This window comes from Streptomyces sp. NEAU-174, assembly GCF_052665095.1.
Window position 1 is genome coordinate 114,213 of sequence record NZ_JBQTCE010000011.1, and the last position, 56,731, is coordinate 170,943.

Annotated in this window: 49 protein-coding genes (2 of these 49 only partly in view); 27 read left to right on the forward strand and 22 right to left on the reverse strand. The window is 71.9% G+C overall.

Annotated features, from left to right (window positions below):
* Together ACT2CW_RS29370 and ACT2CW_RS29375 are read left to right on the forward strand one after the other, a co-directional pair.
* A protein-coding gene (locus ACT2CW_RS29370) for a TetR/AcrR family transcriptional regulator (RefSeq protein ID WP_445518799.1) crosses the window boundary here: on the forward strand, positions 1-462 show its 3' portion. 129 nt of this gene lie to the left of the window's left edge; the window shows 462 of its 591 coding nt (coding positions 130-591); its start codon lies off the left edge, out of view; its stop codon occupies positions 460-462.
* Positions 459-1,940, forward strand: coding sequence for an MFS transporter (locus ACT2CW_RS29375; protein WP_445518800.1), 1,482 nt, complete (start codon positions 459-461; stop codon positions 1,938-1,940). The genes ACT2CW_RS29370 and ACT2CW_RS29375 overlap by 4 nt, the downstream gene beginning before the upstream one ends.
* A 207-nt stretch (positions 1,941-2,147) precedes the next feature.
* Here the strand turns inward: ACT2CW_RS29375 and ACT2CW_RS29380 are convergent, their stop codons facing one another.
* Together ACT2CW_RS29380 and dgoD are read right to left on the reverse strand one after the other, a co-directional pair.
* Positions 2,148-5,525, reverse strand: coding sequence for a pyruvate carboxylase (locus ACT2CW_RS29380; protein ID WP_445518801.1), 3,378 nt, complete (start codon positions 5,523-5,525; stop codon positions 2,148-2,150).
* 233 nt (positions 5,526-5,758) lie between these two features.
* On the reverse strand, positions 5,759-6,904 hold the full coding sequence (gene dgoD / locus ACT2CW_RS29385; protein WP_164423442.1) for a galactonate dehydratase: 1,146 nt from the start codon (positions 6,902-6,904) through the stop codon (positions 5,759-5,761).
* Between the two features lie 137 nt (positions 6,905-7,041).
* On the opposite strand from dgoD, the gene ACT2CW_RS29390 reads away from it, so the two are divergent.
* A complete protein-coding gene (locus ACT2CW_RS29390) occupies positions 7,042-8,661 on the forward strand; it encodes a GMC oxidoreductase (RefSeq protein WP_445518802.1) in 1,620 nt (539 codons plus the stop codon).
* Between the two features lie 25 nt (positions 8,662-8,686).
* Here the strand turns inward: ACT2CW_RS29390 and ACT2CW_RS29395 are convergent, their stop codons facing one another.
* The 4 genes from ACT2CW_RS29395 to ACT2CW_RS29410 all read right to left on the reverse strand — a co-directional run bounded on the left by ACT2CW_RS29395 (position 8,687) and on the right by ACT2CW_RS29410 (position 12,886).
* Positions 8,687-10,519, reverse strand: coding sequence for a glycoside hydrolase family 15 protein (locus ACT2CW_RS29395; protein ID WP_445518803.1), 1,833 nt, complete (start codon positions 10,517-10,519; stop codon positions 8,687-8,689).
* Positions 10,520-10,708: 189 nt separating this feature from the next.
* Positions 10,709-11,647 (reverse strand): ATP-grasp ribosomal peptide maturase, encoded by a 939-nt coding sequence (gene tgmB, locus ACT2CW_RS29400; protein ID WP_164423448.1) that lies wholly within the window; start codon positions 11,645-11,647, stop codon positions 10,709-10,711.
* A gap of 15 nt (positions 11,648-11,662) precedes the next feature.
* The gene (gene tgmA, locus ACT2CW_RS29405) at positions 11,663-11,854 is read right to left on the reverse strand and encodes a putative ATP-grasp-modified RiPP (RefSeq protein WP_037962403.1); all 192 of its coding nucleotides are present in this window, start codon (positions 11,852-11,854) and stop codon (positions 11,663-11,665) included.
* A 240-nt stretch (positions 11,855-12,094) separates the two neighbouring features.
* Positions 12,095-12,886, reverse strand: a complete 792-nt coding sequence (locus tag ACT2CW_RS29410) for a class I SAM-dependent methyltransferase (RefSeq protein WP_445518804.1) — start codon at positions 12,884-12,886, stop codon at positions 12,095-12,097.
* Between the two features lie 289 nt (positions 12,887-13,175).
* On the opposite strand from ACT2CW_RS29410, the gene ACT2CW_RS29415 reads away from it, so the two are divergent.
* Together ACT2CW_RS29415 and ACT2CW_RS29420 are read left to right on the forward strand one after the other, a co-directional pair.
* Complete coding sequence (locus ACT2CW_RS29415) at positions 13,176-14,441, forward strand: sensor histidine kinase (RefSeq protein WP_164423834.1); 1,266 nt, start codon at positions 13,176-13,178, stop codon at positions 14,439-14,441.
* Positions 14,438-15,109, forward strand: coding sequence for a response regulator (locus ACT2CW_RS29420; protein ID WP_432047533.1), 672 nt, complete (start codon positions 14,438-14,440; stop codon positions 15,107-15,109). The genes ACT2CW_RS29415 and ACT2CW_RS29420 overlap by 4 nt, the downstream gene beginning before the upstream one ends.
* A gap of 68 nt (positions 15,110-15,177) precedes the next feature.
* Here ACT2CW_RS29420 and ACT2CW_RS29425 read toward each other — a convergent pair whose 3' ends face one another.
* Positions 15,178-16,239 (reverse strand): mechanosensitive ion channel family protein, encoded by a 1,062-nt coding sequence (locus tag ACT2CW_RS29425; protein WP_164423452.1) that lies wholly within the window; start codon positions 16,237-16,239, stop codon positions 15,178-15,180.
* Between the two features lie 292 nt (positions 16,240-16,531).
* Between ACT2CW_RS29425 and ACT2CW_RS29430 the strand changes: the two genes are divergently transcribed.
* Positions 16,532-17,740: an MFS transporter gene (locus ACT2CW_RS29430; RefSeq protein WP_445518805.1), complete on the forward strand. Its 1,209-nt coding sequence runs from the start codon at positions 16,532-16,534 to the stop codon at positions 17,738-17,740.
* A gap of 51 nt (positions 17,741-17,791) precedes the next feature.
* Here ACT2CW_RS29430 and ACT2CW_RS29435 read toward each other — a convergent pair whose 3' ends face one another.
* Positions 17,792-18,703 carry an endonuclease/exonuclease/phosphatase family protein gene (locus ACT2CW_RS29435; protein ID WP_445518806.1) on the reverse strand — a complete coding sequence of 304 codons (912 nt, stop codon included), beginning with the start codon at positions 18,701-18,703 and terminating at the stop codon, positions 17,792-17,794.
* A 241-nt stretch (positions 18,704-18,944) separates the two neighbouring features.
* Between ACT2CW_RS29435 and ACT2CW_RS29440 the strand changes: the two genes are divergently transcribed.
* On the forward strand, positions 18,945-19,952 hold the full coding sequence (locus ACT2CW_RS29440; RefSeq protein WP_445518807.1) for a sulfotransferase: 1,008 nt from the start codon (positions 18,945-18,947) through the stop codon (positions 19,950-19,952).
* 201 nt (positions 19,953-20,153) lie between these two features.
* Here the strand turns inward: ACT2CW_RS29440 and ACT2CW_RS29445 are convergent, their stop codons facing one another.
* Complete coding sequence (locus tag ACT2CW_RS29445) at positions 20,154-21,080, reverse strand: LysR family transcriptional regulator (RefSeq protein ID WP_445518808.1); 927 nt, start codon at positions 21,078-21,080, stop codon at positions 20,154-20,156.
* A gap of 295 nt (positions 21,081-21,375) precedes the next feature.
* Here ACT2CW_RS29445 and ACT2CW_RS29450 point away from each other — a divergent pair, with 295 nt between their 5' ends.
* From ACT2CW_RS29450 to ACT2CW_RS29475, 6 genes are read left to right on the forward strand one after another with little or no spacing between them, the layout of a single operon-like run.
* Complete coding sequence (locus tag ACT2CW_RS29450) at positions 21,376-22,395, forward strand: aminotransferase class I/II-fold pyridoxal phosphate-dependent enzyme (RefSeq protein ID WP_233362064.1); 1,020 nt, start codon at positions 21,376-21,378, stop codon at positions 22,393-22,395.
* Positions 22,392-23,441 carry a polyprenyl synthetase family protein gene (locus ACT2CW_RS29455; protein WP_445518809.1) on the forward strand — a complete coding sequence of 350 codons (1,050 nt, stop codon included), beginning with the start codon at positions 22,392-22,394 and terminating at the stop codon, positions 23,439-23,441. The genes ACT2CW_RS29450 and ACT2CW_RS29455 overlap by 4 nt, the downstream gene beginning before the upstream one ends.
* Positions 23,442-23,445: 4 nt before the next feature.
* Entirely contained in the window at positions 23,446-24,447 is a 1,002-nt protein-coding gene (locus ACT2CW_RS29460) for a UbiA family prenyltransferase (protein WP_445518810.1), read from the forward strand.
* Positions 24,448-24,480: 33 nt separating this feature from the next.
* A complete protein-coding gene (locus ACT2CW_RS29465) occupies positions 24,481-26,838 on the forward strand; it encodes a prenyltransferase/squalene oxidase repeat-containing protein (RefSeq protein WP_445518811.1) in 2,358 nt (785 codons plus the stop codon).
* A complete protein-coding gene (locus ACT2CW_RS29470; RefSeq protein ID WP_445518812.1) occupies positions 26,835-28,139 on the forward strand; it encodes an FAD-dependent oxidoreductase in 1,305 nt (434 codons plus the stop codon). The genes ACT2CW_RS29465 and ACT2CW_RS29470 overlap by 4 nt, the downstream gene beginning before the upstream one ends.
* Before the next feature lie 12 nt (positions 28,140-28,151).
* On the forward strand, positions 28,152-29,015 hold the full coding sequence (locus ACT2CW_RS29475; RefSeq protein WP_445518813.1) for a TauD/TfdA dioxygenase family protein: 864 nt from the start codon (positions 28,152-28,154) through the stop codon (positions 29,013-29,015).
* 25 nt (positions 29,016-29,040) lie between these two features.
* Here the strand turns inward: ACT2CW_RS29475 and ACT2CW_RS29480 are convergent, their stop codons facing one another.
* Complete coding sequence (locus ACT2CW_RS29480; RefSeq protein WP_445518814.1) at positions 29,041-29,913, reverse strand: lytic polysaccharide monooxygenase auxiliary activity family 9 protein; 873 nt, start codon at positions 29,911-29,913, stop codon at positions 29,041-29,043.
* 214 nt (positions 29,914-30,127) lie between these two features.
* Here ACT2CW_RS29480 and ACT2CW_RS29485 point away from each other — a divergent pair, with 214 nt between their 5' ends.
* Positions 30,128-30,556, forward strand: coding sequence for a spore-associated protein A (locus ACT2CW_RS29485; protein WP_078559628.1), 429 nt, complete (start codon positions 30,128-30,130; stop codon positions 30,554-30,556).
* A gap of 84 nt (positions 30,557-30,640) precedes the next feature.
* On the opposite strand, the gene ACT2CW_RS29490 is transcribed toward ACT2CW_RS29485, so the two are convergent.
* A complete protein-coding gene (locus tag ACT2CW_RS29490; protein WP_445518815.1) occupies positions 30,641-31,090 on the reverse strand; it encodes a nuclear transport factor 2 family protein in 450 nt (149 codons plus the stop codon).
* A gap of 276 nt (positions 31,091-31,366) precedes the next feature.
* Between ACT2CW_RS29490 and ACT2CW_RS29495 the strand changes: the two genes are divergently transcribed.
* From ACT2CW_RS29495 to ACT2CW_RS29505, 3 genes are all read left to right on the forward strand, one after another.
* Positions 31,367-32,707: a PucR family transcriptional regulator gene (locus ACT2CW_RS29495; RefSeq protein ID WP_445518816.1), complete on the forward strand. Its 1,341-nt coding sequence runs from the start codon at positions 31,367-31,369 to the stop codon at positions 32,705-32,707.
* 168 nt (positions 32,708-32,875) lie between these two features.
* Complete coding sequence (locus ACT2CW_RS29500; RefSeq protein WP_182472681.1) at positions 32,876-33,229, forward strand: hypothetical protein; 354 nt, start codon at positions 32,876-32,878, stop codon at positions 33,227-33,229.
* The gene (locus ACT2CW_RS29505) at positions 33,226-34,824 is read left to right on the forward strand and encodes a sodium/solute symporter (protein WP_445518817.1); all 1,599 of its coding nucleotides are present in this window, start codon (positions 33,226-33,228) and stop codon (positions 34,822-34,824) included. The genes ACT2CW_RS29500 and ACT2CW_RS29505 overlap by 4 nt, the downstream gene beginning before the upstream one ends.
* 42 nt (positions 34,825-34,866) lie before the next feature.
* On the opposite strand, the gene ACT2CW_RS29510 is transcribed toward ACT2CW_RS29505, so the two are convergent.
* Positions 34,867-35,448 (reverse strand): CGNR zinc finger domain-containing protein, encoded by a 582-nt coding sequence (locus tag ACT2CW_RS29510; protein WP_445518818.1) that lies wholly within the window; start codon positions 35,446-35,448, stop codon positions 34,867-34,869.
* A gap of 56 nt (positions 35,449-35,504) precedes the next feature.
* Here ACT2CW_RS29510 and ACT2CW_RS29515 point away from each other — a divergent pair, with 56 nt between their 5' ends.
* From ACT2CW_RS29515 to ACT2CW_RS29525, 3 genes are read left to right on the forward strand one after another with little or no spacing between them, the layout of a single operon-like run.
* Complete coding sequence (locus ACT2CW_RS29515; RefSeq protein ID WP_445518819.1) at positions 35,505-36,713, forward strand: MFS transporter; 1,209 nt, start codon at positions 35,505-35,507, stop codon at positions 36,711-36,713.
* Positions 36,714-36,741: 28 nt separating this feature from the next.
* The gene (locus ACT2CW_RS29520; protein ID WP_445518820.1) at positions 36,742-37,545 is read left to right on the forward strand and encodes a PTS sugar transporter subunit IIA; all 804 of its coding nucleotides are present in this window, start codon (positions 36,742-36,744) and stop codon (positions 37,543-37,545) included.
* A gap of 23 nt (positions 37,546-37,568) precedes the next feature.
* Positions 37,569-39,125, forward strand: coding sequence for a PTS ascorbate transporter subunit IIC (locus tag ACT2CW_RS29525; protein ID WP_445518821.1), 1,557 nt, complete (start codon positions 37,569-37,571; stop codon positions 39,123-39,125).
* A gap of 51 nt (positions 39,126-39,176) precedes the next feature.
* Here the strand turns inward: ACT2CW_RS29525 and ACT2CW_RS29530 are convergent, their stop codons facing one another.
* The gene (locus ACT2CW_RS29530; RefSeq protein ID WP_445518822.1) at positions 39,177-41,426 is read right to left on the reverse strand and encodes an ATP-binding cassette domain-containing protein; all 2,250 of its coding nucleotides are present in this window, start codon (positions 41,424-41,426) and stop codon (positions 39,177-39,179) included.
* Between the two features lie 135 nt (positions 41,427-41,561).
* On the opposite strand from ACT2CW_RS29530, the gene ACT2CW_RS29535 reads away from it, so the two are divergent.
* Both ACT2CW_RS29535 and ACT2CW_RS29540 read left to right on the forward strand, forming a co-directional pair.
* The gene (locus ACT2CW_RS29535) at positions 41,562-42,296 is read left to right on the forward strand and encodes a MerR family transcriptional regulator (RefSeq protein WP_445518823.1); all 735 of its coding nucleotides are present in this window, start codon (positions 41,562-41,564) and stop codon (positions 42,294-42,296) included.
* A gap of 57 nt (positions 42,297-42,353) precedes the next feature.
* Positions 42,354-42,836: a VOC family protein gene (locus ACT2CW_RS29540; protein WP_445518824.1), complete on the forward strand. Its 483-nt coding sequence runs from the start codon at positions 42,354-42,356 to the stop codon at positions 42,834-42,836.
* Positions 42,837-43,012: 176 nt separating this feature from the next.
* Here the strand turns inward: ACT2CW_RS29540 and ACT2CW_RS29545 are convergent, their stop codons facing one another.
* Positions 43,013-43,963 (reverse strand): serine/threonine dehydratase, encoded by a 951-nt coding sequence (locus ACT2CW_RS29545; protein ID WP_445518825.1) that lies wholly within the window; start codon positions 43,961-43,963, stop codon positions 43,013-43,015.
* Between the two features lie 35 nt (positions 43,964-43,998).
* On the opposite strand from ACT2CW_RS29545, the gene ACT2CW_RS29550 reads away from it, so the two are divergent.
* Positions 43,999-44,646, forward strand: coding sequence for a TetR/AcrR family transcriptional regulator (locus ACT2CW_RS29550; RefSeq protein WP_445518826.1), 648 nt, complete (start codon positions 43,999-44,001; stop codon positions 44,644-44,646).
* A 58-nt stretch (positions 44,647-44,704) separates the two neighbouring features.
* Here the strand turns inward: ACT2CW_RS29550 and htpG are convergent, their stop codons facing one another.
* The 8 genes from htpG to ACT2CW_RS29590 all read right to left on the reverse strand — a co-directional run bounded on the left by htpG (position 44,705) and on the right by ACT2CW_RS29590 (position 52,457).
* Complete coding sequence (htpG, locus tag ACT2CW_RS29555) at positions 44,705-46,594, reverse strand: molecular chaperone HtpG (RefSeq protein ID WP_445518827.1); 1,890 nt, start codon at positions 46,592-46,594, stop codon at positions 44,705-44,707.
* A gap of 220 nt (positions 46,595-46,814) precedes the next feature.
* On the reverse strand, positions 46,815-46,970 hold the full coding sequence (locus ACT2CW_RS29560; RefSeq protein ID WP_445518828.1) for a hypothetical protein: 156 nt from the start codon (positions 46,968-46,970) through the stop codon (positions 46,815-46,817).
* 144 nt (positions 46,971-47,114) lie between these two features.
* Positions 47,115-47,561, reverse strand: a complete 447-nt coding sequence (locus ACT2CW_RS29565) for a nitroreductase family deazaflavin-dependent oxidoreductase (protein ID WP_164423502.1) — start codon at positions 47,559-47,561, stop codon at positions 47,115-47,117.
* Between the two features lie 149 nt (positions 47,562-47,710).
* Complete coding sequence (locus tag ACT2CW_RS29570; protein WP_164423504.1) at positions 47,711-47,884, reverse strand: hypothetical protein; 174 nt, start codon at positions 47,882-47,884, stop codon at positions 47,711-47,713.
* Between the two features lie 185 nt (positions 47,885-48,069).
* Positions 48,070-48,747: a hypothetical protein gene (locus ACT2CW_RS29575; RefSeq protein WP_445518829.1), complete on the reverse strand. Its 678-nt coding sequence runs from the start codon at positions 48,745-48,747 to the stop codon at positions 48,070-48,072.
* Positions 48,748-48,935: 188 nt separating this feature from the next.
* A complete protein-coding gene (locus tag ACT2CW_RS29580; protein ID WP_182472693.1) occupies positions 48,936-49,643 on the reverse strand; it encodes a dienelactone hydrolase family protein in 708 nt (235 codons plus the stop codon).
* Between the two features lie 99 nt (positions 49,644-49,742).
* Positions 49,743-50,804 (reverse strand): aldo/keto reductase, encoded by a 1,062-nt coding sequence (locus tag ACT2CW_RS29585; protein WP_182472694.1) that lies wholly within the window; start codon positions 50,802-50,804, stop codon positions 49,743-49,745.
* Positions 50,805-50,918: 114 nt separating this feature from the next.
* Positions 50,919-52,457, reverse strand: coding sequence for a Rieske 2Fe-2S domain-containing protein (locus ACT2CW_RS29590; protein ID WP_432044936.1), 1,539 nt, complete (start codon positions 52,455-52,457; stop codon positions 50,919-50,921).
* A gap of 236 nt (positions 52,458-52,693) precedes the next feature.
* Between ACT2CW_RS29590 and ACT2CW_RS29595 the strand changes: the two genes are divergently transcribed.
* The 4 genes from ACT2CW_RS29595 to ACT2CW_RS29610 form a co-directional block, all read left to right on the forward strand.
* On the forward strand, positions 52,694-53,287 hold the full coding sequence (locus ACT2CW_RS29595; protein WP_445519002.1) for a histidine phosphatase family protein: 594 nt from the start codon (positions 52,694-52,696) through the stop codon (positions 53,285-53,287).
* Between the two features lie 90 nt (positions 53,288-53,377).
* Positions 53,378-54,856, forward strand: coding sequence for an FG-GAP repeat domain-containing protein (locus ACT2CW_RS29600; RefSeq protein WP_432044938.1), 1,479 nt, complete (start codon positions 53,378-53,380; stop codon positions 54,854-54,856).
* 102 nt (positions 54,857-54,958) lie between these two features.
* A complete protein-coding gene (locus tag ACT2CW_RS29605) occupies positions 54,959-56,374 on the forward strand; it encodes a serine/threonine-protein kinase (RefSeq protein WP_445518830.1) in 1,416 nt (471 codons plus the stop codon).
* Positions 56,371-56,731: the 5' portion of a hypothetical protein gene (locus ACT2CW_RS29610; RefSeq protein ID WP_445518831.1), read on the forward strand. It continues 2 nt past the right edge of the window; the window shows 361 of its 363 coding nt (coding positions 1-361); its start codon is at positions 56,371-56,373; the stop codon is cut by the window's right edge — 1 of its three bases falls inside, at position 56,731. Before ACT2CW_RS29605 ends, ACT2CW_RS29610 begins: the two co-directional genes overlap by 4 nt.

The following is a 56,731-nucleotide window of genomic DNA, read 5'->3' on the forward strand; positions in this document are numbered from 1 at the left end:
GGGGCGCCGCGGCGGTACTTCCCGACGCATCTGTCCCTGCTGTCCGCCATCGCGCGCCGCGGCTTCGAGAGCCTGGCCGCCCAGGCCGGTGAGGCCGTCGCCGCCCATGAGGGCGAGCCACGTGAGCAGTTGACGGCGCTGGCGCGGAGCTGGCTCGACTTCGCGCTGACCAACCGCGGCATGTTCGAGCTGATGTTCCGTCACGATCTGCTGGAGAGCGGCCACTTGGGTCTGCGGGAGACGAGCCTGCCGCTCTTCGCCACCCTCGTCGACCTGGTGGCCGAGGCACGGCCGGACTCCGGCGCGGAGCCACGGATCGTCGCGGGCGCGCTGTGGGCGAATCTGCACGGCATCGCCCAACTGTGGGGCTGGGGCAGCCTTCAGCTCGCGGTGGGAGGCGACGATCCCGAGCCGCTGCTGCGGGCCGCGCTCGACGCCCACCTCGGCCCGGAGGTCCGATGAGCTCCCCGCGCGCCCGGCGCCTCACCCTCGCCGCGAGCGTCACCGGAGCCGTGATCGTCGCCCTGGACGGCACCGTGCTGACCGTCGCCCAGCCCCGGCTGCAACGGGATCTCCATGCCACGTTCGCGCAGGTCCAGTGGACCAGTACCGGATATCTGATCGCCGTGGCGAGTCTGCTGGTGTTCGCGGGCCGCCTCGGCGACCGCTATGGCCATCGGCGCGTCTTCGCCATCGGGATGCTGGGCTTCGGCGCCGCCTCGGCGGGCATCGGGCTCGCGGGCGGCATCGGCTGGGTGATCGGGCTGCGGGTCGTCCAGGGGGTTTTCGGGGCGCTGCTGCAACCCGCCACCCTCGGGATGCTGCGGGCCGCGTACCCGCCCGACCGGCTCGGCAGGCCCGTCGCGGTGCGGACCGGCGCCATCGGGCTGGCGGCCGTGGCCGGTCCCCTGGCCGGCGGGGCGCTGACCAGCCAGCTGGGGTGGCGGGCGGTGTTCTTCGTCAATGTCGTGCCCGCCCTCGCCATGGGTGTGGCGGCCCTCGCCGTCCGGGGCCGGGCCGTGTCCCGCGAGGGCGCCGGGCCGCGGCTCGATCTGCCCGGTGCCGCTCTGCTCGCGGTGGCGCTGGCCGGGCTGGTGCACACGCTCGTCGGCATCCCCGAAACCGGCTGGACGGTGACGACCGCGCTCGGGGCCGGGTGCGCCGTGGTGGCCGGAGGCGTCTTCGTACGGCATGAGCGCCGGACGCGGGATCCGCTGGTGCCGCCGGGCGTGCTGCGGTCGGGCGCCGCGGGCCCGGCGCTCGGTGTGCTGGTGGCCGCGTCGGCCGCACTGTTCGGGGCGCTGTTCCTCGGCACGTACTACCTCCAGGGCGTGCTCGCGCTGGATCCGCTGGCCGGCGGGGTGCGGGCGCTGCCGCTCGCGGTGATGATGGTGCTGGGCGCGCCGGTGGCGGCGATGCTGACGTCTCGTCAGGGTCCCCGCCGTACGGCGGTGGCGGGGATGGTTCTGGTGGCGGCCGGTGTGCTGCTGATGTCCCGTCTCGGCCGGGGCTCGGGCGCCGAGGCGATCGGGGGCTGCTTCCTCCTGCTGGGCGCGGGTTTCGCCACCGTGATGGTCACCGCGACCACCGTCGTCGTGCGGGACGCGTCCGTGGACACCGCCGGGGTGGCGGGCGGGCTCCAGCAGACCGCCATGAACATCGGGCCCGCGCTGGGGGTCGCCGCCGCGACCACGCTGATGAGCGTGGCCGGGCGGGGTGACGCCGCCGGGCGGCCGCCCGGTGACGGGCCGCGCTGGGCGGCCGATGTCTTCCTCTCGGCGATGGGACCGGCGCTGACGGTCCTCGCGGCCGTGGCCGCGGCCGGTGCGCTACTGGCCACCAGGCTGCCCGGCCGACCGGCGCCGCGGCGGCCCGAGGACCGGCCGGTGGCAGAGCTCCCGGACGGACCCCCGAGGTCCGAGATCGCGTCGGGCGCGTGACCCCACATCGCCCGTGGTGTGCACCGGGTCGTGCAGCTACCGGTCCGTACGGCCATCCGCCGCCCGGGTCCGCGGTGGACGCCTTTCCGCGGGCGTACGAACCTGCGGGCGTACGAATCCGCGGGCGTACGAAACCGCCGCCACCGGTCGCCCCTGACCCGAGGGCCGGGGGGCCGGTGGCGGCGGCGCGTGGCGGGTGGGTTCGGCTCAGTTGAGGGCGACCAGCAGATCGCCGCCCTCCACCTGCTGAATCGTGTTGATGGCGATGCGCGACACGGTCCCGCTCTTCGGGGCCGCGATGGTGGCCTCCATCTTCATCGCCTCGATCGTGCCGATGGTGGCACCGGCCTCCACCTGGTCGCCCTCGGCCACCGCCAGGGTCACCACACCCGCGAAGGGCGCCGCCACATGGCCGGGGTTGCTCCGGTCGGCCTTCTCGGTGGCCGGTACGTCGGAGGCCACCGAGGTGTCCCGCACCTGGACCGGGCGCAACTGGCCGTTCAGCGAGGCCATCACCGTGCGCATACCGCGCTCGTCGGCGTCGCCGATGGCCTCCAGCTCGATCAGCAGCCGGACACCGGGCTCGAGGTCCACCGTGTACTCGTGCCGTGGGCGCAGTCCGTAGAAGAAGTCCTTGCTGTCCAGCACGCTGGTGTCGCCATGGGCCTGCCGGTGCGCCTCGAACTCCTTGGTCGGGCCGGGGAACAGCAGCCGGTTCAGCGTGGCCCGCGGGTCCTTCTCCAACTGCTCCCGGTCCTCCGCGGACAGCTCCGCGGCCACCGGCTTGGCGGCGGCACGGCCCTCCAGCGCCTTGCCGCGGAACGGCTCGGGCCAGCCGCCGGGCGGATTGCCCAGCTCGCCGCGGAGGAACCCGATGACCGAGTCCGGGATGTCGTACCGGCCCGGCTCCGCCTCGAAGTCCTCCGGCGACACCCCCGCCCCCACCAGGTGCAGCGCGAGATCGCCGACCACCTTCGACGACGGGGTGACCTTCACCAGATGGCCCAGGATCCGGTCCGCGGCGGTGTACATCGCCTCGATGTCCTCGAACCGGTCGCCGAGCCCGAGCGCGATGGCCTGGGTGCGCAGATTGGACAGCTGACCACCGGGGATCTCATGGTGGTACACCCGTCCGGTCGGCGAGGCGAGACCCGCCTCGAACGGTGCGTAGATCTTGCGCACGGCCTCCCAGTACGGCTCCAGGCCGCCGATCGCCTCGAGGTCGAGCCCGGTCGGCCGGTCGGAGTGGTCGGTGGCCGCCACGATCGCCGACAGCGACGGCTGGGAGGTGGTGCCCGCCATGGACGCCACCGCGCCGTCCACCGCGTCCGCACCGGCCTGCACCGCCGCGAGATAGGTGGCCAGCTGACCGCCCGCGGTGTCATGGGTGTGGATGTGCACCGGCAGGTCGAACTCCCGGCGCAGCGCGGAGACCAGCTTCGCCGCGGCCGGGGCGCGCAGCAGCCCCGCCATGTCCTTGATGGCCAGCACATGCGCGCCCGCGTCCACGATCTGCTCGGCGAGCCGCAGATAGTAGTCGAGGGTGTAGAGCCGCTCCGAGGGATCGGACAGGTCGGAGGTGTAGCAGAGCGCCACCTCGGCGATGGCCGAGCCGGTCTCCCGTACCGCGTCGATCGCGGGCCGCATCTGCCCGATGTCGTTCAGCGCGTCGAAGATCCGGAAGATGTCGATCCCGGTGGCCGTGGCCTCCCGTACGAAGGAGGTGGTCACCTCGGTCGGGTACGGCGTGTAGCCCACGGTGTTGCGGCCGCGCAGCAGCATCTGGAGACAGATGTTGGGCACCGCCTCGCGCAGCTTGGCCAGCCGCTCCCAGGGGTCCTCGGCGAGGAACCGCAGCGCCACGTCGTAGGTGGCCCCGCCCCAGCACTCCAGCGACAGCAGCTCCGGCACGGTCCGCGCCACCACCGGGGCCACGGCCAGCAGGTCCTTGCTGCGGACCCGGGTGGCCAGCAGCGACTGGTGCGCGTCCCGGAAGGTGGTGTCGGTGACACCGATCGTGGGCGACTCGCGCAGCCGGCGCGCGAAGCCCTCCGGGCCCAGCTCGGTGAGCCGCTGCTTGGAGCCGGCGGGCGGCTCGGTGTCCGGCACCGGGGGGAGCTTGGTGGTCGCGTCGATCAGATGGGGCCGCTCACCGTGGGGCTTGTTCACCGTGATGTCGGCGAGATAGGTGAGCAGCTTGGTGCCGCGGTCGGCGGAGTGACGCGCCGTCAGCAGATGCGGCCGCTGCTCGATGAACGACGTGGTGACCTGCCCGGCCCGGAAGTCCGGATCGTCCAGCACCGCCTGGAGGAAGGGGATGTTGGTGGACACCCCGCGGATGCGGAACTCGGCCACCGCGCGCCGGGCGCGGCCGACCGCGGTGGCGAAGTCCCGCCCCCGGCAGGTCAGCTTGACGAGCATCGAGTCGAAGTGGGCACTGATCTCCGCGCCGGAGTGGGTGGTGCCGCCGTCCAGCCGGATGCCCGAGCCGCCCGGGGAGCGGTACGCGCTGATCATCCCGGTGTCCGGGCGGAAGCCGTTGGCCGGGTCCTCGGTGGTGATCCGGCACTGGAGCGCCGCACCCCGCAGATAGACGGTGTCCTGGGCGAGGCCGAGGTCGGACAGCGTCTGACCGGCGGCGATCCGCAGCTGCGACTGGACGAGGTCCACATCGGTGATCTCCTCGGTCACCGTGTGCTCGACCTGGATCCGCGGGTTCATCTCGATGAACACATGGCGGCCGTCGCGGTCGAGCAGGAACTCCACCGTACCGGCGTTGCGATAGCCGATCTCCCGGGCGAACTTCACCGCGTCCTCGCAGATCCGGGCCCGCAGCTCCGGATCGAGGTTGGGCGCGGGGGCCAGCTCGATCACCTTCTGGTGGCGCCGCTGCACCGAACAGTCGCGCTCGAACAGATGGATGACATCGCCCTGCCCGTCGGCGAGGATCTGCACCTCGATATGGCGGGGCTCCACCACCGCCTTCTCCAGGAAGACCGTGGCATCGCCGAAGGCGGACTCGGCCTCCCGCGCCGCGGCCTCGATGGACTCGCGCAGCGTCTCCCGGCTCTCGACCCGGCGCATTCCGCGCCCGCCACCACCGGCGACGGCCTTCACGAACACCGGGAAACCGAGCTCGTCCGCGGCCCGGACCAGCTCGTCCACATCGGTCGACGGCTCGGAGGAGCCCAGCACCGGCACCCCGGCCGCACGGGCGGCGGCCACCGCGCGCGCCTTGTTCCCGGTGAGCTCCAGGATCTGCGCGCTGGGCCCCACGAACGTGATGCCCGCCTCCTCGCACGCGCGCGCGAGATCGGGGTTCTCGGACAGGAAGCCGTAACCGGGGTACACCGCGTCCGCGCCCGCCTGACGCGCCGCGTTGACGATCTCCTCGACGGAGAGGTAGGCCCGCACCGGATGGCCCGGCTCGCCGATCTCGTACGCCTCATCGGCCTTCAGCCGGTGCAGTGAGTTGCGGTCCTCGTGCGGGAACACGGCGACGGTTCTCGCGCCCAGCTCATAGCCGGCGCGGAAGGCGCGAATGGCGATCTCACCACGATTGGCGACCAGCACCTTGCGGAACATGCCCGATCCCTTCTACCTGCCCGTTACCAACACACACGCTTGTCGGCGAACCCTACTGCCGCCTGCCATATGGCACGCCCGCGGTGTGATCGAGTTCTCGTGGATGACGGGCGACATGGCATCGGGTCCTCTTATCCATGGTCGCCGGGGATACCCAGAGTGGCCCTGCGACCGCGCCGGGTGGTGCTGTGCACGGCCCCGGAACGGGAGGGGCCGGTCGAGCGCGCGACCGCTCACCACTCGGCGAGCGAGCCGTCCGCATGGCGCCACACCGGATTCCGCCAGGCGTGCCCCCGGCGGTCGGCGGCGCGCACCGCGGCCTCGTCCACCTCGATCCCGAGCCCCGGGCGGTCGGTGCGCGAGAGCTGCCCGGCGGTGAACCGGAAGGGCTCCGGATCGGCCACGTAGTCCAGGAGTTCGGCGCCCTGGTTGTAGTGGATGCCGATGCTCTGCTCCTGGATGAGGAAGTTCGGGGTGGTGAAGGCGATCTGGAGACTGGCGGCGAGCGCCACCGGCCCGAGCGGGCAGTGCGGGGCGAGCTGGGCGCCGTGGGGCTCGGCGAGGGCGGCGATGCGCCGCAGCTCGGAGATGCCGCCCGCATGCGAGATATCGGGCTGGAGGATGGCCACCCCGGCCCGCAGCGGGGCGATGAACTCGCGCCGCGAGTACAGGCGCTCACCGAGCGCGATGGGGATGGGGGAGGCGTTCACCAGGTCAGGGACGATGTCCATGTGCTCGGAGAGCACCGGCTCCTCGACGAACAGCGGCGCCGCCTCGGCGAGCAGCGGCAGCAGCCGGCGGGCGTTGGCGGGGGAGACCCGGCCGTGGAAGTCGAGGCCGAAGTCGCGGTCGTCGCCGAGGACCTCACGGGCGGTCTCGGCGCGGCGCACCGCGGCCCGTATCTCCGCCCGGGTGGCGACCGGGGTCATCCGGCCGCAGCCGTTCATCTTGACGGCGGTGAACCCCGCCTCGATCTGCGCGGTGAGCGCGTCGCGGATCTCCTCGGGCTCATCGCCGCCGATCCACGCGTAGGCGCGGATCCGCTCCCGCACCGGACCGCCGAGCAGCTGGTACACCGGTACGCCGTAGTGCTTGCCCTTGATGTCCCACAGCGCCTGGTCCAGCCCGGCGACGGCGCTGGAGAGGACCGGTCCGCCACGGTAGAAGCCACCCTTGGTCATCACCTGCCAGTGGTCCTCGATCCGCATCGGGTCCTGGCCGATCAGATACTCGGTGAGCACCTCGACCGCGGCGCGGACCGGCTCGGCCCGCCCCTCGACCACCGGCTCGCCCCAGCCGACCACCCCCTCGTCGGTCTCCACCCGGACGAACATCCAGCGCGGCGGGGCCAGGAATGTCTCGATACGAGAGATCTTCACGGGTGGTGTCCTTCCCTGGGAGGGGCGAGGCTGTGAGATTAAACGATAAATAATGAGAACTTCGCCTGCCGTCGGGGCCGGAAAAGACCTTGCGCCACGCCATGGCGAGTTCCGGCGATTCCGCCCATCATGCCGCCATGACAGCAAACCTGACGCGTCGTCATATTCTTGGTCTGGCCGCCCTCCAGAGCGCGGCGGCCCTCGGACTCACCCGTATCGGCCTCACCCCGGCGGCCGCCGCCGAGAGCGCCGACGACTTCCCCGCCGTCGTCATCGGCTCCGGCTACGGCGGGGCCGTGGCCGCGCTCCGGCTCGGCGAGGCGGGCATAAGAACGCTCGTCCTGGAGATGGGGCGGTTATGGGACGCCCCGGGCCCCGACGGCCGGGTCTTCTGTTCGATGACCGCCCCCGACCAGCGCTCCATGTGGTTCAAGAGAAGGACCGAGGCACCCCTGTCCACCTTCCTGTGGCTGGACGTCATCAACAAGGACATCACCCCCTACCCCGGCGTCCTGGACCGCGTCAGCTACCCCGGCATGTCCGTCTACGTGGGCCGCGGGGTCGGCGGCGGCTCGCTGGTCAACGGTGGTATCGCGGTCACCCCGCCGCGCTCGTACTTCCAGCAGATGCTGCCGCAGGTGGCCGCGGACCCCATGTACGACACCTACTTCCCGCTGGCCAACCGCATGCTCGGCGCCACCACCGTGCCCTCCGCGTGGTTCGAGTCCACGGAGTGGTACACCTACGCCCGGGTCGCCCGCGCCCAGGCCGCCAAGGCGGGCCTGAAGACCGTCTTCGTGCCCAACGTCTACGACTTCGACTACATGCGGCGCGAGGCCGACGGAACCGCGACCAAGTCCGCGCTCGCCCAGGAGGTCATCTACGGCAACAACTTCGGCAAGCGCAGCCTCGACAAGACCTATATCGCCGCCGCGCTCGGCACCGGCCGGGTCACCCTCCAGACGCTGAGCCGCGTCCGCGCCCTGCGGCGGGCACCGGACGGCTCTTATGTCCTCACCGTGGACCGTGTCGACACCACCGGCACCGTCGTGGCCACCGACGAGATCACCTGCCGCTCGCTCTTCCTCGGCGCGGGCAGCCTCGGCACCACCGAACTCCTGCTGCGCGCCCGGGAGACCGGCGCCCTCCCCGGGCTGAGCGCGGAGGTCGGCCGGGGCTGGGGCGGCAACGGCAATGTCATGCTCGGCCGCGCCAACCACGTGTGGAACCCGACCGGCGCCCATCAGTCCACCATCCCGGTGATGGCGATCGACGACTGGTCCAACGCCACCAATCCGGTCTTCGCCGAGATCGCCCCGCTGCCGGCCGGTCTGGAGACCTGGGTCAGCCTCTACCTCGCCATCACCCGGAACCCCGAGCGCGCCACCTTCACCTACGACGCGGCGAAGGACACCGCCGTACTCAACTGGACCCGCGCCCAGAGCGCGCCCTCCGTGGCCGCGGCCAAGGCCCTCTTCGACCGCGTCAACTCCGCCAATGTCACCATCTACCGCTATGACCTCTTCGGCGACACCCGGGCCTTCGCCGACGACTTCTGCTACCACCCGCTGGGCGGCTGCGTGCTGGGCCGGGCCACCGACGCCTACGGCCGGGTGACCGGCTACGACGGGCTCTATGTGACCGACGGCTCGCTCATCCCGGGCTCCATCGGCGTCAATCCGTTCGTCACCATCACCGCCCTGGCCGAGCGCACCATGGCCCGGGTCCTGGCCGAGGACCCGGTCGGTGGCCGGTGACCCCGCCGGGGGCGTGCCCGCCCCGTCAGCCCAGGGCCCGGTCGAGGTTGAACGCGGCGCTGATGAGCGCGAGATGGGTGAACGCCTGCGGGAAGTTGCCGATCTGCTCACCGGTGCGGCCGATCTCCTCGGCGTACAGCCCGACATGGTTGGCGTAGGTGAGCATCTTCTCGAAGGCCAGCCGCGCCTCGTCCACCCGGCCGGCTCGGGACAGCGCCTCGACGTACCAGAACGAGCAGATCGAGAAGGTGCCCTCCTCACCGCGCAGCCCGTCCGGACTCACCGTGGGGTCGTAGCGGTACACCAGCGAATCGGACACCAGCTCCTCGCCCAGCGCGTCCAGGGTGGACAGCCACTTGGGGTCGGTGGGGGAGATGAACTTCGACAGCGGCATCATCAGCAGCGAGGCGTCGAGCACCTCCTCGCCCTCGCGCTGCACGAAGGCGCGCCGCCGCGGCGACCAGCCGCACCGCATGATCCGGCGGTAGATGTCATCGCGCGCCGTCGACCAGCGGGCCATGTCCGCGGGCAGTCCGCGGTGGCGGGCGATGCGCATCGCCCGCTCGATCGCGACCCAGCACATCAGCTGCGAGTACAGGAAGCGCTGCGGGCCGGAGCGGGTCTCCCAGACGCTCATATCGGGCCGGTCCCAGTTGTCGCACACCCAGCCGACCAGGGTGCACACGGCGTCCCAGTGGTCACTGGAGAGCGGCTGCCCCCACTTGTCGTAGAGGTAGAGGGAGTCCACCAGCGCCCCGTAGATGTCCAGCTGGAGCTGGTGGACCGCCGCGTTGCCGACCCGGACCGGGGACGAGCCCAGATGCCCCTCCAGATGGGGGAGCGTCTGCTCGGGGATCTCGCTGCGGCCGTCGATGCCGTACATGATCTGCAACGGGCCGCCGGGGCCGTCTCCCAGGGCGATGCCCTCGGACAGGAAGCGCACGAACGCCTCGGCCTCCTGGGTGAAGCCCAGCCTCAGGAGTGCGTAGATGCAGAACGCGGCGTCGCGGACCCAGACGTATCGGTAGTCCCAGTTGCGCTCGCCGCCGATCTGCTCGGGGAGGCTGGTCGTCGGGGCCGCCACGATGGCGCCGGTCGGCGCGTAGGTGAGCAGCTTGAGGGTGAGCGCCGAGCGGTGCACCATCTCCCGCCACCGCCCGCGGTAACGGGACTGCGCGAGCCAGCGGCGCCAGTAGCGCACGGTGGCGTCGAACAGCTCCTCCGCCTCCGCCTGCGGGCAGTGCCGCGGCTGCACCGTACCGCCGATCCGGTCCAGCGCGAACACCGCGGCCTCGCCCTCGACCAGCTTGAACGTGGACACCGCGTCGGGCCCGTCGACCTCCATGGTGACGCCGGACGTCAGCGCCAGCGTCAGCTCCGGGGACTCGAAGATCGTGAGCTCCTTCTCGGTGCGCACCGTGTGCGACTGCCGGCCGTAGTCGAACCGGGGTGCCAGCCGTGCGGTGAAGGGCAGCGAGCCGCGGACGCACAGCACCCGGCGGATCAGCCGGTGCCGGTCGGCCTCGCGCGAGTCGTCCACGATCGGCATGAAGTCCTGGACCTCGGCGACCCCGTCGTCCGCGAAGAAGCGGGTGATGAGGATGTTGGTGTCCGGGAAGTAGAACTGCTTCGTCCGGACGGGCACCTCGGGGGTGAGCCGGAAGGAACCGCCGCGGTCGGCGTCGAGGATCGACGCGAACACACTGGGGGCGTCAAACCGGACCGGGCAGTACCAGTCGATGGTGCCGCGCGTGTCCACGAGCGCGGCGGTGCGCAGATCGCCGATCAGACCGTGCTCGGCGATCGGCACATAGCGGGACGCGTCCGTCGGGTGGCGGATGCTCTCGGCGACGGTCATCGGAACCTCCCGCGCGGGCCGGAACCCATGGGCGGCGCGGACTCTCACTTCACCATACGACCGAAGGACCGGTCCGGCGCAGCGCCCGGCCCACCGGGGCGCCCCCGGCGCCCGCGGGCGCTGCCTCGGTGTCACCTCTCATCACCGTATGTGGTCGGCGGAGCCGGACGTCCGGCGGGGCCCCGGCCCTCAGCGCGAGGTGGAGCCGGGTGCCGCCAGCCAGGACGCGACCGCCGCCGCGATGGGCTGACCGGTCTCGAGCTCGACAAAGCCGAATTGACCGCCCTGGTTGCACTCCAGGAACCACCACACGCCCTCGGCGTCCTCGGCGAAGTCGAAGGCCCCGTAGGCAAGACCGGTGAGCGTCATGTACTCATGCACGGAGCGCACGATTCTGGCGGGCACGCCCACCGGTTCCCAGTGGTGTCCATGACAGCCATAGCGCCCATCCACCTGGCCGGAGGCGGCGGTCTTGCGCGCGGCGAATAACTGGCTGCCGACGCAGATCAGCCGGATGTCCGCCGCTTTGGGAATGTAGCGCTGAAGAAGGGTCGCCCCGGCCGCGACATCGGAGAAATCCGTGTCCGGTCCGATACGGGTGGTAGGCAGCGCGACCGGTGGATCGACGGACGGTGGACCGGACGCGGATTTCACCACGATGTCCGAGTACTGGACCGCGAAATCGCGCGCCGCGCGCGGATAGGTGGTGACAAGAGTCGAGGGCACGGCGAAACCGCTGTGCTGGGCGACCCGCAACTGGAAGGGTTTGTGGCGGGCCGGTTCGGCGGCCGCGGGATGGTTCATCCAGCGTGCCGTGGTCGCGTAGAGCATCCCGTACAGGGCCTGTCCGCACTCGGCCGTCAGCCACTCCGAGGGATTCGCCGCGTGCGCCGCCGGCCGACCCGGCCTGCGCACCCAGATGGACCGCACACCGTGGATGCTGACGAGGCGTCCCTCGGTCGACAGAAATCCCGCGAAGTCGCCACGGTCGAATTCGACCGACAGGGCGGCCTGATCCGGAAGGTCGGCCGGATCGAAACGCACCAGAGGGACGCCTTGTTCGCGCAGCTCCGCCACCACCAAGTCGGCAGTGACATCCTGGCGACAGGTCAGGATGAGTACCGTCATCGACGTGTGTGCAGGTCAGTCGTCGAAGTGCGTCTTGGAGCCGGCCGTGGACGTGGTCGTGCCGGTCGCCAGCAGCACCGCCCGGTCGGCGATGGCCGGACGGCCGTCAGAGAGGACATTCAACTGAAGGGCGGCGTTATAGGCGTAGGGAACACTGACCGACGACCGCTCGGCGGGGATTGCGTGCTTCAGTACGAAGGGCTGCATGAGTGACCTCTTGGTGCTCCATGTATTCGTCTATCCACCACGCAACAGTACGTACTAAAAGTCTACGGCACTCACTAGCAACGATTTTGTCCTGTGTAGGGCGATATGAAGTGTGTCACAGGCTTCCAAGGCAACATATGCCTCAGGAATTGCGTCTTCGAATAGTCGGCCTGTGCCGGGGGAGCACCGGATCCGCCTCGGTGTTCCGAGGCGGACCACCGGGCCTGACCGCCCGTCGGGTCAGGACGTCCGTCCGCCCTCGCGGTGGGTGACGCGGATCTTCGACTGGCCGTGCGGCAGCTCCTCCCAGTCCGCCATGAACCGCGCGGCCAGGCCGTGTTTCTCGGCCAGTGCGATGAGCGTCTCGGTGCGGTAGTAGAAGTCCTCCCGCAGCACCTGGTGTTCCACACCCTCGGTGCGGTCGAAGGTGAAGTCGAACCAGCCGCCCGGGGCCATGACGCGGCCGACATGGGCCAGGCACTCCTCGATGACCGGCAGTGGCGAGTGCGAGAACACGCTGTGCGCGTGCACCACGTCGAAGTGGGCGTCGGGCAGGAACCGCAGCGTCAGATCGCGCACCGGGGTGAGGGTGGGCAGACGGTCCTGGAGGCCCTGGCGCACCAGCGTGTCCTGCGCGGCCGCCAGGATGTCGGGCGAGATGTCGATGCCGTAGTAGTGGCCCGGCTCCAGATGGCTGATGAACCGCCAGCCCGCCCGCAGATTGCCACAGCCGATCTCCAGCATCCGGTGCTCGGGGCGCAGCCCGTGGCCGAGGAGATAGTCGAACTGCATCGCGCCCAGCGCCAGCCACCGCTCATGGCTGCGGCTGCCGACCGCCGCCTCCGGGCTGGTACGGGTGTCCGACCGCATCACCGCGCGGTAGTACGCGACGTGGTCCGGGTAGCGGTAGCGCAGCCAGGCGTCCCGGGTGGCGCGGACCAGATGGCGCGGTACGCGCTGCGGATGGCGCAGTGCGTAGGAGACCCGGTGGCCGAGGGCGGAGCGGTTGACGCTGAGGTTCTTGGCGGGCATGGGATCTCTCTCGTGCTGGTGGCGGGGACGCGGCGGCCTGGCGGGCCATGTGTTCCCGCGTCGTCGTGGTCGGTACCAGCCTCGGCGCCGTGGCGGCGGCGGGGATCGGCGGAGCGGCCCCGGTCAGGAGGCGGTCCGGATGATCGCCGTATCAACCGATCGGATGATGCGGCGTCCGGTCCGGCGCGTTAGGACTGGCTGAGGGAGTGAACCGAGGAGCAGGGGAGGGGCCGGGGTGCGGTCGGCGGTCGGTGCGGCAGGTCGGTCCGGGTGGGCCCGGTGGCCGGGGGTGTGGTCGGCGTGGTCCGGGCGGTCCGGGTCCGACGGGCCGGACGATCCGGACGAGCGGTGGCTGACGGCGGTCCTGCACATCGCGTTCTTCCTGCTGCTGGGGTCCTCGCTGATCCGCTATCTGATCCGGGACACCGGCAGCGCGCCCAACGGCTGGGTCATCGCCCTCTTCGTGGCCTTCGGCGCGCTCTATCTGCCCGGCCGGTGGCCGGCGCCCGCGCCGAGCCCCGGCGGCCGGCCCTCCGGCCGCTATCTGCTCTGGCTGACCGCGGTACTGGCCGCATGGGTCGCGCTGCTGGTCCTCGCGCCGAGCGCCGCCTGGTGTGCCATGCCGCTGTTCTTCACCGGTCTGCACACCCTGCCGACCCGGTTCGCGGTGCCCCTGGCCGCCGTGCTCACCGCGCTGGTCGTCGCGTCCAAGCTGCGGTTCATGCACGACGGCTTCGACCCCAACGCGCTGATCGCGCCGCCCGCCATCGCCGCCGTGGCCGCCGCCGTCCTCATCCATCTGCGGCGCCAGTCGGCGCGGCAGCGGGTGCTGATCGACGACCTGGTCCGCACCCGCCGCGATCTGGCCGCGACCGAGCGGCGGGCGGGGATCCTGGCCGAGCGCCAGCGGCTGTCGTCGGAGATCCACGACACCCTCGCCCAGGGCCTGTCCAGCCAGCGGATGCTGCTCCAGGCCGCCGACCGCACCTGGGAGACGGACCCGGAGGCGGCCCGGGGACATATGCGGAACGCGGCGGAGATCGCGTCCCGCAGCCTCGCCGAGGCCCGCCGGTTCGTCCAGGACCTGGCCCCGGCCGACCTCGCCGAGCGCTCGCTGGCCCAGGCGCTCGGCGCGCTCGCCGAGCGGGAGAGCGGTGCCGGACCGGCGGTGGACTTCCGGCTCGACGGGCCCCTCGGCCCGCTGCCCGAGCGGGTGGCGGCGGCGCTGCTGCGCATCGCCCAGGGCGCGCTGGCCAATGTGCGGGAGCACGCCGGGGCGAGCCGGGCCGCGCTCACCCTGACCTGCCTGGGCGACCAGATCTGTCTGGACATCGCCGACGACGGCCGAGGCTTCGACACCGACGCCGTCCCGGCAGCCGACGCGGACCGGTCGCGCGGCCACGGACTCCCGGCCATGCGGGCCCGCGTACGGCAGCTGGGCGGCACGCTCACCGTCGAGTCCGCACCGGGCGAGGGGACCGTCGTCTCGGCCGCGATCCCCGTCGAACCCCTTCCCGCCCTCGTCCCCGACCGTCCCGTGGAGACCACGCCATGAGCCAGACCGTGCCCTCGTCCCCCTCGTCCCCGTCGTCCGCGGCCGCCATCCGGCTGCTGCTCTGCGACGACCACGCCGTGGTGCGGGCCGGGCTGCGGGCGCTGCTGGCCAGTACCGACGGCATCGAGGTGGTCGGCGAGGCGGGCAGTGGCGAGGAGGCCCTCGCCATGGCCACCCGGCTCCGGCCCGATGTGGTGCTGATGGACCTACAGCTCGGAGAGGGCATGGACGGGGTGACCGCCACCCGGCGGCTGGTCTCCGGCGATCCGCCCGCGCCGCGTGTCCTGGTGCTCACCATGTTCGACACCGACGCCGACATCACCCGTGCCATCGAGGCCGGGGCCACCGGCTATCTGCTCAAGGCCGAGCGGCCGGAGGAGCTGTTCGCGGCGATCCGCGACGCCGCCTCCGGCCGTACCGCGCTGTCGGCCCCGGTCGCCGACCGGGTGCTGGCCCGGATGCGCAGCCCGCGCCCCGGGCTGTCCGAGCGGGAGCGCGACATCCTCCGGCAGCTGGCCCGCGGCCTGGGCAACCGGGAGATCGCCCGGGCCCTGTTCATCAGCGAGGCCACGGTCAAGACCCATCTGGGACGGATCTACGGGAAATTGGGGGTCGAGACCCGGGCCGGGGCGGTGGCGGTGGCCACCGAGCGGCGATTGCTGCCTTGACGGCTGACGGCTGACGGCTGACGGCTGACGGCTGACGGCTGATTGCTGATTGCTGATTGCTGGGATCGTCAGATCGCCGGCCGGCCCGGCAGCGACGCCCGGTCCTGGTCGGGCAGTACGAGCGTCCGCGTGGGCAGCGGGATCTCGATGCCCTCGGCGCGGAACCGGCGGTGCAGCTCCTTCATGAACTCATGCTTGATGAGGTACTGATCGCTGAACTCCAGGGCCCGCAGAAACACCGAGAAGTCGATGCCGGACTCTCCGAAGGTGTGGAAGCGCACACTCGTCTCGTGGTCGACGACCCCGCCCTCGACCCCGGACATCACCTTCCCGGCGACCTCGATGGTCACCCGCTCGACATGGTCCAGATCGCTTCCGTAGCCGACCCTCGCCTGGACCATGACCGACATCTGCTGCTCGGGCTGGTGGAAGTTGGTCATGATGGTGTTGCCCAGCTTGGCGTTCGGGATGATGACGAGGTTGTCCGACAGCTGCCGCACCGCCGTGTTGCGCCAGTTGATGTCGACGACATACCCCTCCTCCCCGCTGCTGAGCCGGATGTAGTGGCCGGGCTGCACCGTCTTGGAGGCCAGGATGTGCACCCCCGCGAAGAGGTTGGCCAGCGTGTCCTGGAGGGCCAGGGCGACCGCCAGACCACCCACGCCCAGGGCGGTGAGCAGCGGAGCGATCGAGACGCCCAGCGTCTCCAGCAGGATCAGCACACCCATCGCCAGGACGGCGATCCGGGTGATGTTGACGAAGATGCTGGCCGTTCCCGCCACCCCGGAGCGGGACAGCGCCAGCGAGCGCACCAGGTCGGCCACCACCCGGGCCGCCGTGACCGTGGTGACCAGGATCAGCACGGCCACCAGCGTCTGATTGACGTCATGGCCGACCGTGCGGTTCAGCGGCAGCGCGGCGGCCGCGGCGGCGACACCGGCGGCCATCGACGCCCATGGGGCCAGGGTGCGCAGCGTGTCGACGATGATGTCGTCACCGCTCCACCTTGTGGACCGGGCCCGCTCGCCCAGCCAGCGCAGCGCCACGCGCAACAGCACACCACCGGCCGCGCCGCAGACCAGCGCCGCTCCGACGACGATGACATCGTGCAAGGTGAGAGCCCGGTTCATCGGCCACCGTCCGCTATCCCGGAAAGCGCGTCAGAAGCGGCCGTGCGGCATGCCGTCGTCGGTGCGGCCTCCGGTCTGGAGTTCTGTGGAATCACCTTGTCACCTGTTCGTGCCTGGGTTCTACGGGCGGTGCCGGGCGCACAGGTGTACGGCTCCGGCGTAAGGTGCCATCCTGCCGCATGCGATGCGGGCCGCATGACGGGATGCGCCGCTACCGCACGTAACCCGCCAGGCAGCGGGCGGCGCGCCACCGCGTTTGACGCACAGGTGTTTTGTGGTGGAATCGGGTCGTATGGATAGCCGCCGTAGTGACGTGCACGACGGGGAGAGGGGATGGCCGTTCCTCGCCGCCGCCTACGCCTTCGTGGTCACGATGTGCGGTACGACGCTGCCCACCCCGCTCTACTCGCTCTACCAGCGGGAGTTCGGCTTCTCCTCGTTCATGGTCACGGTGATCTTCGCCGTGTACGCGGCGGGGGTCATCGTCGCGCTGCTGCTGCTCGGAAGTGTGTCCGACTTCATCGGCCGACGGCCCGTCATGCTGGCCGCGCTGGTGCTGTCGGGGCTGAGCGCGGTGTGCTTCCTCCTCGCCCAGGGACTGCCGACGCTGTTCGCGGGCCGCGTCCTGTCGGGTCTCTCCGCGGGCCTGGCCACCGGCACCGCCACCGTGACGGTGATCGAGCTCGCGCCGGAGCGCCGGCGCCGTGCCGCCACCCTCCTCGCGACCGGGGCCAACCTGGGCGGGCTCGGGCTCGGCCCGTTGCTGGCAGGCGTGCTGGCACAGTACGCCGCGGCGCCGCTGAAGCTGGTGTTCGTGGTGGACCTGGTGCTGGTGGCGGTGGGCGCCGCCGTGGTGCTCGCCCTTCCGGAGACCGTACGGAAGCGGAGCCGTCCGCCGCTGAGGCCGCAGCGGCTGCGGGTGCCCAAGGAGATGCGCTCGACGTTCGCGGCCGCGGCCATGGCGGGGTTCGCGGGCTTCGCCACGCTGGGCCTGTTCACCTCGGTGTCGCCCACTTTCCTGAGCGAGGTGGAGGGGGAGAGCAATCTCGCGGTCGCCGGTGCCGTGGCGTTCTCGGTCTTCGCCGCCTCGATCGCCGGGCAGGCGCTGGGCGAGCGGCTGGGTCCGGGACGTTCGCTGCCCGGCGGATGCGCGGTGCTGGTGGCCGGTATGGCGGCCATCGCCGGCTCGCTCGCGATCGCGTCACTGGAGCTGCTGGTACTGGGCGCCGTCGTCGCGGGGACGGGACAGGGGCTGTCGTTCCACGCGGCCGTACGGGTGGTGACGGAACGCAGCCCGGCCGACCACCGCGCCGAGGTCACCTCCGCCCTGTTCGTGCTGATGTATCTGGCGCTCTCGATTCCGGTGATCGGCGTGGGCGCGCTGACGGTCGCGGTCGGGCTGCGGTCCGCCGGGCTGATCTTCACGGGGTGCGTGGCCCTGCTGGCCGTGGCCACCCTGCTGCGGCTGCGGGCGCTCTCCGCGGAGGCGCCCGGCCGCTGAGGGGCGGAGGGGCGGCGGCTGCCAGGGGCGGGCCGCCGGGCGAGCCCCGCGCTACAGCTCCAGGACCGTCCGCACCGGCAGATGGTCGCTGGGGAACTGGCCGTCCCGCGAGTACGTGTCGATGACGGCGTGGCGGGTGCGCACACCGGGTGAGGTCAGGATCCAGTCGATCCGGTCGCCGTCCGGGACCAGTGGGCCAAAGCCGTGGAACGTCCCGTACAGCGGGCCGCGCCGCTCGGCGGTGTCCCAGGCGTCCACCAGCGTGCCGCCGTTCAGCATGGCGTCGTAGACCGGATTGCCGTGGGCCGCCACATTGAAGTCACCGGTCACGATGCGGGGGAGCGCGGAGTCCAGACCGCCGAGCCGCTCGGTGATCAGCGCGGCGGAGTGCTCACGGGCGTTCTGGCTGCGGTGGTCCAGATGGGTGTTGAGGGCGTAGAACTCCTTGCCGGTGTGCCGGTCGTGGAAGCGCACCCAGGTGACCATCCGGACCACGGCCCCGCCCCAGGTGTTGGAGCCGATGACGTTCGGGGTGTCGGACAGCCAGAAGTGGTCGTACTCCAGAGGTTCGAGCCGCCCGGTGTCGTAGAAGACGGCCATGAACTCGTCGCGGCTGCCCCCCATCCGCCCGGTGCCGATCCACGAGTAGGACTGCCCGAGGTCGTGGGCGATGTCGCGCAGCTGGCCGTACAGCCCTTCCTGAGTGCCGAGCAGATGGGGCCGGGCCCGGCGCAGCAGCTCCCGCATGACGGGGCGGCGCCGCCCCCAGGAGTTGGGCTCGGCGTCGCTTGCATAGCGCAGATTGAACGTCATGACGGCCAGCCGGGGACCGTCGGCGGGGGCGATCGGGGTGACGGGGGCGGCCGCGGCCACGTTCTGCGGCTGGGAGGCGAGTGGCAGCGCGACGGCCGCCGCGGCCGCGGCGCGCATACCGTGACGGCGGCTGAACACAGGTGCGGGCATGGCTCCTCCAAGGTCTTGAAGGTGCGGTGACGGCCTCAATGGTCGGACCCCGCGGTGTGGGGGGTGTGTCCTGCGGTGGCCGTCCGGTGGAACGTACGGTCACACCGAGCCGACCTCAAGAGCGCCTGCGGAGACCACCGGTGACGAGTGACCCCGCGAGTGACGGAAGTGGCCGCGGGTGCGCGGAGGTGACGATGGGTAGGGAGGCCGGTAGTCGTCGGAGACGGAAGGGGCACCTGGGGTGACCGTACGGCCGCTGACCTTCGTCGTGGGAACCGGACGCTGCGGTTCGACCGCTCTGTCGCGCATCCTGCGGCTGCATCCGGATCTGCTCAGCGTGAGCGAGCTGATCGCCTCGCTGGAGCCGGACGCGCTGCCCGAGGCGCCGCTGACCGGGGCGGAGTTCTGGCGGATCCTCGCCACTCCGCGGTCGTTCGCCAACCGTGTCATCCGCGACGGCATCCCGCTGCCCGAGTACCGGTATCCGCATGTCAAGGGGCGGTTCTCGGTGGCGGGCGGTGGCATTCCGGCGGTGTGCATGATGACGCTGCCCCATCTCACCGACGACCCCGACGCGCTGTTCGACGCGCTGGAGCCGGAGCTGTCCCGGCGGCCCGCGGCGCCGGTGGCCGACCACTACCGGGCGCTGTTCTGCCTGCTGGGGGAGTGGTTCGGCCGGCGGGCCGTCGTGGAGCGGTCCGGCTATTCGCTGCGGTCGGTGCCCCGGCTGAGGGAGGTCTTCCCCGAGGCCCGGTTCGTCCACCTGCACCGGGACGGCGCCGACTGCGCGCTCTCCATGAGCCGCCACCCCGGATTCCGGCTGATCCAGTTGATGACGGAGCGCGCCACGAGCACCGAGGACCTCCCGGCCGGCCTCGCGGCGTTGCTCAGCGACGACGAGGCCGATCTGCGGCCGCTGTACGAACGGCAGGTGCCCGTGGCCGAGTTCGGCGAGCTGTGGTCGAGCACGATCGTCGAGGGGCTGGGGCATCTGTCGCGGCTCCCCGCCGCGATCCGGATGTCCCTGTCGTACGAGGGCCTTCTCGACGCGCCCGGGCGCGAGCTCACCCGGCTGGCCCACCACCTCGGGGTGGACCCCCTCCCGGAGTGGCTGGCGGCCGGACGCGCCCTGCTCGACGGCGACCGCCGGGGCACGGCCGCCGCCACGCTGCCGCCCGCCGAACTGGCCGCACTCCGCGAGAGCTGCGCCCCCGGCGCCCGGGCCCTGAGCCTGGCCGATGGTGGCTGAGCGGGACCCACAGCCTCAGCCACGGCGGGTGAGCGGGACCCACGGCCTGGCGGGTGGCGGGTGAGCGGGGCCCACGGCCTGGCCCGCCACGGCGGCTGAGCCGGGCCCTCGGCCGGGCCCTCGGCCGGGCCCTCGGCCGGGCCTTCGGCCGGGCCCACGGCGGCTGAGCGTGCCCCGGCGCCGGATGCGATCGGCCGGGCGTCAGGCCGTCGCCGCTGCCACCGCGTCCCCCGACTGCTCGACCGCCACGGCCCGCAGCGCCTCCAGCAGCGCGGCCACCGCGGGCACCCTGGCCGCCTCCGGCCGCAGCAGCGCGCAGACATGGCGCCGGGGCCAGTCGTCCAGCGGGCGCGGCTCGACCCGCGGATCAGGCCGGGGGAGCAGCCCGAGGCCGTCCATCAGGGCGATGCCCACCCCGTCGCCCACCAGGCCGAGGGTCGTCGCCTGGTCATCGGTCGTGGTCACCACCCGGGGCTCGAACCCCGCCTCCGCGCAGCGGCGCAGCAACTGCTCGCGGTCCCGCTCCAGGATCCACCGCTCCCGCGCCAGATCGGCGAGGCGGACGCTGCGCCGCCCGGCGAGCGCATGGCCCCGCGGCAGCAGCACATGGCGGCGGTCGACCAGCAGCGGGACCCGGCGCAGCGGGGTCTCCGCGGGCTGCGCCGCCTCTCCCGGCTCATCGTCGGCGACGATCGCCAGATCGGTCTCGCCCGAGTCCAGCAGCCGGTACGCGTCATGGGAGGCGGTCTGGCCCAGCTCCACCTCCACCTCGATACGGGAGGCGCCCAGCCGGGCCAGCGCCGCGGGCAGCACGGCGACGCAGACGCTCTGCACCGAGGACATCCGCACCCGGCCACGGGTGCGCGCGGCGAGCGCCTCGAACTCGTTCTCCACGTCCCGCAGCCCGGCCAGCACTCCCCGGGCGCGCTCGGCGAGTCTGTGGCCCGCGGGCGTGAGCCGCACCCCCCGTCCCGCCTTGACCGTCAGCGGCATGCCCACGGCACGTTCCAGCGCGCGCATGTGGTAGCTGATGGCCGGTTGGGTGTAACCGAGGTGGTCTGCCGCGGCGCTGTACGAGCCGGAGCGACAGACCTCTGCGAGCACGGTGAGCTGGCGAAGTTCGATCACCACAGGAAGATAAAAATAGTTTATCAATTTCCGAAAGACTTTAATTGGACGCGTGATCGATAGGCCGTCAAAATCATGGTGACGGATTTCGCCCGTACTCGCCCATTGAAGTGACCGATCGGACACGGCCCACCCGCACTGGCCGACCGTACGGTCACACCCCGCCCACGACGGTTTCCTTCCCACCGATCCGGCCGGACCGGCATGGGGAACCGGGCGCGGTGACATTCCTCCCTCCGCCCGAATCCCCGCTGGAATGGATGGATGGTGCCCGATGCATGATGGCTGGAATCGCATGACTCCGGTGGTCGCGGAGAACAATCCGTTCCATCAGATGTCGCTCAACGAAACCGTTCACCCTCCACTTCCGGAAGTGGTGGACGCCGTCCAGCGCACCGCGCGGACCGCCCACCGTACCCTGGATGCCCTCGGCGGCGGGCTCTGTCAGGCCCTCGCCGCACATCTCGGGGTGGCGCCGGAGCGGGTGCTCGCCGGACCGGGCTCCGGCGCGCTGCTCCAGCAGCTCTTCTCCACCCTCACCGGACCGGACACCGACACGGTGCACGCCTGGCCCTCCTGGGAGGCGTACCCGATGATGGCGGCCAACGCCGGATCCACCACCGTCCGGGTGCCGCTCACCGGGTACGACCACGATCTGAAGGCGATGGCCGACGCCGTCACCGACCGCACCCGCATGGTCCTGCTGTGCACCCCCAACAACCCCACCGGCACCGCGCTGGAGCACGACCAGATCCTTCGCTTCCTGGACCGGCTCCCCGCACATGTCACCGTCGTCATCGACGAGGCGTACCGGGACTTCGCCGACCCCGGCGCCATCGCCGACGGCATCGCCCTGCACCGCGCCGATGAACGGGTCTGTGTGGTACGGACGTTCTCCAAGTCCTACGGGCTGCTCAGCCTGCGGGTCGGCTATCTCGTGGCGCATGAGCCCGTGCTCGCCCCGCTCCGCACGATCCTGCCCTTCTACCGGGTGAGCGCCGTGGCGCAGGAGGCCGCCCTGGCCGCGCTCGGCGCCCATGAGCGGGTGCTCCGGCAGTGCGCCGAGACCGCCGAGGAGCGCGACCGGCTGCACCGGATCCTGCTGGACCAGGGCTGGGAGGCGCCCGCGAGCCAGGGCAACTTCCTGTGGCTGCCCATGACGTCCGGTGTGGAGCGCTTCACCCAGTTCTGCGCGGACCACGGCGTGGTGGTGTGCGGCAAACCGGGCGAGGGGATACGGGTGACCGTCGCCGAGCCCGAGGCCAACCAGGCGTTCGCGGAGCTCGCCGGGAAGTACCGGGAGGCGTCCCGGTGACCCCGCCCGACGTCGCGGTCACCGAGGTGGCCGACCCGCTGGCCGAGGCCGCCCCCACCATGGAGCTCCTGCTGCGCGAGCTCGACCGGCGCTGGCCGCCGGGGGCCGAACGCCTCCACCAGATCTCCCGGTACGCCCTGCTCCCGGCCGGGAAGCTGCTGCGGCCGCTGCTGCTCATGGAGTCGGCCGAGGCGGTGGGCGGCGGCGGACCCGCCATCGTCCCGGCCGCGCTGAGCGTGGAGTACCTCCATGTGGGATCCCTCGTCCACGACGACGTCATCGACGGCGACACCATGCGGCGGGGCCGCCCGTCCGTCGTGGCGCGCTACGGCACCACCGACGCCATCGTCACCGGGGACGCCCTGATGCTGGGCATGTTCGGCGTGCTCACCGACGGCGCCGAGGACTCCGGACCGCTCACCGAGGACATCGGCGGGCTGCCGCCGGGCCGGGTCCTCGGGGCGGTGCGGGTCTTCGCCCGGGCGGGCGTCGACCTGTGCCGCGGTCAGGCGATGGAGGGCGAACTCCGCGGCGACCTCGGCTGCGGGCTCGACCGGTACCTCACCATGAGCGCCCTGAAGACCGGGGCGCTGTTCCGGGCCGCCTGCCGCGGCGGGGCGATCCTGGGCGGCGGATCCCCCGCCCAGCAGCAGGCGCTCACCTGTTACGCCGACCATCTGGGGCTGGCCTTCCAGATGCACGACGACCTGCTGCCGTACACCAGCGACAGCCGCACCACCGGCAAGTCCGCGCTCAGCGACATCGCGGCCGCCCGGCCCACCTTCCCCGTCCTGCTCTGCCACGCCATGGCCGGCGCCCCGGCCCGCGCCCGGCTGGAGGCGGCGCTCGGCGGCGCCCTGCCCGCGGCCGACGCGCTGCGGACGGTGCACGAGCTGCTGGAGACCACCGGCGCGCTCACCGCCGCGCGGCACCGGGCCACGGCCCAGGCCGACCGGGCCAAATCCTGTCTGGAGCAGCTGCCCCGCTCCCGGGCCACCGCCGTACTCGCGGCGGTGGCCGATCTGTCGGTCAGCCGGGACCGGTGACGCCGTGGCGGCCCCGCGCAGCGCACTCCTGGCCCATCTTCAGACCTGGCGCCCGTACACCCTCTGGTATCCCGGGCTGGTCGGACTCGCCGGAGCCACCCTCGCCGGAGCGCACCCGACTACGGGCCAGCTCATGGTGGCCTGGGCCGCGCCGACCCTCGGCTGGGTCGCCGGCCACTACCTCGGCGACTACTACGACCGTGACCTCGACGCGCTCAGCAAGCCCCAACGGCCCATACCCTCCGGGCGGTTGAGCCCGCGCACGGCCGTGGCCGCGGGCATCGGCTGCATCGTGGCCGTCGCCGCGCTGGCCCTGTGGGCCAACTGGCGCGCCGTGGCCGTGGCCGCCGCCGCCATGGCGGGCATCGTGGCGTACAGCCGGGTCCTCAAGGGGCGGGGCCTGCCGGGCAATCTCATCCGCGGCGTGCTGACCGCGCTCACCGTGCTCTTCGGCGCGATGGCCGTCCAGCCGTGGCCACCCTGGCGGGCGCTGCCCTTCGCCCTGGTGTTCCTGGCCCATGACACCGCGTCCAACCTCGTCGGAACCCTCCGCGACGTCGAGGGCGACCGCGAGGGCGGCTACGCCACCGTGCCGGTGCGCCGGGGCCTCCGGCGCGCCACCCGCACCGCCGCCGCGCTGTATATGGCCGCCGTGGCCGTGGCCTGCGCCGCCACCGGGCTGGTGCCCAGGGACACGGCCGGGTATCTCGTACTGCTGTCGGCGGCGGCGCTGTGCGGCGCGGGCGCCTTCGGGCTGCTGCTGCGGTCACCGGGGCACCTCGCCCCCGCGCTGGCGCTGCGCGCCCACGCCGTCCTCGTCGCCGAACGCCTTGTGCTGGCCGCGGCGGTGGTGGCCGCGGGCGCCGGAGCGGCACCCGCCCTGGCGCTGCTGACGCCGCTCCTCGCGGTCAGCGTCATCACCCAGAGCCGGATGCGATCCCGCCACGAGTTCCCCGCGCCGCCCCTGACCGACGGCGGGCCCACCCTCCCCGAACCCCGCCCCTGAGACGGCGCGCCACCAGCAGAAGGGTCCGATCGCATGCCCGCATCCGCCTTGACCGAGAGCGTCGGCACGGCCGTCACCACGGGTGCCGAGGCGCTCCTCGCCCACCGCCGCGACGACGGCGCCTTCGTCTTCGGCGCACACCACGCCTCCCCGCTGAACACCGCCGGAGCCCTCACCGCACTGCACTTCGCGGACCCCGAGGGCTCGGCGGAGACCATCGAGCGCGGTGTCACCTGGCTGTGCGAGACCCAGCGGGACGACGGCGGCTGGGCCATGCCCTCGGTGCCCACCGAACCCCTCACCACCGCGCTCGCCGCCGCGGCGCTCCACCTGCTCGCGCCCCGCCGGGCGGCGTCGGCCGTACGCGCGGCACGGGCCCGGTTCGAGGAGCTCGGCGGCTCCGCGGCCGTCCCGGAACCCGCGATGACCGCCCTCATCCGCCAGTTCCACACCTTCGCCGGACTGCCCCACGAGGGCGCCCAGCGCCGGCTCCCCCTGGAGCTGCTCCTCTTCCCCGGCCTCAGCCGCCGCCTGCTGAGCCTGCGGCTGCCGATCTACGCGAGCCAGGCGCTCGCCCAGTCCGCCCACCGCCGCCGCGGCCCGGCCGGCCGCGCCCTGGACCGGCTGGCCCGGCCGAGGGCGCTGGCCATCGTCCGCGACGCGTACGAACGCGAGGGCGCCACCGGCGGGTTCAGCACCGACCCCTGGCTCACCGGACTCATCTGCCTGGGCCTCGCCCGCTCCGGCCAGGCGCCCGACCTGGTGAGCGCCGCCGCCCGCTGGCTCCGCTCGGCGGCGAACCCCGACGGCTCCTGGGATCTGATGCCCCTCGATGTGACCTGGACGAACTTCGCCACCGCCGCCCTGATCGAGGCCGGTCACGCCGATGACCCCCAGCTGATCGGCACCCGCGAGATGCTCCACCGCCACCAGCAGTCCGAGCCGTTCGACGCGCTCGGCTGCCCGGCCGGCTACTGGGGGTTCTCCAGCCCGCGCAGCTGGCCGATGGCCCTGGAGACGGCCGAGGCCGGCGCCATCCTGCTGCGGCTGCCCGGCGGCGCGGACGACCGCCATGTGCGCGCCGGGCTGGCCTGGCTGACCGCCACCCAGGACGCGGCCGGGTCCTGGAGCCTCGCCGTACGGAACAGCAAACCCGGTGGCTTCGGGCCCTGCCCCCAGATGACCGCCAAGGTCGTGGGCGCCCTGCTCGACTCCGGGGCCGGGGCCGACGACCCGCGCGTGGTCAGGGCGATGCGCTGGCTGGTCGGCCGGCAGCGCCCCGACGGCTCGTACGAGGCCATGTGGTACCGCGGCGGCACCCCCGGGACCGCCGCGGCGCTGGAGGCACTGAGCCGGGCGGGCCGTACCGAGGAACACCACCGGGCGGCGGCCCGGGCCAGGGACTGGCTGCTGCGCACCCGGCACCCCGACGGCTCGTGGAGCACGGGGGACCGCTCCGGACCGGGCGCCACCCGGCGGGGCACCGTCGAGGAGACCGCCTGGGCGCTGCGCGGACTGCTCGCCGCCGGGCTGAGCCCCACCGACCCGGCCCCGGCAGCGGCGGCACGCTGGCTCGTCGACGCCCAGCGGGCGGACGGCGGCTGGACCCCGGCCCCGGTCAACGAGTACATCCGCGGCTGCGCCCGCTACGCCGACGACGGCATCGCGGCGGGCCTGGCGGTGCGGGCCCTCGCCCACTACCGCTCGGCGGAGGTTGCGGAGGTGGCGGAAGCCACGCACGAACGCGGCTGTCGCCGCGAAACCGGTAAGCGCGAGACCGGCACGGGCGCATTCGGTCTCCGCGAGACCGGCACTGGCGCATTCGGCCTGCGCGAGACCGGCGCGCGCGAGACAGGCCTGCGCGAGACCGGCGCGCGTGAGACGGGCATGCGCGAAACCGGCAGCGGCGAGACCGGCGGTGGCGAGACCGGCGCGCGTGGGAGCGGCGTTGAGGCATCCGGCACCCGTGGGACCGGCGCGCGTGAGACGGGCATGCGTGTGACGGGTATGCGCGAAACCGGCGGTGGTGAGACTGGCAGTGGCGAGACCGGCGCGCGTGGGAGCGGCGTTGAGGCATCCGGCACCCGTGGGACCGGCGCGCGTGAGACGGGCATGCGTGTGACGGGTATGCGCGAAACCGGCGGTGGTGAGACTGGCAGTGGCGAGACCGGCGCGCGTGGGAGCGGCGTTGAGGCATCCGGCACCCGTGGGACCGGCGCGCGTGAGACGGGCATGCGTGTGACGGGTATGCGCGAAACCGGCGGTGGTGAGACTGGCAGTGGCGAGACCGGCGCGCGCGAGACCGGCGTTGACGCATCCGGCACCCGCGAAACCGGCACCCGCGAAACCGGCACCCGCGAAACCGCCACCGGCGAAGGGAGCGGGCGATGAGCCCCGATGTGCTGGTGTGCGGGGCGGGGGTCGGTGGGCTCGCGGCGGCCCGCGCGCTCGGCGGTCTCGGACTGGACGTCCTGGTGGTCGACAAGCAGCCGAGCGTCCGCCCGATCGCCAAGGGCGAGGTGCTCCAGCCGGGCGCGCTGCGCCTGCTGCGCTCCTGGGGCGTGGAGAAGCGGCTCGACGCCCAGGGCGCGGTCCGGCTCGGACGGCTGGTCGTCCGTGATCCGCGCGGCGCCGCGCTGATGTCCCTCGACTACGGTCAACTGCCCGCCCCCGACCAGTGGTTGCTGGCCCATGACCACACGGCCATCCTCGACGCCCTGGCCGGGAGCCTCGGGCCGGGTGTGGAACTGCGCCGGGGCGTGCGCGCGGAGGCGCCGCTGCGCGACGACTCCGGCCGGATCACCGGACTGCGGCTGGCCGAGGGCGGCAGGGTCCACGAGGAGCGGGCCCCGCTCGTGGTCGCCGCCGACGGCATCTCCTCACGGCTGCGGTCCTGGGCGGGCATCGAGGCCCGACGGGTCGACTACCCGCACCGGCTGGTCTCCTTCGACATCGGCGACGCCGACGCGGCGGCGCGGGCCGACGACTTCTCGGCGTATGTCACCGACCGGGGGCTGCGGCTGCTCTATCCGCTGCCGGGCGGCCGGCTGCGGCTCTACCTCCAGGCCGGGCCCGATGAGCTGCGAGGTGTCACGGCACGCGGGGGGCTGGCCGACTGGGCGGCCGGGGCGCTGTCCCAGGTGCCCGCCCTGGAGCCGCTGACCGCGCCCCTGCTCGCCCATCTCGGCACCCGCCAGACGCTGCCCGTCGGACGGCTGCTGTCGCCCCGATTGGCCGGCCAGGGCCTCGCGCTGGTCGGCGAGGCCGCGTACGCCGTCCATCCGATGGCCGCGCAGGGCATGAACACCGCCATCACCAGCGCCGGTGCCCTCGCCGAGCGGCTTGCGGGCCAGCTGGAGCGCACCGGCGAGATGTCGATCGCGGCCGTGGACGGCGCGCTGCGCGACTACCACGACCGGCAGCTGCCCCTGCTCGCCCAGGCGGCCACGACCAGCGGCAACGCGGCGCGGATGGTCACCGATCTGTCGTGGCGCGGCCGGGTCCTGGGCCGCCGGGCCGTCCGGCACACCGGCGCCAACCCCCGGTTGCTGCACACCGTCACCCACAACATGTCGGGCCTCGGCCCGCGCCCGCTGACCCTGCTGGACCGGCTTCAGCAGCTCGGTCTCCTCCCCGATCCGCGCGCCCACCGAGTGCCGGCCGCACCGGCCGGCCGACCGCAACCCATGTGAGGACGGTTTCCCATGCCCACTCCCGAACCGGTCGTGACCCCCGTCTCCGGAGCGCTCGGCGCGGAGATCCGCGGTGTCGATCTGACCGAGCTCACCGACGAACTCTTCGAGCGGATCCATGAGTTGCTGCTCAAGCACCTCGTGGTCTTCTTCCCGGACCAGGAACACCTCACCCCGGAGGCGCATATCGCCCTGGGACGGCGGCTCGGGGAGCTGGAGGTCCATCCGTTCCTGCCGAAGGTCGACGGCCATCCCGAGATCGTCGTGCTGGACGCGGACCAGGGCGCCAAGGCCGACGAGTGGCATATCGACGTGACCTTCCAGCCCAATCCGCCGGTCGCCTCGATCCTCCATCTCCAGGTGTGCCCCGCCTCCGGTGGCGACACCATGTGGAGCAATCAGTACCTGGTCTACGAGGCGCTCTCCGAGCCGATGCGCGAACTCCTCGACGGGCTCACCGCCGTCCACGTCCTCAACACCCCGCAGACCGGTGAGCACTCCGCCGAACACCCGGTGGTGCGGATCCACCCCGAGACCGGCAGGCGCTCGCTGTACGTCACGCGCATGTGGACCTCGCACATCCCGCAGCTCAGCCGCCCCGAGAGCGACGCCCTGTTGCAGTACCTCTTCGAGCACTCCGAGTCGCCCCGGTTCAACTGCCGCTACCACTGGCAGCCCGGCGCCGTCGCGATGTGGGACAACCGCGCCACCCAGCACCTGGCCGTCAACGACTACACCGAGCCGCGCAGGGGCCAGCGGGTGACCGTCCTCGGCGACCAGCCCACCGGCGACACCCCGCGCTGGAAGGAGTACCGGCCCGCGCCCGACGAGCGCTACTACCCGCGCCATGTCACGGCCCGGCACGGCTACCGGTGACGGACCGCCACAACCATCGAGCCGGTCAGCGGCTCGGGCGTCGCCGTCGTACGGTGGCGGCGACACCCGCGCCGAGCACCAGCACGGACGCGCCACCGGCGAGCAGCACCGGAGTGGTATTGCCGTCACCCTCGTCGGCGGCGGAGGTGGTCCGGGAGGGCGTGGCGGCGGCAGGGGACGGCTCCGTGGGCCGCGTGGCGGCACGGGACGGCGGGGCGGCCGCCCCGGATGGCGGGGCCGCGTCCGAGGAGCCCTTCGCCGGGGCCCCCAGCACCACATCGGAGCAGGAGTAGTAGGTGTCCGGGGTGCTGGTGTTCCGCCAGATCGTGTAGAGCAGCTGACGGCCGGTCCGGTCGGCGGGCAGCGTGGCCTTGATGTGGTAGGCGTCGTCCACCAGTGCGGGGTCCTTGGCCGTGGCGAACGGCTTCGCCTCCAGATCGGACCACGTCAGCGGCCGCGTCGGGTCGTAGCCCTCCTTGGTGAGATACAGCTCGAAGGTCCCCGTGTGCGGGATGGTCGACCGGTAGGTGAGCGTGAGATCCGCCCCGGCCGACAGCCGCGTCGAGGGCCAGTCGGCGCGCGGCAGGTCCAGACCCCGGTACGGCTCAAGGCCTCCGCTGCACAGCTTTCCGTCCGGGATCCGCTCCCGGTCCTTGCCCGCCACCCCCGCGATCCGCAGGTTGTCCCAGTCCGCGGCCTCCGGGCCGTTGGCGGCTCGGGCCGCCCGGCACGCCGCCGACCGGGCCGCGCCCCCGCCCTCGGGGGAGCAGGCGAACGTCCGGCTCACCGGGTCCGTCGGCGCCCCGTGCGCCTGCGCGGGCGGAGCGGCCAGCGCCGTGAACAGACAGGGGAGGGCCCCGAGAAGGGCGCCCACGGCGGCGGTGCGGTACGAGATCATCCGGTGCGGCCTTCCGGGGTCGGTGCGGTGGCGGGCGGATCGCCCGTCCCGAGGGGTACGGGAAGCCCGGTCCATGCGTTCAACGGGCCGCCGTAAGCCGCGTCATGATGACGTACAACCATCCGTCATCTCCGCATGTCTCCCTAGGCAGACGCAAACAGCGCCTACGCCCATGAAGAATCATTAAGGGGGACAAATGAATCTTTCTCGCCGTATGGCCGCCACCGCGGTCCTCGCCACCGCCATCGCGGGCACCGTGGCCCTGACGCCGCAGGCGTCCGCCGCCGCCACGGCCTCGTACAACGGTGTGTGCGGCAGCGGGTACAAGGTGGTGAACTCGGCGCCCATCGGCTCCAAGGGCACCGTCTTCCTCACCTACAACTCCGCCAAGGGCAAGAACTGCGTGGTCACCGTCCGGAACGCCACGGGCAAGCCGGTTCCCATGTTCGCCTACCTGTACGTTCAGGGCGCCGACGAGTCGGCCGAGGACGGCGGCGCGTACACCTCGTACGCGGGCCCGGTCTACGGCGATGGGCGCGGCAAGTGTGTGGACTGGGCCGGGGGCATCGACAACCAGTCCACCTGGACCTACGGATCGAACTGCGGATCCCTGAAGGCCTACCGCGTGACCAAGGGCTGGTAAGCCCGGAGCCACACGGTCGGCAGAGCCGACGGGGGATCACACGGGGGAGCGGCGGTCACCTCTTCGAGGTGGCCGCCGCCATTGCTACACCTGACGTTCGGTGAAGGCCACCGCGTGGGTGTCCAGCACGATGTGGAGCTCCGCGAGGCGGTAGGCGGCGCCGTCGGAGCGGACCACACAGCGGACCACACCGCCGGCGATCGGGGTCACCTGACCGTCGGTGATGTTGGTGGCGTACATGTAGGACACCACCGAGATGTCGTCGCCGTCGATCCGCTCGATGTGGATGTTCGAGGCGTTGTGGCGCAGCGGATAGCCGGCCGCCTCGCGGTGCTGCCGCTGCCAGGCGATCACCTGCTCGCGGCCCCGGTTGTCGGAGGCGATGAACTCCTCGTACGGGGAGTCGCCGGTGTCCGAGCGGGAGGTGATGTGGACGTCCTCGGTCAGCAGCTCGGGCCAGACGTCGAACTGCCCCTCGTCGAAGGCGAACCACCAGCGGTGGATCAGCTCATGGACCGCCAGACGATCGAGCATGCGGAACTCTCCCCCCGAAGATTCAAGTGATCGACAGCATATCCCGCGGCCGCCGGTAAGTGGCCCATGTCAGCGGCGGCGTTCCGGCGTACGCGGTGCGGGATGCGGCCGCGGAGGCGCTGCGCCGCCATGAGGCCATCGGGAGAATTCGCGGAAGACACCGACCCGCCGGTATGTCAATGGTGCAATAGCCATGCAGGCTCTGGTATCAAACCTGGCCGTGGCCTCACTGCGGTGTTGAGCTGCGCATTGCCCGTCACAGGTGGAGGAACGTTCATGCACCCAGTCACCGGCTCCCGCGCTTCCGTCCCCGCCATGGGTCGTGCCCCCCGCCTGTCCGCCGACCGGGTCCGGACGACGCCCCGGATGCCCGCCGCCCGTCCGCCGATCCGGTCGCGGGCCGACGCCGAGACCGTGGCGCTGCTGCACCGCACCGCCCGGGTGCTCATCGAGGAGGTGCCACGGCTGACGGACCGTATCGTCGCGCTGATGAAGGAGCGGGAGCCCGCCTACCGTTCCGCCGCCGTGGACCCGCACGAGGTGTGGCGGGAGGTCCACGACTCGCTCAGCCACAATGTGCGCTCGCTGGTGCACCCCAAGGAGACGCGCGAATCGGCCAGGTCCTGCGCCTGGCGGATCGGCACCGACCGCGCCGCCCAGGGCTTTCCGCTGGACGCGCTGCTGCACGCGTACCGCATCGGCTGCACCGTCGTCTGGGAGCACCTGCTGGAGACCGCATCGAGGGAGGACCCACTCGGCGCCCAGTCGCTGGTCCATGTCGCCGCCGATGTGTGGAACTTCGTCGACGAGCACTGCACCCTCGTGGCCACGGCGTACCAGGAGGTCGAGCGGCAGCTCTCCTGGCACCGGGAGAACCGCTACCGGATCATCGTCGCGGCCCTGCTGGACGGCACCGCGCGGGTGAGCGACTTTCCCGAGGCGGAGCAGGTCCTCGGCCTGCCCGAGCAGGGGCGTTACGCGGTCGTGGCGCTGGAGGACGCCGACGCGCCGTGCCGGACGCCGCACTCCGTCGAGGTGGGCGACGGACTCCGTGCGGTCTGGCACACGGCGGAGGGCACCGCCCACGCCATCGTGCTGCTCGGCGAAGGCGAGAGCGCAGGCGACGGCGACCGCGACGGCGGCAGCGGCAGTGGCGCGGAGCGGCTGGTCCGCGGGCTGGAGGTGCCGCCCGGCGCACGGGCCGGGGTCAGCCCCGCCGTGACCGGCCTCGCCGCGATCAACACGGCCCGCAGACTCGCCGATACGGCGCTGCGCACCCGCCCGGCCGCCGGGACCGCGGCGCTGCTGGAGGAGCGCTATCCGGAGGCGCTGGTGGTGTCCTCCCCGGACCTCGGCACCGCGCTCGCCGACCGGATGCTCGGACCGGTCCTCGCCCTGGAGCCCGCCGACCGGGAGCTGCTGCTGACGACGCTGGCCGCCTGGCTGGAGGCCGGGGGATCGGCGCGCCGCGCGGGCGGGCTGCTGTTCTGCCACCGCAACACGGTGCTCAACCGGCTGCGCCGCTACGAGCAGTTGACCGGGCGTTCGCTGGACCACCCGCGCGAGGTCATGGAGCTGTCGCTCGCGCTGTCCGCGCACCGGCTGCTGACGCCCTGAGAACCACCCGCCTGCCTGAGCCGATGTGGGCGTGCACAACGGCTCCGCGCCGAGCATGTGCGCCCGTCACACGGTCCGCGGGTTGGGCTGTACGCGACCCTTCTGACCTGCTGTCGTGGCGTTTCCGTCCCGGCGACCCGGGACGGAACCCGCACAAGGAGCCGCGACATGTCCGACCACGACCGCCCCTGGGGTCCGTTCCCGTCCGTCCCGTCCGTCCCGTCCCGCACCGCGCCCCGCACCGCCACCTTCCCGCCCCGCCCCGCGGCGCCGCCGCCGCCGACACGGCGCTCACCGTGGCAGCGGCCGTGGCCCTGGTCGGCACGGGCGGCCTGCACCGCGCTCACCTGTCATGTGGCCGCCGTGGTGGTCAACTGCGCCGCCGAAGGCGTCGTCAACCTCGGCGCGGGCGGCGGGTTCACCGTGGGCGCCATGCTGATCGGCCTGGACGCGGCGGTGCTGCTCACCGTCCTGGCCCGGGCCCACCGCCGGGCCGGCGCCGCGGGGGAGGGGGAGCGGTGAGCTTCCTCGACCCCAGAACGCTCGCGTTCGTGCTCTTCGCGGGCTTCATGGCCGTCTCGTTCCTGCTGTGCATCCTCGCGGCCACCGGCAACGACGACCCCACCGAGTTCTACCTGGGCACCGGCGCGCTCAGCCCGATGCAGAACGGCCTGGCCATCGCGGGCGACTACATCTCCGCCGCCACCGTGCTCAGCACCACCGGCACCATCGCCCTGGCCGGGTTCGACGGTGTGCTCATCGCCACCTCCACCGTGCTCTCCATCCTGATGTTCATGCTGGTCCTCTCCGGACCGCTGTGCGGACGGGGGCGGTTCACCCTCGGCGACGTCCTCTCCGAGCGGCTGAGCGAACGCCCCGCCCGCATCGGCACCGCCGTCGTGGTGCTGGTGGTCGTCATGCCGCTGCTGCTGGTCCAGCTCAACGGGGCGGGCGCCATGCTGGCCCTGCTGCTCGGCATCCCGGGAAGCGGCGCGGTCACCGGCTGCACCATCTTCATCGGCTCGCTCATGGTCTGCTACGCCGCCCTCGGCGGGATGAAGGGCACCGGATTCGTCCAGATCCTCAAGACGGTGCTGCTGCTCGCCGCGTTCGTCCTGCTCGCCTGTCTGGTGCTGAAGCGCTTCTCCTGGAACCCGGCCACCCTCTTCGACGCCGCGGCCGACGCCAGCGGCTACGGCGACGGCTTCTGGCAGTCCGGCCGTCAGTACGGGGACTCGCTCAGCGGCCGCCTGGACGTCATCAGCGTGCAGCTCACCCTCGCCCTCGGCGCGGCCTGCATGCCCCACCTCACCATGCGGCTCCATCCGATCCGCGGCATGCGGGCCGCCCGCGCCGCCACCACCTGGGCGGTGGGCGCGGTCACCACCATCCTCGGGCTGATCGTGATCGTGGGCGCCGGAGCCACCGCCGTCGTCGGCGCGCGCGTCCTGCGCGCCTCCGACCCCACCGGCAGCGACTCGCTGCTGCTGCTGACCCTCGCCCTGGACCCGGCGGCGCGGGAGGCCGACCAGAGTCTGCTGTTCTCCGTCGTGGCCTGCGCGGTCGTCGCCACCACCCTCGCGGCGGTCGCCGGACTCACCCTGGCCGCCGCGGCCTCCCTCGCCCATGACGTCCTGGCCAAGGTCGTCTTCAAGGGCGGGCTCTCGGCGAACCGGGAGCTGGCCGCGGCCCGTACGGCCATCGTGGTCGTCGGCGTCGCGGCCGTCGTCCTCGCCATCGTCACCCAGCACTGGAACCGGCAGGTCCTGATCTCCTTCACCTTCGCGGCCGCCGCCTCGGCCCTGCTGCCCGTCGTGCTCTACGGCACCCTGTGGCGCGGCTTCACGGTGAACGGACTGCGCTGGGCGCTGTACGGAGGGCTTCTGCTCACCGCCGTGGCCATGGCCTTCTCCCCGGCGATCTCCGGCAACCCGCTCGCGGTCTTCCCCGAGCGCGACTTCCACTGGTTCCCGCTCCGCAATCCGGGCCTGATCACCATTCCCGCCGGGTTTCTGCTCGGCTGGCTCGGCTCCCGGCTCGGCGGCCACGGACGGCGGGCCCGGCATGTCCAGGACCCGGCGTGGGGGGACTCGTCCTACGCGGTGCACACCGGCTGACGCGTGCGTCCCCGCACGGAGTTCGCGCTACGGCGTTTCGGGCTACGGCGTTCGGGATCCGGCCCCGGCCCTGGCACGCCGGTGGGCGGCCACCCGCTCGCGGGTCGCGCACCGGCGTGAGCAGTAGCGGCGCTCCGGGCCGCTGCCCACCGTGAGGAAGACATCGCCGCAGCTGGGGGAGGAGCACAGCCCGCCGGGCGGGCGCTGACCCTCCCAGAGCAGCACGGTCAGCGCCATGCACGACGAGGCGAGCAACCACTCGCCCCACGGCGCCTCGTCATCGCTGTCCAGGTGCGGATGCCAGGGCGAGCGGCCGTCGTGCGAGCTGAGCCGGAGCGGGCCCGTGCCCTCCCGCAGCAACCGGTTGAGCACCCCGGCGGCCTCGTCGACATGGCCCGCGGCGAACACCTCGCGCAGCCGCAGCGCGGCGGTGCGCATCCCCGCGACATCGCCGGCGGTGAGCTCGAGCGGGCCGGACTCCCCATGGTCGAGCAGCAGCCCGGCGATCGCGGCGGGGTCCGGGACCGGCTCCGCGGTCAGGGCGTTGACGAGGGCGGCGGTGCGCCGGGCGGTGGCCCGTACCGAATGCCGGGTGGACCAGTCGTCGTTCGAGGGCGGTGACACGACGCCAATGTAACGCACCTGGCGGGGTTTTGCGTTAGGTGCGTAACGTGCTCCGCATGGCAGGGCGTTACGCGTTGGGGTGCTATCTGGGCGGGGCGGCCGCCGCCCGCGCGGGGGACGAGATGTCCGGCCCCGCGCTGCTGCTGGCCGGGCCGGTGCTCACCGGTTCGCCCTCCTCGGGCCCGGCGCTGCTGGCGGGCATCATGGCCGCCGCCGCGGTCGGCGGACCGCTCTTCGGGGTGCTGCTCGACCGCTCGGCCCGGCCGGGCCGGCTGCTGGCCGTGGCGCTCGCCCTCTACGCGGCGGGGCTGGCCGCGATCCTCATGGGCCTGGGGCGGGTGCCGTTCGCCCTCATGGTTCTCCTCGCGGTGGGCGCGGGGCTGCTGGGACCGGCCCTGTCCGGCGGATGGACCTCCCAACTGCCCCGGGTGGCACCGCCACCGGGCCTCCCCCGCGCCACCGCGCTCGACGCGATGACGTTCAGCCTCGCCGCGCTGGTGGGGCCCGCACTCGCCGGGGCCGTCGCGGGGGCGGCCGGAGCACCGGCCGCCGTGGCGGTGTCCATCGCGCTGATCGGCCTCGCGCTGCCCGCCGCCTGGGCGCTCCCCGCGCCCGCTCGGTCCGCGCCGGTCGAGCCCCCGACCGCGTCGGTCGTCGCCGATCTCACCGCCGGGCTGCGCGTCATCGCCCGCAACCGGCCCCTCGCACGGGCCACCGCCACCTCCGTCGTCTCCTGCGTCGGCCAGGGCGCGCTGCTCACCTGCTGGCCGCCGCTCGGCGCGGCCGTGCTCGGCGGCGCCGACCGCGGCGCCCTGCTGCTGTCCGCCACCGCCGCGTCGGCCCTCGTGGCCAACGCGGTCCTCTCCCGCTGTCCCCGCCCGCCGCGCCCGGACACCGTGCTCCTCGGCGGCGCCCTGCTGCTCGTCCTCGTACCCCTGCTCGCGGCCACCGGCCACCCGGCCGCGCTGATCGCCGCCGTGCTGCTCACCGGCGCCGCCGAGGGTCCCCAGCTCACGGCCCTGTTCGCGATCCGCCACCGGGAGGCGCCCGAGCGGCTGCGCGGCCAGGTCTTCACCACCGGCGCCAGCCTCAAGATCACCGGCTTCGCCCTCGGCGCGGGCCTGGCCGGTCCGCTCGCCACCTGGTCGCTGCCCGGCGCGCTGGTGGTGGCCGGGGGGTGCGAGGCACTCGCGGTTCTCGTCTTCGTATGCTTGCCGGGCACTGCGGAGGCTGTTGCTCCGTTTCCGCCCCCGGGGGCTGTATGACGAAGCCATGTCAGGGATGATGACCTGCATGGAAGACCTGAAAGACCTGCTCCCCGTCGAGGCCGTCCGGCTCGATGTACGGGCGGCCGACTGGCGCGAGGCGATAGGTGCCGCCGGCCGTCTGATGGTGGAAACGGGAGCCACCACCGACGAGTACACCCGCGAGATGGTCGCCAACGTCGAGGAGAACGGGCCGTACATCGTCATCGCGCCGGGTGTCGCCTTCGCCCACTCCCGGCCGTCCCCGGCGGTGCTGTCCACCGGGATGTCCTGGGTCCGGCTCGCCGAACCCGTGGAATTCGGGCACGAGTCCAACGACCCCGTCACCCTCGTCGTCGCCTTGGCCGCCCAGGACTCCGCCGCGCACACCTCCGCGATGGCGAGCCTGGCGCGGCTCCTGGGCGACCCCGGAACGGCGGCCGCCCTCGCGGCCGCGCCCACCCCGGAGGTGTTGCACACCGTACTGGCCGGGGAGCGGCCGGAGGACGGCCCCGAGAAGTCCGGACCCGCCACCGCCTCGGAACCCGCCGAGCCCCGCGCGGGCTCGCTGCACAAGATCCTCACCGTCTGCGGCAACGGCGTCGGCACCAGCCTGTTCCTCAAGAACACCCTGGAGCAGGTGCTGGACCGCTGGGGCTGGTCGAGGTTCGTCACCGTGGAGGCCACCGACACCATCTCCGCGAAGGGCAAGGCATCCGAGGCCGTGGCCCTGCTCACCTCCCGTGAGATCGCCAGGACCCTGGGCGATGTGGGACGGCCGGTCAAGCTCGTCCAGGACTTCACCAGCACCGCCGAGGTGGACGCGGTGCTCCGGGACACGTACGACGTCTGAACGACGGGGACAGAGGAAGCACCATGGGCTGGTTTGTCACCCTTGCCACGTTTCTCGTCAATGAGATTCTGAGCGAGCCCGCGTATCTGATCGGCATCATCACCGCCGTCGGACTCATCGCGATGAAGAAGAGCACCGGGCAGATCATCGGCGGCGCCATCAAGGCGACCCTCGGCTTTCTGCTGATCGGCGCGGGAGCGGGGCTGGTCACCGACTCCCTCGCCCCGCTGGGCACCATGATCCAGGGCGTCACCGGCGCCCACGGCGTGATCCCCACCAACGAGGCCATTGTCGGCATCGCCCAGGACCAGTTCGGCTCACGGGTCGCCTGGCTGATGATCCTGGGCTTCGTGGTCAGCCTGCTGCTGGCCCGGTTCACCCCGCTTCGCTATGTCTTCCTGACCGGGCACCACATGCTCTTCATGGCCACGCTGCTGACTGTGGTCCTGGCCAACGGGGGCCGCTCGACCATCGCCGTGGTGGCCGTCGGCGGGGTGCTGCTGGGCATCATGCTGGTCGCGATGCCCGCCTTCGCGCACCCCTGGACCAAGCGCGTCACCGGCAGCGACACCGTCGCCATCGGCCACTTCGGCACGGCCGGGTACATCGTGGCGGGCGCGGCCGGAAAGGTGGTCGGCAAGCGCAGCCGCTCCACCGAGGAGATGAAGCTCCCCGAGGGCTTGCGCTTCCTGCGCGACTCGATGGTGGCCACCGCCCTGTCGATGCTGTTGATCTACCTGGTCATGGCGGTCCTCCTGCTCGTCAAGGAGGGACAGAAGGCCGCCTTCAAGGCGTTCGCCACGGGCACCGGCGGCGCCGTGGCCACCGACACCGGCAACTATCTGATGCAGTCCGTGATGCAGGGGCTCCAGTTCGGCATCGCCGTCGCGGTGATCCTCTTCGGCGTCCGTACGATCCTCGGCGAGCTGGTCCCCGCCTTCCAGGGGATCGCGCAGAAGGTCGTCCCCGGCGCCCTGCCCGCGCTCGACGCGCCCATCGTCTTCCCGTACGCGCAGAACGCGGTGCTGATCGGGTTCATCTCCAGCTTCACCGGCGGGCTGATCGGCCTGGCCCTGCTCACCTGGGTGTTCAACCCGGCCTTCGGCCTCGCCCTGGTGCTGCCCGGTCTGGTGCCGCACTTCTTCACCGGCGGCGCGGCCGGGGTCTACGGCAACGCGACCGGCGGCCGGCGCGGCGCGGTCGTGGGCGCGTTCCTCAACGGGCTGCTGATCACCTTCCTCCCCGCCCTGCTGCTCAGGGTGCTGGGCGCGTTCGGCGACCAGAACACCACCTTCGGCGACGCCGACTTCGGCTGGTTCGGCGCGCTCATCGGCAACGCGGGCAAGGCCGGTGGCGCCGCCGGGCTCGTGGTCATCGTGCTGCTCGGCCTCGCGGTCCTCGGGGCGGCGATCCTGGTGCAGAAGCGGGTGGTCGACACCGGCTGGGACCCGGGCGCGGCGCGTGACGCCCTGATGCCGCGCGAGAGCGTGGTGGCGCCCGCCGAGACGGGCACCACCACGGCCGCCTACGCCAAGATCCCGCCGCCCGCGGGCGCTCCCGCACCCCCGCCCGCGCCCTGACCCGCCGTGCCGCCCCGGTGGTCCCGCCGACGGGACCACCAGGGCGGGGGCTCACGCCCGCTTGACGTAGTCGCGCAGGTGGACGGCGGTGAGCGAGCCACCGGTGTCCACGAGGTCGGCGGGGGTCCCGGTGAACACCACCTGACCGCCGTCGTGGCCCGCCCCCGGGCCCATGTCGACGATCCAGTCCGCATGGGCCATCACGGCCTGGTGGTGCTCGATGACGACGACCGTGTTGCCCGTGTCGACGAGCCGGTCGAGCAGGGCGAGCAACTGGTCCACATCGGCGAGGTGCAGTCCGGTGGTCGGCTCGTCCAGGACGTACGTCGTGCCGCTCCGCGCCATGTTGATGGCCAGCTTCAGCCGCTGGCGCTCACCCCCGGAGAGCGTGGTGAGCGGCTGGCCAAGCGCCAGATAGCCCAGCCCCACCGCGGCCAGCCGGTCCAGGATCACCCGGGCCTGACCGGTGGTGAAGAACTCCAGCGCCTCGGCCACCGACATGCCCAGGACATCGCTGATGTTCCGCCCGCGCAGCCGGTACGTCAGCACCTCGGGCCGGAACCGCCTCCCCTCGCAGTCCTCGCACACCGAGGCCACCTCGGCCATCATGGCGAGGTCGGTGTAGATCAGCCCGATGCCCTTGCACCGCGGGCAGGCGCCCTCCGAATTGGCGCTGAACAGCCCCGGTTTGACCCGGTTGGCCTTGGCGAACGCGGTCCGGATCGGATCGAGGAGCCCCGTATAGGTGGCCGGGTTGCTGCGGCGGGAGCCACGGATCGCCGACTGGTCCGCGACGATCACCTCCGCCCGCCCGGACAGCGACCCATGGATCAGGGAGCTCTTGCCCGATCCGGCGACACCGGTGACGACGGTGAGCACACCGAGCGGGATGTCCACGCTCACATCCCGCAGATTGTGCAGCCGGGCGCCCCGGACCGGCAGTTGCCCGGTGGGCCGCCGCACCTTCTCCCGCAGCCGCACCCGGTGGTCCAGATAGCGCCCGGTCAGGGTGTCGGAGGCGCGCAGGCCCGCCAGGTCGCCCTGGTAGCAGATCCGCCCGCCCGCCACCCCGGCGCCGGGCCCCAGGTCCACCACATGGTCGGCGATCCGGATGGTCTCCGGTTTGTGCTCCACGACCAGCACGGTGTTGCCCTTGTCCCGCAGCTGGAGCAGCAGCCGGTTCATGCGCTCGATGTCATGCGGATGCAGGCCCACCGTGGGCTCGTCGAAGACATAGGTGACATCGGTCAGGCTGGAGCCCAGATGCCGGACCATCCGCACCCGCTGGGCCTCGCCGCCGGACAGGGTGCCGGACTCCCGGTCCAGGCTCAGATACCCCAGGCCGATCTCGACCAGGGAGTCGAGGAGCGCGCGCAGGCTCTCCAGCACCGGCCCGACGGAATCGTCCCGGATCCCGCGTACGAACTCCGCCAGATCGCTGATCTGGAGGGCCGAGCAGTCCGCGATGGAGCGGCCGTCGATCCGGCAGGACCGGACGGCCTCGCACAGCCGGGCGCCCTCACACTCCGGGCACTCGGTCAGGGTCATGGCCCGGTCGGCGAACGCGCGCATGCGCGGCTGCATCGTCTCCCGGTCCTTCGCCAGGTACTGCCGGCGGACCTTGGTCACCAGCCCCTCGTAGGTGAGGTTGTTCTTTCCCACCTTGATCTTGGTGGCCGGTTTGTGGAGGAAGTCCTCCCACTGGTCCGGGGTGTAGTCCCGGAGCCTGGTATCGGGGTCGAAAAGGCCGGAGGCCGCCATAACCTGCCAGTGCCAGCTGTCCACCTCGAATCCGGGGACGGTGATCGCCCCCTCCTTCAACGACTTCTCCCTGTCGACGAGTTGACCGATGTCGATGTCGGTGACCCGGCCGAGCCCCTCGCACCGCGGACACATGCCCTCGGCGGTGTTGAAGCTGAAGGCGAGGGGAGGGCCGACGTACGGGCTGCCGATCCGGCTGAACAGGATCCGCAGCAGGGTGTGGGCATCGGTGGCGGTGCCCACGGTGGAACGGGAGTTGGCACCCATCGGCTCCTGGTCCACGATGATCGCCGCACTCAGATTCCGCAGCGAGTCGACATCCGGCCGGCCAAGCGTCGGCATGAAGTTCTGGACGAACGCCGTATAGGTCTCATTGATCAGACGCCTCGACTCCGCGGCGATGGTGTCGAAGACGAGCGAGGACTTACCGGATCCGGAGACACCGGTGAAGACCGTGAGCCGCTGCTTGGGAATGTTCACATTCACGCCCTGGAGGTTGTTTTCCCTGGCGCCACGGACCTTGATTTCGCTGACATCCATGCCTTCAAGTGTTTCATTGAAGTGCAGGTTGAGACTTTTGCCGGCCCTCCGCCCAACCCCCGCCGGAGGCACCGCGATATCGTGGACGCCAACCCTCAACTCGCCCGTGAACCCTCGATCCGAAGGTGACGAACCGTGAGCCGTACGGACGCCGCGCTGCGCCCCGTCGATCTGGCCCGTATGGCGGGTGTCTCCACCCAGCAGATCCGCAACTACGTCGACGCGGGCATCCTGCCCCCGGCCGCCCGCACCCCCGCCGGATACCGCAGACTCGACGACCGGCACCGCAGAGCCCTGGTGACCTACCGGGCCCTGATGCCGGGATACGGCGCCGAGACCGCCCGCGAGGTCATGCGGGCGGTCCATGACGAGGACGTCGCCCTGGCGCTCACCCTGGTCAACGCCGGTCATGCGGCGCTCCATGACCAGCGGCTCTCCCTCGAGGCGGCGGGGAAGGCGCTCGAAGTGGTCGCCGAGCAGACTCCGGACGCGTCGGCGCCGTCACGCCCCGGGCCGCTGCGTATCGGCGAGGTGGCCGCCCGTCTGGGGCTGCGCACCTCGGCCCTGCGGGTGTGGGAGTCCGCCGGTCTGCTGCGCCCCCGGCGCGACCGGAGCACCGGCTACCGCGTCTACGGGCCGTCCGACGTCCGGGACGCCCGGATGATCGACCTGCTGCGCCAGGTCCGCTATCCGCTGCCCCAGATCCGGCCCGTCCTCGACGGTCTGCGCCGCACGGGGAGCAGCGAGGCCCTGCGCACGGTCATCGCCCGACGTCAGGAGGGGCTCGCCCAGCGGGCCACGGCGATGCTCGAGGGCTCCTGCCGGCTGCACCACTACCTCACCGAAAACGGATCGGCCGAGGACCGATGAGTTCCCGGCGGGGGAGCGGTCTGTAGGGGTGAACGCTCCCCAACGCAGGAGGTACCGATGGCCAGCGACGGATTCACCACGTGCCTGTGGTTCGACGGCCGAGCCGAGGAGGCGGCGCAGCACTACGTCTCGATCTTCAAGAACTCCAGGCTCGGACGGATCACCCACTACACCGGGGTCGAGCCCGGCGGCCCCGCGGGGAGCGTGCTGACCGTCGAGTTCGAGGCCAACGGGCAGAAGTTCGTGGGGCTCAACGGCGGGCCGCAGTTCACCTTCAGCGAGGCCATCTCCTTCCAGGTCCACTGCGGGGACCAGGACGAGGTGGACTACTACTGGAGCAAGCTCTCCGAGGGCGGCGAGGAGGGCCCCTGCGGCTGGGTGAAGGACAAGTTCGGGGTGTCCTGGCAGATCGTCCCCACCGCTTTGCTCAGCATGATCGCCGATGCGGACCCGCGGAAGGCCAAGGGGGCCACCGAGGCGATGATGAAGATGGGCAAGCTCGACATCGCCGCGCTTCAGGCTGCGTACGACGGCGCGTAGTCGATCCGGCGAAGGCTGGGCGGCCGCCCGTACGGTATCCGGTCAGGCTGCCGTACGGGCAGCGCCCCGAAGGGGCGCGGGGCTGTGTCGATGTGCGGCTCCGCCCCGTGGGCGCGACCAGCCACGACGGCGCCGCAGTCGGCCAACTACGCATCGCGCCACTTCCCGCGGAGCGCTCAGCGGCCGTGGGTGAGGTCCGCGGGGTCGGTGTTGGCGCCGCAGAGGAGCACGGCGACCTTCTCCCCGGCCCGCGGCCGGTACGCGCCGGAGGCCAGGGCCGACAGCGCCGTGGCCGCCGCGTGCTCGACCGCGATCCTGCGGTCGTCCCACAGCGCCTGCCGCGCGGAGACGATCGCCTCGTCGGACACCAGGACCGACCGCACCCCGTCCTTGCGGGCCCACTCCAGCGCGGCCGAGGACACATGGCGGGCCCCGAGCGAGTCCGCCGCCACCGAGTCCACCGGGACGTCGACCACCGCACCGGCCTCCAGCGCGGCGTTCAGGGCCCGGCAGCCGTACGGCTCCACCGCGACGACTCGCACTCCGCGCTCCAGGGCGGACACCGCCACCCCGGTGAACAGCCCGCCGCCCCCGACCGCCACCACCACGGTGTCCAGATCGGGCCGGGCCTGGAGGATCTCCTCCATGACGGTGCCCGCCCCGGCGGCGATCAGCGGATGGTCGTACGCGTGCGACAGCAGGGCACCGGTCTCGGCGGCGTGCTTCTGGGCGGCGTCCCGCGCGTCGGCGTACTCGGTGCCGATCTGATGGACCGCGGCGCCGAGCCGGCGCAGCCGGTCCACCTTCACCACGGGCGCGGTCTCGGGCACGAACACGGTGGCGGGCACGGAGTGCTGGGCGGCCGCCCAGGCGCACGCCAGCCCGGCGTTTCCGCCCGAGGCGATGACGGCACCCGCCTCCGGCAGGGTGCCCGCCTCCCGGTGGGCCCTGATGAAGTTGAACGCGCCCCGCGCCTTGAAGGTGCCGGTGTACTGGAGGAACTCCAGGGCCAGCCATCCCTCGGCCGCACCCCACGCCCCCCGCTCCACCGGCGCGAGCGCCACGGGCCGGATATGTCCCGCGACCCGCTGGGCCGCGGCAGTTACGTCCTCAATGGAAAGAGTCACTGAAACACTGTAACAACCACTGGTACGCTCGGGGTGTGCGAAACAAGGACCGAGCCGATCAGCCCACCCTGGAGGCCATCGCCGAGGCCGCCCTGACCGTCGTCGACGACGAGGGGCCCGAGGCGCTGAGCTTCCGCAGGGTGGCGCAGCTGCTGGGGGTCTCCCACGCCACGGTCTTCCGCCGCTGCGGTGACTTCGACGGTCTGGTGAACGCGTGCGCGGACCGGCTGGCCGCGCGGATGCCGGTGGTGGGGCAGGACCAGGACTGGGCCACCGCCACCGAGGCCCGCTTCGCCGCGTTCTACGAGGTGCTGATCGAGCACCCCGGTCTGGTGGCGCTGCGGTCGGGCCGCGCCTGGTGGGGGCCGCATCTGCTGAGCCGCCTCGTGGAGCCGCAGCTGGCGCACAGCATCGCCGCCGGAATGGCCCCCGAGGTGGCGATCCGGGTCTACCGGCGGCTGTATCTGCTCACCCTCGGCGCCGTGGCCTTCGTCGACCACCGCGACGCGAAGCGGGTGCGCACGGCCGCGCGTACCGCGCTCGCCGCGCTGGACCCCGAGGACTTCCCGGCCCTCACCGGAAACCTGAACGTGGTCGTGGACGCGCTCACCGACCACGAGGTGTACCACGGCGCGCTGCGGCAGCTGATCGACGCCTCCGCGGCGGCCTGTCCCGGACGGTGACCGTACGCGCAGCGGGGCGGGCCCGAGTGGGCCCGCCCCGCCGCACGCCACGGCGTGGCTACAGCGTCTGCTGCACCCGCTCCGCCACCAGCTTGATGAAGCGCGACGGATCGCTCAGCTCACCGCCCTCGGCGAGCAGCGCCATGCTGTAGAGCAGCTCGGCCGTCTCCCCGAGACCGCTGTCGTCCTTGCGCTCGGCGTGGGCCTTGCGCAACCCGCTGACCAGCGGATGGGTGGGGTTCAGCTCCAGGATGCGCTTGATCTGGGGCAGGTTCTGGCCCATCGAGCGGTAGATGTTCTCCAGGGCCGGGGTGACATCGAAGGTGTCCCCGACGATGCAGGCCGGGGAGGTGGTCAGCCGCGAGGACAGCCGCACCTCCTTGACCTGCTCGCTCAGCGTCGACGTCATCCAGGAGAGCAGCTCGGCGAAGTCCTTCTGCCGCTGCTCCCGCTCGGCCTCCGCCTCCTCGTCCTTCTCGTCCTTCGAGTCGAGGTCGACCTGCCCCTTGGCGATGGAGCGGAGCTGCTTGCCGTCGAACTCCGGCACGGCGTCGACCCACAGCTCGTCGATGGGGTCGGTGAGGAGGAGCACCTCGAAGCCCTTGTCCCGGAATGCCTCCATATGGGGCGAGCTCTCCACGATCGACCGGGACTCGCCGGTCATGTAGTAGATGTGCTCCTGCCCGTCCTTCATGCGCTCGGCATAACCGCGCAGCGTGGTCGGCTGCTCGGCGTCGTGGGTCGAGGCGAAGGAACACACCTCGAGGATCGCCTCGCGGTTCTCCAGATCGCTGAGGAGACCCTCCTTGAGAACGCGGCCGAATTCCTTCCAGAAGGTCGCGTAGCGCTCCGCGTCGGAGGACATGATGTCCTTCACCGTCGAGAGCACCTTCTTCACCAGACGGCGCCGCATCAGCTGAATCTGGCGGTCCTGCTGAAGGGTTTCCCGCGAGACGTTCAGCGAGAGGTCCGCGGCGTCCACCACGCCCTTGACGAAGCGGAGGTATTCCGGCATCAGCGCTTCGCAGTCGTCCATGATGAAGACGCGCTTCACATAGAGCTGCACACCCCGCTTGCGGTCCTGCATATACAGGTCCTGCGGTGCCCGGGCCGGAATGAACAGCAGCGACTGGTATTCGAAGGTGCCCTCCGCCTGCATGCGGATGGTCTCGAGCGGATCGAGCCAGTCATGGCTGATGTGCTTGTAGAACTCGTGGTATTCCTCGTCGGTGACCTCGTCCTTGGGACGGGCCCACAGCGCCTTCATCGAGTTGACGGTTTCGAGCTCGGGCGCCTTCTTCTCGCCCTCCTCCTCCGTCTGCTCCGCGTCGTCCGCCGCGGCCGGGGCCTGGGCGGGGGCCATCCTGATCGGCCAGGTGATGAAGTCCGAGTGCTGCTTGATGATTTCCCGGATCTTCCAGGGCGAGGCGTAGTCGTAGAGGTGGTCCTCGGTGTCCTCCGCCTTGAGCTTCAGCGTCACGGAGGTGCCCTGGGGGGCGTCGTCGACCGGCTCGATCGTGTAGGTGCCCTCGCCGCTGGAGACCCAGCGGGTGCCCTGGCTCTCCCCGGCGTGACGGGTCTCCAAGGTCACCTCGTCGGCCACCATGAAGCTGGAGTAGAAGCCCACTCCGAACTGCCCGATGAGATCCGCGGAAGCGGCCGCGTCCTTCGACTCCCGCAGCTCCTTGAGGAATTTCGCGGTGCCGGAGTTCGCGATCGTGCCGATGAGCTCCACGACCCCCTGATGCGACATGCCGATGCCATTGTCACGGACGGTCAGCGTGCGCGACTCCTGGTCGATCTCGATGGCGATGTGGAGATCAGAGGTGTCCGCCTGAAGGCTTTCGTCGCGGAGCGATTCAAGGCGCAGTCTGTCCAGCGCGTCGGAAGCGTTGGAGATGAGCTCGCGCAGAAAGACGTCCTTGTTCGAGTAGATCGAATGGATCATCAACTGCAGAAGCTGTCGTGCCTCGACCTGAAACTCGAAAGTCTCGACCCCTGTAGTCAACTGTTTCCCCTCATGAGATAAGTGTCGACGCCATCAAGCACAGTGCGTCATCAGCAGCTTATCGAAGGTGAGGGGTGTCGAGCGGCCTTCCGGGCAGATGACGGAGGGCCGCTCACGGAGCCGGATGCGGCGGCCCCGGGAGGCGGGGCCGGAGTGTGCGTCAGCCGCCGCCGCGCACCTTGCTCCAGTCCAGGGCCTCGGCGGCCTCGCGCTGGATTTCCTCGGCCGCCTCCCGTGCCTCCGCGGGGACGTCGCCGTGCTCCGCCACGAGGCTGTCGTAGATGGGCACGAGGTCCGATGTGTCTGTCGTGTTCATGTGGCGCACTTCCTTGGGTACGGATCCCGGGTCGGCTCCCGGCTACCCGATCTATCAAACAGGCATGCTTTGACGTCGATCACACGGGGGGTTTCCGCTGATCCACCGGCGCCCGGCGCGCCGGAACGCGCCGCGACCGGCAGGTCAGTGCGCTGTGGCCGCCGCCTCCAGCACGAAGACCGGGATCTGGCGGTCGGTCTTTGTCTGGTAGTCGGCGTAGTCCGGGTACGCCTCGACGGCGCGCTTCCACCACCGGGCCTTCTCCTCGCCGGTGACCTCGCGCGCGATCATGTCCTGCCGCAGCGGGCCGTCCTGGAGTTCGACCCGCGGGTCGGCCACGATGTTGTGGTACCAGACCGGATGCTTGGGGGAGCCGCCCAGCGAGGCGACGACGGCATAGGTGCCGTTGTGCTCCACCCGCATCAGCGGGGTCTTGCGGATCTTCCCGCTCTTCACGCCCAGCGTCGTCAGGACGACCACGGGCATGCCCCGCATGGTCGTGCCCTCGGTGCCACCGGAGCTCTCGATCAGCTCGACCTGATCGCGTACGAACTTCTCCGGGCTCGGCTCGTACTCACCCTGCAACGGCATGATGTCCGTCCCCTCGTCTCATGTGCGAAGACTCGCCTTGTGTCTCCCCGTGCCGATGGTCAACACGGGGAGTGCGCGAGATCATCCCGATGGCTCCGGCCGTCGGGGCGGCGACGCGAGGGGATCGGTCGCGGGCTGGGATCCGTCCGTCACGCCGCCAAGCGGCGCCGGTCGGGGGAGGGGGAGGGAGTGGGGGCAGAGGTGGGGGTTTCCTGGTCACCGTTCCGCTCCGCCGCGCGCTTCGACTCGTCGGAGTGACGTCCCTGAGGGGGGAAGGTCAGGTCCGGTACGTCGACGACCGGCGGCAGATCGGGAGTGAGCATTGGCTGCTCATTTCTGTTCATGGCCAGCGGGTACCCAGGTGCCGAGGACTCACCCTGCGATACCGGTCACAGTCGGACATGGCAGTCAGATCGCCGGTTCGCGCCGGGGTGAGGGCGGTCCGCCGAGCGGCCGGTGTGCACCCCCGTGGCACACCGGCCGCCGCGCGGCGGCCGGTGTGGCCGGTTCAGCCCACGCGTTCGATGCGCGCGTTGCGGATCAGGAATTTGCCCGGCTCGCGGACCTGCTCGAAGGCGGCGTTGTTGAGCAGTGCGCAGCTGCCCGAGGTCGAGGTGACCGAGACGGTTGTCGACTTGTCGTTGTCGAGATTGGTCACCTTGAGCTTGGTGCCGACCGGGAACTCATTGCTGGAGGCGGCCGGGGCCCCGCCCTCGCCGGACAGGGTGACGGTCGACCCCGCGCAGACGACGTCGCCCGAGGCGCCAGCGTCACCGGCACCGGAGTCCGAGGCGCCCGCCGACGCGGAAGCCGATGCGGAGGCGCCGCCCCCGGCCGGGGCCGCCGCCTCGTCTTGGCCCGCGGCCCCCTCCGCCTGGCCCGCGGCCTCATCGACGGCGCACCCCGACGCCTGCTGCTTCCGCTTGATCTCCTCGATGACGGCCTGCCGGTTGGCGATCCGCGCCTGTGACTGCGCATCCGGATTGGCCTGCTGATCAGCGATGAACTTCTGATTGTTGGCCAGCGCCTGCTCCAGTCCGGCGCAGGCCGTCGAGGACTGTGCCGAGCCCTCGGTGCTGGCGTTGCTGGTGGCGGCCAGTACCCCGGCGCCGGTGCCCGCCAGCGCCAGCGAACCCATCAGCAGGCCGAGCTTCTTCTTGCCGCTGAGTGTCCTTTTGCGTGTCATGTCGACTCCTTTTCGAGCTGTCCGCCATGCCATACGGGCGGATGCGGGAGTCGTCTCAGGGTCGGACGGAAATTTTTCGGGGAAATGTGGTTGAGAATTGAACGGTGACGGGTTCTCCGGGGCCGACCTTAAAAGGGCCTTAAGGCTTCATGAAGCCTTAAGGCCCTTTCCGGGGTAAGCCGATTTCGTCAGTCAAGCCGCTGGTGCAGGAAGCCCAGCGTGCTCTGCCAGGCGGATGCCGCGGATTCCGCGTGATAGGACGGGCGCTCGTCATTGAAGAAGGCGTGACCCGCGGGGTGGAGCCGGAAATCCGGCTCCACCCCGGACTCCTCCCGCATGACCCGCCGCAGCCGTTCCAGAGCGTCCAGCGGAATGGTGTTGTCGTTCTCCCCGAAGTGGCCCAGGACGTCCGCCCGCAGCCCCGAGAAGTCCGGCAGCTCGCCCTGGATGACGCCGTAGAAGGGCACCGCCGCGCTGACCCGGGGATCGGCGGCGGCCAGGTACAGCACGAAGCCGCCGCCCATGCAGAAGCCGACCGCCCCCACGGTGTCGGAGGTGACCTCGGGCCGGCCGAGGAGGTGGTCCACCGCCCCGGAGAGCAGTTCGACCCCGCGCCCCACCGGCAGCTCCCGCATCATCCGGTACGCCTCGTCGGCGTTGTGGGCGACGCTGCCCCCGTACAGATCGGGCGCCAGCGCGACGAAGCCCTCGCGGGCCAGCCGGTCGGTGACATCGGCGATGTGGTGGTCCAGACCCCACCACTCCTGAATGACGATCAGCCCGGGGCCCCGCCCGGACGGCGGCAGTGCGAGGTAGCCGTGCGCGGTGGCTCCAGCGCTGGGGAAGGTGACGTTCTGGCGGGCGGGGGAGCCGGTCGGCTTCGGGGCCTCGGGCATGGCGGATCGCTCCTGTCGTACCGGTCGTCGCTGGCCCCACCCATCGTAGGGACGGCCCCTGCCACCAGGGCGCGGCGCGCGCTGCCGCCGCCAGTGCTCCTAGAGGATTCCGCTCGTGGCGCGGCGGTGGGTGGAGCGGCGGTCGTCGATCTCGGCCCAGCGGTCGCCGTAGATGTTCTCGGTGATGCCCGGGTCCCGTACGAAGTCATGCGGGAAGCCCAGTGGCACCGCGCTGACCTCGTCCAGCCGTGCCACCGCGGCGGCGTCGAGCCGGACGTCGACCGATCCGAGGGCGTCGGTGAGCTGGGACTCCCGGGTGACGCCGACGATCGGGATCACCGTGCCGGGGCGGCCGCGCAGCCAGGCCAGCGCCACCTGGGCCGGGGTCCAGCCGCCCTGTTCGGCGATCTCCAGCACCGCGGTGATGGTGGCCTCCTCGTTGTGTTCCGTGCGGTCGTCCCAGGTGGCATGGGTGGTCAGCCGTCCCGGCTCACCGCGGCGGTACTTGCCGGTGAGCTTGCCGCCCGCGAGCGGGCCCCACGCCAGCACGGCCAGGTCGAAGGCGCGGGCCTGGGGGAGGAGTTCGCGCTCGGGGGTGCGCTCCAGCAGGTTGTAGCGCAGCTGTGAGCCCGCGAAGCAGGTCCAGCCGCGCAGCTCGGCGAGCGTGCCGGCCTGGGCGATCTCCCAGGCGGGCCAGTCGGACACCCCGATGTACAGCACCTTTCCGGCCCGCACCAGATCGTCCAGCGCCCGCATCACCTCCTCGACGGGGGTGAAGTTGTCCCGGGCGTGCACCCACAGCACATCGAGGCGGTCGGTGCGCAGCCGCTCCAGGCTGTCCTCCACCGAACGCACCAGGTTCTTGCGGTGATTGCCCGCCGCGTTCACATCGCCCTCGCGGGTCGCGCAGGTGTACTTGCTGGCCAGGACGAAGCCCTCCCGGCGGCCCTCGAGCAGCTCGCCGAGAATGGCTTCCGAACTGCCGCCGGTGTAGTTGTTGGCGGTGTCGATGAAGTTGCCGCCCGCGTCCGCGTAGAGGTCAAGCAGCCGTCGGCTGGTCTCCTTGGCGGCCCCCCAGCCCCAGTCCTCGCCGAAGGTCATGGCCCCCAGGCTCAGCTCGCTCACCCGAAGGCCGGTCCTGCCGAACAGTGTGCAGCGCACGGTGGTCCCCTTGCGTCGGTCGTGGTGTGACGTGCGCCGACGCTAGGAGTTGAAGAGCGCTCCAGGGCAACTCGCCGGGCGGCGGCGATCGCCGCCACCGCCCGGCGAGGCGGGTCACGACACGGCGGAGGCGCGGATGTCGTGTCCGTCCGCCGTCAGACAGCGGCCCGTGGTGAGGTCGTAGCGCCAGCCGTGCAGGGTGCAGGTGAGCACCTCGCCCTCGATCTGCCCGAAGCGGCCGAGGTCGGCGCGCAGATGGGGGCAGCGCCGCTGCACCTGCCAGCCGTCCAGCACGATGTCCTGGCCGTCGTCCTGGCAGGAGTCGTAGTAGTTCTCCACGTACTCGATGCGCTCCATCGACAGGCACTTGAAGAACACATACAGGAACTCGTTGTACGGCCCGATCCGGCTGGCGGTGAACCGCATCGACAGCAGCAGGCTGTTGGACCAGTCCACCTCGCGCCGCTCGATGTTGGTGGCCACCAGATCGGCCGAGGTGGACAGCGTGTAACGGCAGCGCTCACCGTCCCAGAGGCGGACCTCCCGCGCCGGGAAGTCGATCACGATCGGCACCTCGCCCACATCCAGCCGCGCCGGGCCGCCGACTCCAGCGCAGATCCGGTCCGCCCTGGTCAGCAGCGGTTCCCACCACTGCTTCAGCTCGGTCAGCAGCCGTTCGCGCGGCAGTGCGGGGGACCGTGAGGCGCGCTCGGCGGCGAGCGCGGCCCGCTGTCGGCCGGCGAACTCCCGCAAGTACGCGGGCTTCTCGCCGAAGATGTGCTCGATCTCCGTCTCGGTGTAGCGGTGGGTGAGCTTGCACGCGGTGTCCTCCGGCTCCGCCACCGTGCCCGGCAGCAGCAGATGTGCCGCCACCCGCGGGCGCGCCCGGCCCAGCTGACGCAGGAACTCCAGCTGGTCCACGAAGATGCTCTCGCCGTCCTGGCCGGTGCCGTTGTGCTCGAAGAGCTCGTCGTCGAGGAAGCACGGCGGACCCGCGTTGGGGAACACATGCTTGGCCTCCACCGCGTCGATGTAGCGCAGCGCCCGGTCGAACTGCCCCTGCCGCTTGCGCGCGGCGAACTCCTTCTTGGCGGAGAGCGGCAGCTGGTACACCATCGGGTACCAGATCGCCCCGGAGAACTGCACGAAGTACGCGTCCACCTCGCCGAACTCCCGGATCGCCGCGATGTCCAGCGGATGGGCGTCGTTCTGGTTGAGCAGCACGGTCCGGCCGTCGTCCAGCGAGAGCGCGGAGTCGCCGATGGGGCCGTCCCCGGGGCCGGTCAGCGCGGTGATCATGATGCGCAGACCGTCGCGCTCGACCGGTGTACCGGAGGGGGCGCGGAGGAATGTGGTGAAACCCAGCGCGCTCAGCTCGCGTTCCAGCTCATCGGTGGCGAAGGCGGGAAGCAGCACGGTGATGTCCTTGCGCACGTTCCGGCGCAGATTCTCCGCGTCGAAGTGGTCGCGGTGCAGATGGGAGACATACAGATAGTCCGCCGCGCGCCCGTAGTGCGCCCAGTCCAGATCGGTGTTGTCCGGGAACGGGAACCAGGAGCCGAAGAAGGCGGGGTTGACCCATGGGTCACAGAGCACCGACCCCGCCGCGGTCTCGATGAACAACCCAGCATGCCCAAGTCCGGTCACGCGCATACCACAGCACCCCAACCCGGTCGGTGATGTCCGATATCTCCACCGTGTCGGGGTTCATTGCCGTGTGCATCCGCGGCTGGGCTTGCCGGGTGGCGCGATCCGCCACCCGGGTCATGCCGGTGTCCTCGTCATGAGACGGTGGGCGCGAGGGCCGTCCGCCACTCGGCGCGGAGCCCGGAAGGCGCCCTCCACATGGGCGGAGGACGCGGATGAGGAGGGGCTGGGTGGTGCGGATCATGTTGGTCGCGCCCGCCGTCAACGCGGCGCTGCGGCAGGTGCGGTTCGACGACGCCCCGCCGGACGCGGCCGGGGCGCGCCGGGCCGCGGCGGCGGCCGCGGCGCTGCCCCACCACGACATGGCGTTCACCGCGCCCTCCGAGCGCTGCCGCGGTACCGCCGCGGCCCTGGGGCTCGACGCCGCCGTGACGCCGGAGCTGCGCGATCTCGATATGGGCCGCTGGCGGGGCCGTTCGCTGGACGAGGTGGGGCAGGAGGCGCCGGAGGAGGTGGCCGCCTGGCTGTCCGATCCGGCCGCGGCGCCACACGGCGGCGAAACGCTGCTGGAGCTGGTGGAGCGGATCGGGGCCTGGCTGGACGCGCGGCGGGAGGAACCGGCACCGGCGACACCGACCGCACCCGCCCGTGCGGCGCGGCTGCTCGCCGTCGTGGAACCGGCCGTGGTCCGGGCCGCGCTCGTGCACGCACTCGGCCTTCCCGCGCCCACCTTCTGGCGGCTGGACGTCGCCCCGCTGACCGCGACGGAGCTCAGTGGCCACGCGGGCCGGTGGAATCTGCGCTGCGGACACCCGCTGGCGGGGAGCGCGCCGTAACGAGAGGAGCGCTCAGTAGCAAGGGGAGCGCGCCGTAACGAAATGATCTCTCCGATGGCGCGTCACCGCCGGATGCGCTGTCGTGTCCTGATGGCATCCCCCACCACCGGGCTCCGCCCCGCCACCGCCACCCTCTGCGCCGCCGCGCTGGCGCTGCTCACCGCGTGCGGCGGTGGCGGCGGCGATGAGACCAAGGGTGGCGACGGGGCCGGGAAGAGCACGGCCGCACCCGTCGTCACCCCCACCGCGACCGCTCCCGTCCCCCGGGGCAAGGGCAGCGCACTGGCGGACGACCTCAACGGCGACGGCCGCCCCGAGCTCCGAATCCCGCTCGCCTCCGACGACGAGGGACTCGGCGGCCTGCGCCATATCGCCTATGTGTACGGGTCGGCGAAGGGCCCCGACCCCGCCGTGCGCACCGTGCTCGGCCGGGACGACCTCGGCCTGCCCACCGGCGCCGGATGGCAGGGCACCGCGGGCGAGATGGACTCCGCGACCACCGCCGACCTCGACGGCGACGGCTACGCCGATGTGATCGTCACCGCCACCAAGGAGCGCGACCCGGCCAGTAGCGAGCGCGTGCACATCACCACCCAGACGCTGCCCTACATCGCCTGGGGCGGCCCCGGCGGGCCACGCCGGGGCACCCCCGCCACTCCGGTGCCGCTGGCCGACGCGGACGACGGCCTCGAGAACTCGCGGCCCCTGGCGACGGGCGACTTCAACGGGGACGGACATCACGATCTGGCCGCCGTGCGCCAGAGCGGCAAGGACTTCCATGTGCTGTACGGCCCGTTCGGCCGCGACGGCAAGGCGGCCCGCACCGAGACGTACGCCAACCCCCTCGGTTCCAGCGGCCAGATCGCGGAGCTGTACGCCGACGCCATCGACGGCGACCGCCCCACCGATCTCGTGGTGCACGAGCAGGGCGACGACGACCAGACGAGGTCCGCGCTGCTCACGGCGGGTCCGGACGGCCTCGCCACCACCGGTCGCACCCTCCGCAGGGGCAACGCGATCGCCTTCGGCGACTTCGACGGCGACGGGAAGCGGGATGTGGCGGTCGCCGACACCGGCAGCCGCAATGACGAACCGGGCTATGAGACCGAACCCGCGGACGTCAGCCAGTCGGTGAGCGTGTACACCCAACGCACGGCCGGTTCGACCCCCGAGCCGATCAGGATCCCCGCCCTGGGCGGCGATGTGCTCGCCGCCGCCGACACCGACGGGGACGGCACCGACGAACTGGCCGTCTCGCTGCGCACCGGTGGCACCGAACTGCTGACGATCCGCCCGGACGCCCCCGGCGAGATCGCCCACCGCCGCACCCTCGACCGCACCGTCCCGTCCCGGGTGGACGGCCGCGAGGTGCCCAAGAAGCGGCGCGCCGTCAGGCTTCACGGCGCCGGGGACTTCGACCACGACGGCAAGGACGAGGTCGTGCTGGCCTGGGGCCCGGACCCGCTCTTCGCGCTCTACGGGGAGAAGCCGCAGCGGTTCTGGGTGACCGACGGCACCGACGACACGGTGGTGTTCACCAGCGCGCCTTATGGCAAGGACGCCTCATGAGGCCCGGTGCGCCACCGCACGCGTGTCCGCGCGCACGACCTCTTCGCCCGGCCCGGCCGACGCCTTACTGTGGGCGTCAGCCGGCTGGGGAGGGGGAGGCGGATGACGACCGGGGGAACCTCCGGTGAGGATGAGCGGGGGAGCGGTCCGGAATCGCCCCACAGGACCGTGATCAGCGGCCGGTACGAGCTGGGCGAGCGCATGGGCCGGGGCGGCCTGAGCACGGTGTGGGACGCCCGTGATGTGGTGTCCGGCCGCCCGGTCACCCTCAAGGAGCTGCACCCGGTCGAGGATCCGGACCCGGAGGCGTACCGGCGGTGGGTCGAACGGCTGCGCCGCGAGGTGATCCTCCTCGCCGGGACCGTGCATGAGCACCTGCCCGCCATCTACGACCTGGCCCAGCGGGACCGCCGGGTCTGGATCGTCATGGAGCGCCTCGACCGGCGTTCGCTGGCGGACCGGCTGCGGGAGTGGCACGGGCGGCCGGACGTGGTCGAGATCGCCCGGATCGGCCTGGGGGTGCTGAGCGGATTACGCGCGCTGTACGCGATGGGCCTGGCCCACGGGGACGTCAAACCGCTGAACATCCTCTTCCGCCCGGGCGGCGGCCCGGTGCTGGTGGACCATCTCGGCCTGGCCTTCCAACGAGAGGGCACGATGGCCGGGACACCCCGCTACATGGCACCGGAACGCTTCACCTCCCTGTCCTCCCCGGTGGCCGGAGAAGCGATGCTCAAGGCCGACCTGTGGTCCCTGGGCGTGACCCTGTACGAGGCGGTCGAGGGTCGTGCGCCATTCGAGGGGGAGACGGTGCACGAGCTGATGAGCTCGGTGCTCAACGACCCGCCGCCGCCCATGACATACGGGGGTCCGCTACGGCCGCTGATCGAGGGTCTGCTGGTCAAGGACCCCGAAGGACGGCTCACGGCCGGGCAGACCGAGGCGCTGCTGCACGGCGTGGCCCGGATTGAGCTCATGTCCGCCCCCAGGACCGAGACAGTGGCCCTCCCGGCTCCGGCGGAGGCCGCGGCGCGGTCGGCCCCCCGGGCGAGCGGTGCGGGCACCGGAATCCTCGCCCCTGTCGCGACCGTGCTGGGGGCCCTGCTCGTCCTGGCGGGGGCGGTGGCCCTGCCCTCACTGAGCCCGGGCTCCTGGGACGACATTCCGGGATGGGTGGGGCCCGGGTGTCTCGGCCTGCTGTGGCTGGGGCTCGCGGCGCGCGGCTTCGCGTCGGCCAGACAGCGGGACCGGCGGGCGCGCTGGCTCGACGCCCTGCGCCCGGACGCGGCGGAGGCGGCTGCCCGCCCCGCCGGGCCCTGGCAGGCGCTGCGCGAGGGATATCTGGCGTCCCTGGCGATCCCCCAGCCCCCGGCCCGGCGGGTGCGACGTCCGGTGGAGCGAGAGATGGAGCGGGACATGGCCGACTTCCTCACCGCGCTCGGTCCGCCTCCGCCTCCGCCACCGGCGGCGGGCCCGGATCCCGCACCCCGTCCGGACCGCCCGGGGGAGGCCCCGTGACCGAGAACACGAGCGAGAACCCCGCGCCGGGCAGCCAGTCGGAGACGGCGGTGCCCTGGGGCGACCGGCTGCCGGTGGAGCAGGCCAAGGAGTGGGAGGCGGTCAGGCCCGGCACGGTGGAGTGGATGCTCACCGAGCTCCAGCGGGAGCGCGAGCACCGCCGCCGCATGGACTGGGTCCACACGGGGCTCCAGGCGTTCGGCTCGCTGCTGGGCGCGGGCACGGTCGTGGCGCACATCTGGGTGGCCACGTACTTCCTCGCCCATGACGCCGCCACCCAGGACGCGGCCATCCTCGGCGGCGGCACGGCCGCCCTGGTCGGGGGGTTCCTCGGCAAGCGCTACGGCGACCGGCGCT

Bases quoted from the DNA above. Each gene is read 5' to 3' on its own strand.
- ACT2CW_RS29380 (WP_445518801.1), bottom strand. From the start codon at position 5,525: ATGTTCCGCAAGGTGCTGGTCGCCAATCGTGGTGAGATCGCCATTCGC.
- ACT2CW_RS29480 (WP_445518814.1), bottom strand. From the start codon at position 29,913: ATGATCTCGTACCGCACCGCCGCCGTGGGCGCCCTTCTCGGGGCCCTC.
- ACT2CW_RS29375 (WP_445518800.1), top strand. From the start codon at position 459: ATGAGCTCCCCGCGCGCCCGGCGCCTCACCCTCGCCGCGAGCGTCACC.
- ACT2CW_RS29425 (WP_164423452.1), bottom strand. From the start codon at position 16,239: ATGAACCGGGCTCTCACCTTGCACGATGTCATCGTCGTCGGAGCGGCG.
- ACT2CW_RS29580 (WP_182472693.1), bottom strand. From the start codon at position 49,643: ATGCCCGAGGCCCCGAAGCCGACCGGCTCCCCCGCCCGCCAGAACGTC.
- ACT2CW_RS29450 (WP_233362064.1), top strand. From the start codon at position 21,376: ATGACTCCGGTGGTCGCGGAGAACAATCCGTTCCATCAGATGTCGCTC.
- ACT2CW_RS29485 (WP_078559628.1), top strand. From the start codon at position 30,128: ATGGCCGCCACCGCGGTCCTCGCCACCGCCATCGCGGGCACCGTGGCC.
- ACT2CW_RS29500 (WP_182472681.1), top strand. From the start codon at position 32,876: ATGTCCGACCACGACCGCCCCTGGGGTCCGTTCCCGTCCGTCCCGTCC.
- ACT2CW_RS29560 (WP_445518828.1), bottom strand. From the start codon at position 46,970: ATGAACACGACAGACACATCGGACCTCGTGCCCATCTACGACAGCCTC.
- ACT2CW_RS29520 (WP_445518820.1), top strand. From the start codon at position 36,742: ATGGAAGACCTGAAAGACCTGCTCCCCGTCGAGGCCGTCCGGCTCGAT.
- ACT2CW_RS29395 (WP_445518803.1), bottom strand. From the start codon at position 10,519: ATGACCGTCGCCGAGAGCATCCGCCACCCGACGGACGCGTCCCGCTAT.
- ACT2CW_RS29530 (WP_445518822.1), bottom strand. From the start codon at position 41,426: ATGGATGTCAGCGAAATCAAGGTCCGTGGCGCCAGGGAAAACAACCTC.
- ACT2CW_RS29570 (WP_164423504.1), bottom strand. From the start codon at position 47,884: ATGCTCACTCCCGATCTGCCGCCGGTCGTCGACGTACCGGACCTGACC.
- ACT2CW_RS29605 (WP_445518830.1), top strand. From the start codon at position 54,959: ATGACGACCGGGGGAACCTCCGGTGAGGATGAGCGGGGGAGCGGTCCG.
- ACT2CW_RS29590 (WP_432044936.1), bottom strand. From the start codon at position 52,457: ATGCGCGTGACCGGACTTGGGCATGCTGGGTTGTTCATCGAGACCGCG.
- ACT2CW_RS29470 (WP_445518812.1), top strand. From the start codon at position 26,835: ATGAGCCCCGATGTGCTGGTGTGCGGGGCGGGGGTCGGTGGGCTCGCG.
- ACT2CW_RS29435 (WP_445518806.1), bottom strand. From the start codon at position 18,703: ATGCCCGCACCTGTGTTCAGCCGCCGTCACGGTATGCGCGCCGCGGCC.
- tgmB (WP_164423448.1), bottom strand. From the start codon at position 11,647: ATGACGGTACTCATCCTGACCTGTCGCCAGGATGTCACTGCCGACTTG.
- ACT2CW_RS29575 (WP_445518829.1), bottom strand. From the start codon at position 48,747: ATGACACGCAAAAGGACACTCAGCGGCAAGAAGAAGCTCGGCCTGCTG.
- ACT2CW_RS29565 (WP_164423502.1), bottom strand. From the start codon at position 47,561: ATGCCGTTGCAGGGTGAGTACGAGCCGAGCCCGGAGAAGTTCGTACGC.
- ACT2CW_RS29490 (WP_445518815.1), bottom strand. From the start codon at position 31,090: ATGCTCGATCGTCTGGCGGTCCATGAGCTGATCCACCGCTGGTGGTTC.
- ACT2CW_RS29525 (WP_445518821.1), top strand. From the start codon at position 37,569: ATGGGCTGGTTTGTCACCCTTGCCACGTTTCTCGTCAATGAGATTCTG.
- ACT2CW_RS29475 (WP_445518813.1), top strand. From the start codon at position 28,152: ATGCCCACTCCCGAACCGGTCGTGACCCCCGTCTCCGGAGCGCTCGGC.
- ACT2CW_RS29600 (WP_432044938.1), top strand. From the start codon at position 53,378: ATGGCATCCCCCACCACCGGGCTCCGCCCCGCCACCGCCACCCTCTGC.
- ACT2CW_RS29495 (WP_445518816.1), top strand. From the start codon at position 31,367: ATGCACCCAGTCACCGGCTCCCGCGCTTCCGTCCCCGCCATGGGTCGT.
- ACT2CW_RS29390 (WP_445518802.1), top strand. From the start codon at position 7,042: ATGACAGCAAACCTGACGCGTCGTCATATTCTTGGTCTGGCCGCCCTC.
- ACT2CW_RS29465 (WP_445518811.1), top strand. From the start codon at position 24,481: ATGCCCGCATCCGCCTTGACCGAGAGCGTCGGCACGGCCGTCACCACG.
- tgmA (WP_037962403.1), bottom strand. From the start codon at position 11,854: ATGCAGCCCTTCGTACTGAAGCACGCAATCCCCGCCGAGCGGTCGTCG.
- htpG (WP_445518827.1), bottom strand. From the start codon at position 46,594: ATGATCCATTCGATCTACTCGAACAAGGACGTCTTTCTGCGCGAGCTC.
- ACT2CW_RS29430 (WP_445518805.1), top strand. From the start codon at position 16,532: ATGGATAGCCGCCGTAGTGACGTGCACGACGGGGAGAGGGGATGGCCG.
- ACT2CW_RS29420 (WP_432047533.1), top strand. From the start codon at position 14,438: ATGAGCCAGACCGTGCCCTCGTCCCCCTCGTCCCCGTCGTCCGCGGCC.
- ACT2CW_RS29595 (WP_445519002.1), top strand. From the start codon at position 52,694: ATGTTGGTCGCGCCCGCCGTCAACGCGGCGCTGCGGCAGGTGCGGTTC.
- ACT2CW_RS29540 (WP_445518824.1), top strand. From the start codon at position 42,354: ATGGCCAGCGACGGATTCACCACGTGCCTGTGGTTCGACGGCCGAGCC.
- ACT2CW_RS29515 (WP_445518819.1), top strand. From the start codon at position 35,505: ATGGCAGGGCGTTACGCGTTGGGGTGCTATCTGGGCGGGGCGGCCGCC.
- ACT2CW_RS29410 (WP_445518804.1), bottom strand. From the start codon at position 12,886: ATGCCCGCCAAGAACCTCAGCGTCAACCGCTCCGCCCTCGGCCACCGG.